Genomic DNA, 56645 nt, shown 5'->3' with positions numbered 1-56645 from the left:
GGTGTGGTCATGGGACATCACCTGGCTGAAGTCGCAGACGGCGGGCCACTGGTTCTACCTGTACCTGATAGAAGATGTATTCAGTCGTAAAATCGTGGGTTACGAAGTGTACCTGGTTGAAAGCGGTGAGTATGCGGCAGATCTGTTGAAACGGACGGTGCTGAGCGAGAGTTGCTGGCAGGAGCCGCTGGTGCTGCATGCAGATAACGGTGCGCCAATGAAGTCGCAGGTGCTGCAGGTGAAGCTTGCAGAACTAAAGATCACGCCGTCGCACAGCCGGCCGCGGGTGAGCAATGACAACGTACATGTAGAGTCACTGTTCAGGACGCTGAAATACGTGCCGGCATGGCCGGATAAGGGCTTCGCGAGCGCGCCTGGGTGGAAAACTTCGTCGGCTGGTACAACGAAGAACACCGGCACAGCGGCATCCGCTACGTCACGCCAGGCCAGCGGCACAGGGGTGAAGATCATGCGCTGCTTGCACAACGGAAATCGGTGTATGAAGCAGCAAAAATGCAGACCCCGCATCGCTGGTCTGGGCCAACGCGCAACTGGAGCCGACAGGATGAGGTGTGGCTAAATCCGGAGCGGGAAACCCTGGCTGCATGAATTAACTGAGGCGACAACTACCTTGACACGCGCCGTCTCCATCACCCGCGGTGGCCTCGATACCAGACACGGCGTCTGGCGCGGTCTGTTCTTCAAAAAACAGCAGGTTGAAACCATCTGGCGCGGTGCCGTTATCCGTCTGCTGCGTGCCAGCTACGACCGTATCAATCCCGGCAAGCCGCCCAACCTGGGTCATATCCGCGACGAGAAGCAGTGGAAGCGCTACCTGCAGGCGCAATATCAGCGCCACTGGAAGGTCCACTTCGCCAAAAAGACCCGCAGCGCCTGGCGCAGCGTGAAATACCTGGGCCGCTATCTGAAACGCCCGCCGGTGGCGGCGTCGCAGTTACGTCATTACCGCGGCGGCTCGGTGGTGCACCAGTACTACGACCACAATACGCAGCAGCACAAACGCCAGAAACTGAGCCAGGAGGAGATGCTGTGGCGTTATGTCAGCCACATCCCGTCCCGACACTTTAAAATGGTGCGTTACTACGGCTTTTTGGCCAACCGTAAACGCGGCACGCTGCTGCCGAAGGTTTACGAAGCGCTGGAGATGACGCCGCGCGAGAAACCGCAGAAGCCGGGGTTCGCAGTGCTGATGAAAGCGTTCCTGGGCACCGACCCGTACCAGTGCATCCTGTGCAAGGGCCGGCTGCGTTTTGCCGGCGCCGTGGCGGGCGATCACGCCACCAAAATGCTCTCTGACAGGCTACAGCGGATGTCTAAAAAACGATGGCTTCAGACCTCTTCTCTGGATAAGTGCGCCTGAAAAATGGTTTTTAACTCAAGAATATGGCAAAACTGGCATTTTTCAGTATTACTCTGCAACAGCCCTCACCATACGGGGTTCTTCCTTGCCATTGTTCATGGTCAGGAAACCCAATAAGGGCCGATTGAGTTTCCTGACCATGAACCGGGAACAGCAGCAGACAGTAACCGGACGCCTCAGGGACTGCCCAGAAAGATCATCACCATAACGTTCAATGCAACTGGTCTAGCTCCACAGCCTGAAGAGGACGTGAGCAGTACTTCCCGGCATTGACTGTTTAAGCAGTGCGGTGTATATCACTGCTTAAATGACGGTTATTCATTTTCTTTGAGCCAACCATCTACAAGCAGATTGATTACATCCGTTATCGACGTTCCATTTCGCACGCAGGCGGCTTTAAATCTGGTGTGTTTACCCTCATCAAAATTGACGTTTACACGCTTAATTTTTCCAGACAGGGCTGGCGTAGTCACCACCCTCTCAAGGTCCCTGTTCTCACCGAATGTCATTTTTTTGCTGCCACTATGGGCTTTTTCAAGTGCCATATATTTACGCCTATCACCAATCACTCACTTGAGTATATGAGTAAAATCACAATTACTCAAAAAATACCAACTATCTCTTTTATAAGAATTTCGATCTCACCTTTAGCAGCGCCATCACTAGATTCGAACACGCTATCACCATCAAGGATTGATTTGACGTAAATCTGACGCTGGGTGATAGCCGTGCGGAACGATTTCACTCCAGTGTCCCTGATACTTTCTTTTAGAACACTAAGCATGATTGCCTGTTCGATCTTTCGGGTAATGAGAAAACGAGATTCAACTTTACGGCTATATGCTTGTGCTTCCAGGACAGTTACAACGCTTCCCGCTGCGGAGAAATCAAGTGGGCTAGGAGTGACTGGAATTATAACCAGATCGCTGACCATTACCGCAGCAGACGTAATAACGGAAAGCGAACCGGCGCCATCAACGATGACGAAATCATATTCAGCAAGATCTTTCCTAATGCCGTATACATCTTTTTCTGAAGCGGCTGTAAACACATCGAATGTAGCCTTCCCTGATTTACTCCAGGTTGTCAGGCTCATCTGCGGATCTGTATCCACAACTGCGATGTTGTATCCCGCACGAGCCATTGCTGTACTTACGTTGATAACTGCAGTGGTTTTACCTGAACCGCCTTTAGGGTTAAGAAAAGAAATCACCTTCATACTCAAAAACTCCTTTGTGCATTTACTCAATTACTCTTCTGAGTTTTTGAGTTTATCACCCCCTCCAATGAGTAAAAGCAAAAACACACATTCACGCAAAAACTCATTTACTCAAATCATATACTAAATGAGTAAACACTCAAATGAGGAATTAAAAACATTGCGATATCTCAAAATTTGAAGGGATGACCAGTAGTAGGGGTTTGAAGCTCAGTGGAACGAAAACTCACATTTGCGGGCACTGTTGCAAAGTTCGCGATAAGGTAGCCTGTAGTTTTATTGAAAGGCCTTATATTTCAAATGCTCTGCTCACCAGGCGCATCTCGCCCAGGGGATCTCCATAATAAAATGATGAGGCCTGTCCTTTGCGTAGTGCCCGCATCACTTCAATACCCTTTATTCTGGCGTAAGCCGTCGGTCGAGTCCGTCAAGGTGGTGTAAATTCGGTTCCAGCTCTCCGGTCCGGTAATGGGCCTGTTATGCGCTGACCGGCAGCGCTTCGATTACTTCGGTTTCACCAGTCTGGTCTATCTCCGCCATGCTGTGTTGTGGCAGGTAGCGGTTCTGCAACAGCCATTCCTCGTTCTGCTCCGTCAGCACCGCCCCCAGCAGCCGCATGATGCTCTCTTCGTTGGGGAAGATGCCCACCACATCAGCACGCCGTTTCACCTCTTTGTTCAGACGCTCCAGCGTGTTCGTGGAGTGGATTTTCACCCGGTGCGCTTTCGGGAAGGCGAAGTACACCAGCACGTCTGTTTCCGCCTCGTCCATCATCTCCGTGACTGCCGGCGCGCTCTTTTCCAGCTGGCCGGCGACCTCACGCCAGGTCGCATGGGCGCTTTTCTCATCGGTCTGCACGAACACCTGTTGCAGCGCCGCGCGCACCACTGACTGGCTGGTCCTGCTGACGCGGCTCAGCACGTTACGCATGAAGTGGACCCGGCAGCGCTGCCAGCTGGCGGTGAACACCTGCTGTATCGCCGCTTTCAGTCCGCTGTGCGAGTCCGATATAACCAGCTTTACGCCCTCAAGGCCGCGCTCTTTCAGACACAGCAGGAAGGCTAACCAGAACGCTTTCGCTTCTGACTCACCGATGCCCATTCCGATAATCTCCCGGCGACCGTCCAGGCTGACCGCGCAGGCGATTATAACGGCCACGCTGACCACCCGGCCGTTCTTGCGGACCTTCACGTAGGTCGCATCCAGCCACAGGTAGGGCCATTCCCCTTCCGGCGGTCGCTGCAGGAAGGCCTGCACACGCTCATCGATGCCGCGGCAGATGGACGACACCTGGCTGCGGGAGATGCCGGTCATTCCCATCGACTGGACCAGGGCGTCCACCTTGCGGGTGGAGACGCCATTTATCCACGCCTCCTGGATAACCGCGTTGAGCGCCTTCTCCGACAGCCTGCGGGCCTCGAGGAAGGACGGGAAGTACGAGCCTTCCCGCAGCTTCGGGATGCGCAGGTCCAGCGTACCGAGCCGGGTGTTGTACTGGCGGTCACGATAGCCGTTGCGGTAGGTCTCACGCTCATCACTGCGCTCATGGGGCTCCGCGTTGATGCGCTGGGTGACATCGGCTTCCATGATGCGGTTGAGCATAAATGCGGTGAGTTCATGCAGGAAGTCCTCACCGCCGGGTTGCATCAGGGTATTGCTGAATGTCATGCTGTTGTCAGCCATCGGTTTGTTCCTTTTAAGATAATGTCTTCGTAACCATTACCTTACCGGATAAGCCGATGGCTCTCACCATCCTGCTGAATTTACACCACGTCTTAAGACTCTACCTACTCCAGACGGATAGTGGGCTGGCACGCAGACAAAACGATGACGACGTCACTGGTCTGCCAGGCGCTGATGAAGGCATACAACCTGCGCAATCCCCCACGGGGTCTGGTAGTGCATACAGATCGGGGTTCTCAGTATACCAGCCATCGCTTCCAGCGGCAGTTGAGTGACTACGGTCTGAGAAGCAGCATGGGGGACGTTGGCGCCTGCCGGGATAATGCGGTAATGGAGCGCTTCTGGGGCAGTCTGAAACATGAGTGGCTGCTGCTTGTGTCTCAGCCGACGCGGGCGGGCATGAAACAGGATGTGGCGACGTATATCCGCTACTACAACGTTGACAGAAACCATAGTGCTAACGGAGAACTCCCCCCGGTACGCTATGAACAGATGACTGATAAAAAAGTGTCCTGATTAACTTGACCAGAACAGGGTGATTTGTTGAATGTAGTTGTTTAATGTGGAGCATTCGACCTTTGCCAGTTTGACACATCCGGGCTGAACCCAATACCTCTGACGCTGGATGATTTCATATCAATACCTGACCATTTCGTTTAGCACGACAAAGCTGCCAAATTTTTTTCATTTTTTTTGATTTTAACGTGACAGTGTCACATAAACATTGAAGCCGTATAGTTTTACAACGGAACCATTTACATGGAATCAGATAGCATGCAAATAATAACCTTATTGTTTTCTTTTTAAAAATGAAAAGCCATTCCATAAAAAGAATCGACCTCCGATCGTAAAGATAAATTCAAATTTGCAGGATTTTGGAGATCGGGAATCCATTTGACTGAAAATCAATCAAAATTTAACACTTCGAATAATTACATTTATTCCATATGTTAACTATATATGAATATGAAGAGAGTGGTTCGATACATCCACTAACAAGGGCAAAAAAGTAACTTTTCAGCTCGGTTTCAGACCGGATGCGCTACGTAAAATCTGGGAAAAATGAAGGGGGTAAGCACGTCAGATTTCACGTATGCGTATTCCGCTCCAAACCGACCATTGATTCCGATTTAATCCGATCGTACTTTCCGATTTAATTCGACCACGAATTCCGATTTGTTCCGGCCAGATTTGGCCATCCGTCGGAATCCGTGATCCCCCCCCATGTCAGGGTAGTTGTCGCCTCTGAGTGAAAAAAATCGGGGGGGCCGGAGACGACAATGAAAATCTATTCACCTGAGCGTAAAGCGGCTGTGATCGCCAGAATGCTTCCACCGCATAATCAACCAGTCAGCCAGTTATCACGCCAGGAGGAGATCCCAATAAAAACGCTTTACCACTGGCGCTCAGAGGCGGGTATTTCCACTCTGCCGGTATCCGGACAGAAAACACCTCCCAGTGAGTGGTCTCAGGAAGCGCGTTTTGCTGTACTGGTTGAAACGGCCCCGCTTTCTGCCCATGCTGTAGCTGAATACTGTCGCCGTAAGGGCCTGTATCCTGAGAAAATTCAGCAGTGGAAGGACGAGTTAATGCAACCCGGTCAGCGAGAAGAAAAAGCCGAAATAAAACGATTAAGAAAAGAAAACCAACAACTTAACCGTGAAATTGCCCGTAAGGATAAAGCGCTTGCCGAAGCTGCAGCGCTGTTGCTCCTGGAAAAAAAGCTGAAGGCGTTGTTCGACGAAGAAAACGAGGTCGAATGACGCGCACTGCCGGCAGGCTACGGTTGATGACGATAGTGCAGGAAGCCGTCGCTGGCGGGGCCCGACTGAGTGAAGCCTCTCGCTGCGTTGGGCTGAGCGAGCGGACCCTGCAACGCTGGCAGCAGATACCGGACGATCGGCGAACCTCGACGCCACGGCCAGCCCCGAAAAACAAGCTCAGTGCTGAAGAGGAAAAGCAGGTGCTGGCCATCTGCCATGAACCCCGGTTCGCCAGCCTGCCGCCATCGCAAATCGTTCCGGTGCTGGCTGATGAGAACCGCTATATCGCCAGTGAATCAACGTTCTACCGGGTGCTGCGGCGGGCGGGAGAAACCACGCACCGTGGCCGGCAGAAGGCCCCGCAGAGCAAACCACTGTCGACCTGGAAGGCGACAGCCCCCAGACAGGTGTGGTCATGGGACATCACCTGGCTGAAGTCGCAGACGGCGGGCCACTGGTTCTACCTGTACCTAATAGAAGATGTATTCAGCCGTAAAATCGTGGGTTACGAAGTGTACCTGGTTGAAAGCGGTGAGTATGCGGCAGAGCTGTTGAAACGGACGGTGCTGAGCGAGAGTTGCTGGCAGGAGCCGCTGGTGCTGCATGCAGATAACGGTGCGCCAATGAAGTCGCAGGTGCTGCAGGTGAAGCTTGCAGAACTAAAGATCACGCCGTCGCACAGCCGGCCGCGGGTGAGCAATGACAACGCACATGTAGAGTCACTGTTCAGGACGCTGAAATACGTGCCGGCATGGCCGGATAAGGGCTTCGCGACGCTGGAAGATGCGCGCGTCGGCTGGTACAACGAAGAACACCGGCACAGCGGCATCCGCTACGTCACGCCAGGCCAGCGGCACAGGGGTGAAGATCATGCTCTGCTTGCACAACGGAAATCGGTGTATGAAGCAGCAAAAATGCAGACCCCGCATCGCTGGTCTGGGCCAACGCGCAACTGGAGCCGACAGGATGAGGTGTGGCTAAATCCGGAGCGGGAAACCCTGGCTGCATGAATTAACTGAGGCGACAACTACCTTGACACGCGCCGATCCTGGCTCCGGAATCCGCGATCGGATTGTCGGAATCGGTGATCCTGTCATCGGAATCCCGCGCTTTTCACTTTGAAAACAATGGACAACACTCTCTCCTGATAACGCATCTTCCGGAGGAGTGTCGCCATGGCAAGACTGAGAACGCGGATGAGTAAAATTAAAGAACTGTTGCGCCTTAAATTTGACTGTTACCTGCCCAACAGGAGCATCTCGGCCTGTCTGAATATCGGGTGCAGCACTGTATCTGATGTGGTCACCCGCTTCAGGGGGGGGTCTGTCGCATTAACGACAGCAGATCGGCAAAAGGTGCATTGGTTGCTTTTCAGGCAGCCAACAGGTAAAACTGGTCTGCCGGGGACAGGCCGTCACCGTCCTGATGTTGATACTGCCCCTTGCGTATCATGTGAACCAGCTCAATACCTGCCAGGATGGTCTGCGCCCGCCGGAACGATTTGAATCCCGTCATCAGTCTTATCCTTCGTTTGATGTTACGGTGATCCTGCTCCACAAGGTTGTTCAGATATTTGTTCTGCCTGATCTTGATACTTTCTTCATCGGGTTTGTCGGCATTGAGTGTAGTCAACGCTGCCGTATTGGCGCCACTTTTATCAATGGTTACCACCTCCGGTTCACCATGGTGGCGGATAGCCTTGCGGAAGAAACGCAGCGCGGCCGCCGCGTCACGCTTCGCCGTCAGCAGGAAGTCGATGGTCTGACCACGTGTATCTACCGCGCGGTACAGATATTTCCACTGCCCCCTGACTTTGATATACGTTTCGTCCATTCGCCAGCGGCGACCCGCCCGGCGTTTATGCCGTCGGAACGCCTTATCCAGCAGGGGCACCAGTCGGATGACCCAGCGGTGAAGCGTGGCGTGGTCAACGACAACTCCGCGCTCAGCCATCATATCTTCCAGATTGCGGAGGCTCAGGGAATACGCCAGGTACCAGCGGACACACTGAGCAATAATATCAACGGGGTAATGCAGGCGTCTGAAGGACTTTCGGATAAGAGACATGGTCAGGCAACATCGTAAAAAACAGCATGTTACCTGATGATGTCTTAATGCGACAGAACCCAATTTAGTCGATGCTGTGCCGTACATCATTCATACTGTGCTGACCGATAACGGTATCCAATTTGCCAACCGCAGCTCAGACCGGTATGCCTTCCCACACATCTTCGGACGGGTCTGCGGGGAGCATGGCATCGAGCATCGGCTGACCAAAATCAAGCACCCGTGGACCAATGGTCAGGTTGAACGGATGAACCGGACAATCAAGGAGGCCACCGTAAAACGCTTCCATTACGACGACCATACTCAACTGCGTCAGCACCTAGATAACTTCATTGCTGCCTACAACTTCGGGCGAAGACTCAAGACGCTCAAGGGCCTGACACCTTACGAATTCATCTGCAAACAGTGGACATCCGAGCCAGAGCATTTCAGAATGGATCCGATCCATCAAATGCCGGGACTAAACACCTAGTTTGCGTGACACTGCTGTCGGGTAAGAAGTGTATTATTGAAGACGTGATTGTCGGTACCCGGTTCAGACGAAGAGGGGTCGCCTCTGAATTACTTCATTCTGCTATTGTTTACTCACGTACCTACGGAGCACGTTATGTTGATCTGACGTCCCGTTCAGGACGTGTAGCAGCAAATAAGCTTTATAAAAAGACAGGATTCATCAAACGGCAGACTAATGTGTACAGACGGATATTGCTGGAAAAGCTGGATCTTTGATTGTCGTTTAAACAATTCAATATTGAGGGGTACCTTCAATTTGGTGTAAGTTCCCGGAAGTGATCTACTATTAGGAACAGTTATTTAGTACAGTTTAATTACACGTCAGTATGCCACAACAACTTTCGCTGGCGCAAAACATGTAAATGGAATGGAGATATTTTTTAGATGATTGCTCAAAAAATGGCATTCGTTTTCATTGCAATGACGCTTATCGGTAGCTTTTCTGCCTGTGCTCAAGTTGCAGAACCTGATACTTCTCAAATACCTGATAAATCTACAATAGCATCTCTCTCTGAATCTGATATCTCACCACCTGATATGGCCGTTTTAAGTGGTAAGATGCACGCGTTGTCGGAGATGTGCAACTCATACACTGCCAAGCAGTTGCAGAAAATGAAAAACCAGCAGAGAGCCGTGCTCAGTAGGGGCGGGTTTTCACTCGAGGCCTATGATGAGGCATTCGCCAAATCTTACGATGCTGTCCGCGCCAAAATAGCCACCATGAACGAGGCAGACAAGAAAGAAACCTGCCGAAAACTTAAAGGTATGGCAGGGATGCGTTAAACTGTTGGTTTTCACTCTTGACATCCTACCCGCTCTTTAGGGCGGGTAGGACCATCAACGCTGGCTGAACAGTTTTACCAGGTTTTAGAAAAATATGCGGCGACCGGGCTGCACGGGGGCAACCGGTAATGTCAGTGGGTGTGACCTGCCCCCAGTATTAGAGCCTATCCCAATAGGATTTTGTTCCAGACAATGATGCCGCAGGCAAAATGCAACATGGCCTCGTAATTTTCGGCCTTCTTTTCCCATCGGGTCAGAACCCGGCGAAAGCGATTCATCCAGCTATGAGTCCTCTCGACAACCCAGCGATGGGCTTTGAAGTCGGTGTTTTTACCTGCATCAGACTCCTCTTTACGGGACTGGATATGCGGCTCGTAGCGGCGGCTCTGTAGATACGTTTTCAGCCAGCCAGCTTCGTAACCTTTGTCCAGGCAGAGTCTGAGTTTTTGCCCCGGACGCCCCGTCTGAAGTGCATCGAGCGTATCTGCAACCAGTTTGATATCGTGCGTGTTCGCTGCTGCAACAACCAGCGACAGAGGAAGCCCGTTGGCGTCTGTCAGCAGGCTACGCTTTACGCCTTGTTTCCCTCTGTCCGTGGGATTACGGCCTGTTTTTTTGTTCCTGACAATGGCGATTTGGTCATACAGCCGTCCATCGACAGCCAGGACCAGTCAATGCCGTCCAGATGTTCGCAGGCAAGCAAACCGTTCTGCCAGAAGCGTTCGAAGACTCCCGCATCGCGCCATTCCTGGAAGCGTCGGTGTGCAGAACTCGATGAACATATCCCGGTGGCGTTCAGGGCGTTCCACTGGCAACCGGTCCTGAGGACGAAGAATATGGCATCCATGGCAGCACGGTTATCAACGCGTCTACGATGAGTCCCCAGTGGGTGGCTGGTTTTATGCTCCGGGATGAGTGGAGCCATTTTTTCCCATAGTTCGTCGCTGATCTGCCACTTGCTACCCGCCATACATTCCCCCTCAGAAATTACCGTAACGTATTATACGATAATTCCTTTTGGGATAGGCTCTAATCTTAGATTTATTAAAATACTTTCACACAGTAGATTACATATATACTCACGATACTTCAAGATGCATGTTGTGTTGCCACAGAGTGCCGTTGTTATGACGGACTCACAAGATGACATCATGCATCTTGAAGTTTATTGGGTATATACTCTTAATCTGACAGACACCTGTATAAATAACCGGTAACTGTCAGATCAGGTCTAAGCTAGTACATTTTATTCCGGTTTATTTTTCAACTGAATTGCCTTAATAAAGTCTTCAACTTTCGTTTCAGCGAGAGTCTCTACCGCCTCACTTCGGGACGTGCCGGTTAGTTCCGCCAGTTCGTCAATTTTACGGAGTACCCGGCGTCGAATGGATAAAGAGACTGTCGTCTTCAGATCTTTATCCAGCACCACTTTTGTCGAAATATCCTGCGCTTTCTGTTCTGCATTTTGAGTGAGTGCTTCATTCATCCGGCGTAATGTTTTTTTATCGAGCTGCCCGGGACAAACTAACTGATAGGAATGACCGGCTTTACTGTATTTGATTTCCGCCGCATAGGACTCCCGAAGCTCCTTCAGGGCACGACTGAGGGTAGGTTCCGAACAGTCAAGAACGCTGATGATTTTTGCCGCAGAAACAGGTTTCCCCGTACCCAGTAAGTTTGCCAGAGTATAAATTCGTTCTTGTCGGGTGTTTAGTTGCATAGTCAGCTGGTGCCTGCAGTTATCGTAAAAGGGTCAATGACCTGAAACTGTTCTGGTCAAGTCGGCATCACCGGTGACTTTCCCGTCAGCATTCAGCATAAACAGGCAGGTTTCTGGTTCACTACGAAACTGAACGACGACAGATAGTCAAGTCTGAGCGTCAGATCCGTAGTATGCAGTGGAATATTCTGTCCTGATTGTAATTGCATCTTGTCCCTCTTTAATTTTGAGCAATGTTCACTGAGTAAGCTGATAGAAAAAAAACGGACAGGCCGGGGTTACGTATCAGATGTTGATGCCATGCTGTTGCGCCAGCACACCCAGGCCACCAGCAAACCCCTGCCCGACGGCTTTAAATTTCCATTCAGCGCCATGGCGATAGAGTTCGCCGAAGATCATCGCGGTCTCTGTTGAGGCGTCTTCAGACAGGTCAAAACGTGCAATCTCAGCGCCGTTATCGTTGTTCACCACACGCATGTAGCTGTTGCTGACCATACCGAAGTTCTGTTTACGGGCTTCTGCTTCATGAATAGTGACAGCAAACACCAGTTTTTTAACGTCAGCACTGACTTTAGCCAGCTCGATTTTGACCTGTTCATCATCGCCGTCGCCTTCGCCGGTACGGTTGTCACCCTGATGCTGAACCGCGCCGTCCGGGCTGGTGGTGTTGTTATAAAAAACGAAGTGCGCGTCGGACAGCACTTTTCCATCTTCGCCGACCAGGAAGACCGAGGCATCGAGGTCAAATGCCTGACCATCGGTAACACGCGCATCCCAGCCCAGACCAACCAGTGCCACATTCATGGAAGGGGCTTCTTTGGTCAGAGAAACATTACCGCCTTTTACGAGAGAAACTGCCATTTTATCGCTCCTTCTTATCGTTGACGTCAGGGCCGGATGACCAACCCCGCGTGAAAATAGTGAGAAAAGTGACTTTTTATCAGGATGCGCTGATGCCGTACTGCGCACAAACGGAACCCAGACCACCGGCATAACCCTGGCCGACTGCACGGAATTTCCATTCCGTGTTGTGGCGATACAGTTCACCAAACAGCATTGCGGTTTCGGTAGAGGCATCTTCAGTCAGGTCATAGCGGGCGACTTCTGTCTGATTGTCATCATTGACCAGACGGATGAATGCACCAGATACCTGACCGAAGCTCTGGCGGCGGGCCTGAGCATCGTGAATGGTCACGACGAAAATGATTTTGTCCACATCAGCAGGGATCATATCCAGTTTGATTTTCAGGGATTCATCATCGCCATCGCCTTCACCGGTACGGTTGTCACCGGTGTGGGTGACAGAACCGTCGGAAGATTTCAGGTTGTTGTAGAAAATAAAATCGGTATCGCCACGAACCTTGCCATTTGCGGCCAGCAGGAACGCCGAAGCATCGAGGTCAAAGTCCTGACCATCGGTAGAGCGGGCATCCCAGCCAAGACCGACGAGAACATTTTTCATTGTCGGGGCTGCTTTGCTCAGTGAGACGTTGCCGCCTTTAGATAGTGAAACACTCATCAATTTATCCTCTTTCGTTAATCACATACTTATTATTGAACAGCCGGAGATCAGCTTTCTTTATTTTCCGCTTCCGGTTTTTCAGGGAAGATAACGCTGGCAAGAATACCGAGCGCCAGCACGCCCAGTACGACATACAGACTGGTGGTTGCAGACAGACTGTAGCCATGGTGCCAGATATGGTCTGAGGCATTGAGACCCAGCTTAAAGGCGATAAAGAACAGCAGAACGATAACTGCCTTTTCCAGCTGTGACAGATATTGCTTCAGGGCTTCCAGCACAAAATAGAGGGTACGGAGACCAAGGATAGCAAACATCATTGCGCTATAGACAATCAGAGGCTCACGGCTGACCGCAATGATTGCCGGTACGGAGTCGAAGGCAAACATGACGTCAGAGAGTTCAACGACCGCGACACACAGCATGAGCGGGGTCGCATACAGGGCGGCTTTTTTTGCCCGGCCAATGGTCACATCGTTGTTTTCGGGTTTCGCCAGCTCGGCATCAACTTCTTTCTGGGTTAGCAGGAACGCATGTCCGGACAGTTTCGGCCAGATGGGGAAAAACCGTTTGACCAGGCGATAGGCGAGGTGCTGGGAGTAGTCTTCAATTTCATCGCCATCGTCACCGCTTTTCAGCATCATGACAGCAGTCCAGGCAACGACCACGGCAAAGACCAGTTCGACATAAGGGCCAAGGCTGAGCAGACCGGTACCAATGGCAACGAAGATCCCCCTGAAGACGATGGCCCCAACGATCCCCCAGTACAGTACACGGTGGCGATAACGGTCTGGCACTGAGAACCACGAGAAGATAGCCATCATGACGAAGAGGTTATCAACGGACAGGACCTTCTCAAGCGCATAACCCGTGGCAAACAGGCTGGCAACTTCTGCACCGTGATGGATATAGAGGAAACCGGCAAATGCCATCGCAACGATAACCCAGAAAACGGACCATAAGGCTGCGCTCTTTAGGGAGATTGGCTTGTCATGGCGATGCATGAACAGGTCAATAAAGATGGCACCGACCGACAGCGCAATAAAAACAATCACTGTTTCAGTCGGAAAACCGATGTGTGTGGAAACCATAGCGTACCCTTAGCGGATGTTTATCAGAGGCCGAATTCAGTCGGGTCGAAGCCCAGTGAACGGGTAATTTCACGGACGGCGTTTTTCTCATCCTCGTCAAAATTACCGTCGCTTTTTGCAACAGCAATACCGACACGAACTGCCAGCTGAGCCGCTTCTGGCTGGTCTTTCAGTGCGAGGATGTACTTCATCGTCTCGCCTTTACCAATTTCCAGATCAAAGTCGAAGCTGGTCACCAGTTTGTTGAAGAATTCGATAACCTCGGTCGTCTCGAAAACTTTCAGCTCTTCTGATGCCCGCAGAAAACCAATCATTTTCTGCTTTTCTTCGGCGCTGACGCCGTCACTGGAAACCGCGATACGGGCGCATACCGCGACGGTACCCTGCATAAATTTCTTGTTTTTGTAACGGCCAACCTGGCGGGTCAGCTCATCACGGCCTGAGTTCAGTGCCCCTTTAACTTTGTCGAAAAAACTCATTTTCCGTTCCTCATCAATTTGGTTATTTAGAGCCTTTAGACCAGCGAAACCCCCAGCCAAAGGCCCTGTCCATCTCCTCCTGGCCTCTGAAGAACTGGTTAATCCGTTCTACGCGAATGGACCCGTTGTCATTCACAAGACGGGCAATCGCACACAGCGTCCGTTTGTTGTCCCCTTCAGTAAGGCGGGTTTCAATCGGGGGTTGATCGGGCACATGGAGCGTCACCACGCCGTCGGTTTTATCCCAGCTGGGAACGCCCTGATAGATAAAGGCATAAATCAAAACCTGACTGATTTCTTTCCACTCCCGACCATTAATATGCAGCCATTCGCCATCCGAGACTTCCCCGGTACGATCATCGCCCTGAAGCTGCACATAAGGTTCGTTGTGATAATGACCAAAAGCATTGCCGAGTGCCTGAATAACGGACTTGTGACCATCCTGAAGTTTGACGAACGCGCCCAAATCAAGGTCAATCGCTTTGCCTGAGCCAAACATCCCTCCCAGTAAACCACGGGAGCCGGAGCCACGATGCCAGTTAAGGTTGATGCGGATCTCGCCAAAGTTATCCTTCTTGGCAAGGCTGATAGCCGGTTTCTCTTTGGTCAACGAGACCTTGCTTAGGCTTACCTTATTTGGCGCAGAAGCCGGAGGCGGTGTGACTGACGGCGGAGAGGATGGTGTGGCATCATCAGAGACGTTCACACCAAAGTGTTCAGCCAGCGGTTTGAGACCACCATTAAACCCCTGGGCAATAAACCGGAACTTCCACTCACTGTTACGCCGATACAGCTCACCAAGTATCAGTGCGGCTTCCTGACGGCCTGCCAGTTCAACCTGTCCGCTGACCAGCGGACAGGACCCGTTTTCAACCAGAATAGAAAGGCTCTGCAAACCAGATACCGTCTGATTGCCATCACAGGTTACCGTGAAAGACACTTTCTGGACGTCGGGCTTGAATCGGTTGAGGTCAACGGTAAAAGAGGTATTGTTTCCCTCAGCGAGGAAGACGATGGAGTTATCATCATTACGGGTCTGACCGTAGAAGACCATATCCGCGTCTCCCTGCACTTTTCCGTCACTAAACAGACGGAACGCGGAGGCATCAACGGGGCCACCTGAAAGGATCCTCACGCGGAGTTCCTGAGCGGGAACGGGGGCATTTCCCCCTGGCGTCAGGTTCATCCGCTGACCACTGTGTTAATGATGTCAGGGTACATATCATCGATCGTGCGTCCACTACTGGCTTTACCGTGGGCGGTAAAGTCCCAGTTGCCGTTATTACGGCGGAGTGAGGCAATGATAATGCCAGTATGCGCCCCCTGCTCGGTCAGTTTGTATCGGGCCAGTTCTTTGTTGGTCTGATCCACAACCCGACAGAAAGCGTTATCCACATCATTAAAAGACTGCCCACGGAAACTGTTGACGGTGAAAGCCAGATATTCAACCTTTGCAGGCAGTTGGCTGAGATAGACATTGATGACCTCATCGTCACCCTCTCCCTCCCCCGTCAGGTTATCGCCGGTATGAACCACGGAGCCGCAGGTCGATTTCAGTTTACGAAACCAGATCGTGTCAATTTTATTACCGGCGCTGTCCAACAGAACGCAACCCGCGTCCAGATCGATAGCGTCATTGCCGCCAAAAATGTTGCCAAATACCCCTTTTTTCTTTACCGGATCCCAACCCAGACCGAACTTAAGCTGGCTGATTGCGGATGATTGTTTGCTGAGTGATACCGTCTGGTTTTTACTTAAAGAAACCATATTCATTCCTTAAAAGGTATTGACTGAGACATTATTAAATTAGTAGTAAAGCAGGTACCATCGGAATCATATCATGACAAAGTTCACCTGCAAGACAAAAACGGGTAGGTTTTCGTTCTTTACTTTTAATTACATTCCACGTTAACTAAATAAATTCACATAACTTTCTGATAATAAATAATAATATACTCACGATACTTCAAGATGCATGTTGTGTTGCCACAGAGTGCCGTTGTTATGACGGACTCACAAGATGACATCATGCATCTTGAAGTTTAATGGGTATAGTTAATATCAAATTTATACCCGTGATACTTCAAGTTGCAGATTGCGTTGCATCAGAATGCAACTGCTTTGGCAGAGGTATCAAAACGTACATCCTGCACCTTGAAATTTTTTGAGTATATAAGCAGCCAGACTTTATCATGTTATGATTGACATGGTTCGGTGGCGTTCTTAGACTCATGTATTAGTAAAACTTTTTCTCTCTTCAGGCAAAAACAATAACAGATGAAAAATAAGATTTGGTTTACAGAAGGTTTGTCCTCCCAGCGAGATATTATTCTCGGTGTGAAATATTTTGCAGATAAACACGATAAAGATATTCTTGTTTTCTCTTCTCACCGCAATGAACGGAATGAGATCCTGTCTGTTTCCGATTCCGCATTGATCGAACCCCAAAATGAAGACGACCGTCTTTCTTTTATTCATTCTGTCACAACGAATTATGGGATTAATGCCATTCATACCGGGCGAAACTGTAAATGGTTCGAGACCCATCGGGAGGAAATTGAACATCCCTCCGTCACGCTGACGACCGGCGGGACCGGGACCGAATGGTTCGACCTTGCCGACGAAAAAGTTACTTTCTCGGAGTTCATGGCAAAAAATGGACTCCCGGTTGTGCCGTCTGTGCGGGTCAACTCTCCCGATGAACTGAGTCATTTGCTCAGCCACTCCCCGTATCCTTCTGATCGTCTCTGTATTAAGCCCGTAACCGGTATTTATGGCATGGGATTCTGGCGTTTTGATGACGAGATTCCACCGGTCGCGTTTCTGAATAACCCCGATAACCGGGTTATCCGTCCGTCACAGTATCTGGCCGCACATGCCGAAATGGAGACCTTTACACCTCAGGTTCTGATGCCTTATTTACCGGGACCTGAATACTCCGTAGATATGGTGGTCAGTAAGGGGACGGTCCTGGCCGCCGTCGGGCGGCGTAAGGAGGGTGTGCTCCAGCATCTGGAGAATGAAGGAGAAGCGATTGAACTCGCCATAGCCTGCGCCCGCTTAATGAACGCAGACGGAATGGTCAACGTCCAGACCCGGCATAACGCTGAAGGCAATCCCCTGCTGCTTGAAATAAACATGCGCCCGTCAGGGGGAATTGGGTATACGCAGCACAGTGGTGTGAATCTGCCGGGTCTGTATGCCTTCCATACACTGGGGTTGATGGATGAGGATCAGGTCAGACAGTCAGCGAAAAGTGATTTTTTACCGGCAGTCATGCGCTCTGTCACCGACGTTATCCGTTATCCGGCATCATTGACCAACAGAATCGATTAATGGAGATAAATATGTCAGTAATGGATGGATGTTCCGTTTATCAAAAGACATTATCTTGTGGGCGGATTGAGGTGAGCAGCGAGATGACCGATTATCGCCTTACTGATCTCTTTGATATCGCCGAAAGGCGTAATCCCAAACGCGCATTCCTGTTTGTCAGTAAAGTGCTGGGTCGCCACATTCCTGTCTCGCCTCAGGTAATGCGCGACGTTTATACACAGCTGGCGGAGCAATTCCTTGAGGCTCTGGATGGGCCGGTGATCTTTATCGGGATGGCCGAGACGGCTGTCGGCCTCGGGGCGGGAGTGTTTGATGAGGTGCGTAAGCATCACCCTGACTGTGTCTATCTGACATCAACCCGCCATCCGGTAGATGGCGAACTGCTGTGTGAGTTTAAAGAAGAGCACAGCCATGCCACTGACCACCTGATCTACCATCCCTCCACACCGGATATGCGGCGCACAGTGGCAGAAGCTCAGACGCTGGTGCTGGTGGATGATGAAGCCACGACCGGGAAAACGTTTCTCAATCTTCTGGCCTCATTACGGGCATCGGGGGCACTCCAGCAGGTACGACGGGTTATTGCTGTCACGCTGACGGACTGGAGCGGAGAGGCCCTCAGACAGAACAGCCTCTTGCCCATTCACGCTGTATCGCTCATCTCAGGCCACTGGCGCTGGACAGCCGATCCGGATGCCCCATTGCCCGTGATGCCGCCGGTCAATGTGACCTCCAGGGGGAACGTTCCGGTTACCGGCAAACAGTCCTGGGGACGACTCGGGATGCAGATACCGGCCAGTGACCTGGGCCTGCAGGTTCAGGTTTCGCACGGGGAAAACATTCTGGTGCTGGGCACGGGCGAATTCGTCTGGGAACCGTTCCTGCTGGCTGAACGGCTGGAATCGGCGGGCGCTCAGGTCCTTTACAGTTCCACTACCCGATCACCGATTTCAACTGGTTTTGCTATCCAGTCCGCTATTGCCTTCAGCGATAACTACGGTTTGGGTATCCCGAATTTTGTCTACAACGTCGCCCACCAGCAATTTGACCGTATCCTGCTTTGTACCGAAACCCCGGCGTCGAGTGTGGATCCCCGCCTGCTTGAAGCGCTTTCAGCTGTCGCTCCTGATGTAGAGGTTATTACCTATGAATAAGCCTGTCGTATTCAGCGACCTTGATGACACCCTGTTCCAGACTCGCCGAAAAATGATGGATGAACTTGCCCTTGAACCGTTCCGGACCGGTGCACTGGATCGCAGCCTCACCCCACGCAGCTTTATGACCGAAGAACAGGCTATGCTGGTGGACTGGCTGCTGGAGCAGGCGGACCTCATCCCGGTGACGGCCAGAGGCACGGAAGAAATCAGCCGGGTGCAGATCCCCTTCCGTTCCTGGGCAGTGACGACCCATGGCGCGGTGATCCTGCGACCGGATGGAACGCCAGACAGCGACTGGAAAGCCCATATGCTGGAGGGCCTGTCCCCCTATGCCGACCGCTTAACGTCGATGCAACACATTATCACCGAACTCATGGATGCCCGGGGCGTCAATGCCTGGGCGCGGCTCAATTACGAATATGATGGCACGCCGGTGTATCTGGTCATGAAGCACTGCGACAGCACGAAGCTGGATGAGCTGAATGCCATCGGGGACGAGATCGAGCGCGTCTTTTCGACTGAGGGGTTTTACATCCACCGTAACAGTAACAACATCGCCTGGCTCCCCTGCCCGGTAGAAAAAGGACTGGCCGTTTCCTGGTTGCTGGAGAAGCTCCGCCAGGAGCGCGGGGTTTTCCCGGTGATAGGGCTGGGTGACAGCCTGAGTGACCATCGGTTCATGAAACTGTGCAACTGGTTTGGTCTCCCACGCCAGAGCCAGTTTGCTGAGGCTATTTCACAGCATATTTTTGGAGAGAAATAACATGTCTCACATCACTTCGTTTTCTGGTTCGTATCAACCGGACGATGTTCAGTTTTTGCTGAAGCCCATTGCCATGGAGATGACGCCGGTTGACCTGAAGGAAGAACTGATTCAGTCAGGGAAAATGCATTACTCCGACATGCTGAGTCAGGAGCCTGAGCCAACCCGCTGGCATCTGGATCTTTTCACCCGTGCGCTGGACGCGGGGGCAGCACGGCTGGCGCGGGAGGTATCTCAGCTTAGCCGTGAACTGGTTTTGCGCGCCGGTGATGACCCCGTGGTTCTGGTCAGTCTGGTCAGAGCCGGTGTCCCTCTTGGCGTGATGCTCCATCAGGCGCTACGGGCAATGGGAAAACGGTCTTACCATTACGGTATCAGCATTATCCGCGATCGGGGTATTGACGCTGCGGCGCTCGACTACATCGAATCACGTCATGGCACAAAGGGCATTGTGTTTGTCGACGGTTGGACGGGAAAAGGAGCCATTACCGGCGAATTGTCACGCACGCTGAAGGACCGCCCCGGCTATCCGGTACAGCCTCGTCTGGTTGTGCTGGCAGATCCCTGCGGATGTGCCTGGCTTGCCGCCAGTGACGATGACTGGTTGATTCCGTTCGGTATCATGGGTGCTCCTGTATCAGGTCTGATTTCGCGCTCTGTGTGGGCTGAAGAAGGCCTGCATGGCTGTGTGGTCTGCGATCGCCTTCAGTCTTTTGAATGCAGCCAGATGCTGGTGAATACGGTAGCGCATTTCCGCGAACAGCTTGACGGGAGAGACCTTCCCGCTTCCGGCTGGGACGCCGGGCACAATGCTGCACGCTGGCAGCTGAGCCGGGACGTCATCGGAGGGTTGGCCGAACGTTATGAGGTGGACAACATTAACCGGATTAAACCAGGCATTGCTGAAGCGACACGGGCAGTTCTGCGCCGAGTGCCCGATCATGTGTTTGTCAGGCAGATGGATGACCTGGATGTCGCTCTTCTGGTCGGTCTGGCAAAAGAGAAAGGAATTACGGTGACGGAAGTCGGGGACGCTCTCGGCCAGTATCGTGCGGTTACCATCATCAAAAAGGTACGCTGATGAAAAAACAATTCACTCCCTGGGATCTCGGTGCAACGCTGTATATGCCAGCAACCCGTATGGATCTTGCCGAAGTAGTGCTGGAAGGGAAAATACCCGGTCTGCGGTCTCTGGTGGTCTGCCTGGAAGATGCGGTCAGTGAGCATGATGTTCCCTTTGCACTTCAGAATCTCTCACTGTTTTTGCAAAGGCTGAATGACGCGAAATTCCAACATGGAGACGACGAGCGGCCGCTGGTTTTTATTCGGCCCCGCCATCCGGATATGGGGCGATGGCTGGCTGCAAACAGGGATCTGAGTGCGGTTGATGGTTTTGTGCTGCCGAAGTTCACCCGTTCCACGTTGCCGGTATGGTGGGACATCATGACCGGTACCGGGTTGAGCATGATGCCGACGCTTGAAACAGAAGAGGTCTATGACGTGCTGAAAATGCAGGCGCTGGCTTCTGAACTGTCGGATCATGACTGCCGGGAACGTATTATTGCGCTGCGCATCGGGGGGAATGACCTGATGAACGTGGTCTCTCTGCGACGGCCACGGGATCTGACTCTCTACGACACGCCAATGGGCTATGTGATTAAAATGCTGGTTTCGGTGTTTGCACCCCGTGATTTTGCGCTGACTGCGCCGGTATGTGAACACATTGATGACCATGGCGTCATGGAGCGCGAGCTGGCGATGGATATCGCTCACGGGCTGGTGGGAAAAACCGCGATTCATCCGGAGCAGATCAGTGTGATTGAGGGGGCACTGAAGGTCTCGCCTGGCGAGCATTCAGATGCGCTGCGTATTCTGAACTCCACGCAGGCGGTCTTTAAATCTCAGGGAGCGATGTGCGAACCGGCGACTCACCGGCGGTGGGCTCAGGGGATCCTGGCCCGGGGCCAGGTATACGGACTGACCACAGGACAGAAGACGGACGGGATGAGGCTTGTAGTGGTTGAATAATCAGGACACTAGGTGTTTAGTCCCGAGTTTTAGTGGTGCAATTTTCTCAGCAGAATGGAAGGAGGCTCTATGGGCCAGGTTTTACACGGCAGCGCCACAACGACAGAGGCAGTCCGTCGAGCAATACAAAATAGTCAAGAGAGCCTGAGAGCGCTTTCTGCACGCTATGGCATCAATCAGAAAACCGTAGCGAAGTGGAAGAAACGGACCTCGGTCACCGATCTGCCTACAGGGCCGAGGCAGGTCCGCTCCACCATTTTGTCCGTTGAGGATCGGTGCGTGTCAAGGTAGTTGTCGCCTCAGTTGATTCATGCGGCCAGCCTTTCCCGTTCCGGATTTAGCCACACTTCATCCTGCCAGTTCCAGTTTCTCGTTGCCCCTGCCCAGCGGTGTGGATTCAGCATTTTCGCATCCGTATAGACTGATTGTAAGCGTTCAGCGAGTGCCGTATTGACGGCTATTTATTGGTGAGATCCACGTTCCAGGGCAGAAGTTCAGCCACTTTGTTGCTGGGCCACTCCGGCAGAACGCTCAGGATATGGCGTAGGTAAGCCTCCGGGTCGATGCCATTCAGCCTGCACGTACCGATCAGACCGTACAGCAGGGCTCCACGCTCACCACCGTGATCGCTCCCGAAGAAGATATAATTTTTCTTGCCAAGGCAGACAGCTCGCTGCTGTGGTCGAATAATCAGGACACTAAACTTACATCCAAAATGGAGGTGTTTAGTGAATCAGAAGCGAAAGTTTACGCCAGAATTTAAGAAGGAAACGGTGGCCCTGGTGCTGACGCAAAATTACTCCATTGCGCGTGCCGCAACTTCTTTGGGGATCAGCGCCAAAACATTGCGCAGTTGGGTCGCCGCCGCGCGCCAGCGCCATGAAAGTCCGCTTAGTGAAGATGAACAAGCTGAACTCCGAAGGCTACGTCTAGAAAACAAAGAGTTACGCATTGAGAAGGAAATATTAAAAAAGGCGAGCGCCTTCTTTGCGAAGCACATGTCGTGAGATACCAGTTTATCCTCGATAACGCAGGTAATTACAGGCTACGGACGCTTTGTCGCGTGATGCGCATTAGCCCGTCCGCATGGTATGCCTGGCGAAAAAAGCCGATAGCCTGCCCGCCGAAAGATACCGCAGTCAGGGTGATGCTCAAGGCGTTATTCTCTGCCAGTCGGGAAAGTGCCGGGAGCCGAACGCTGGTTAAAAAGCTCCGTGAAGAAGGCGTCACCATAAGTCGTTGGCGCGTTAGAAAAATCATGAGCGAAGAGGGACTTCTCTGCCGGCAACGCCGTGCCTGGAAGGTCACAACGAAACCGAAGAAAGGGGCTGATTTTGCACCAAATCTGTTGAATCAGAACTTCAATCCTCCCGGACCGGACCAGATATGGGTGAGTGATATTACGTATCTGAAAACGGGTGAAGGCTGGTTGTACCTGGCTGCGATCATGGATTTATATTCCCGCCGGATCGTCGGTTGGCACATTGACAAGAGAATGACATCGTCGCTGGTTTGCCGGGCTCTCATGCAGGCTTACAACCTGCGCAATCCACCGACAGGGCTGGTCGTCCATACCGATCGTGGAGCGCAGTATACCAGCAAGCGCTTCCAAACGCAGTTAACCAGTTACGGACTCAGAAGCAGCATGGGAGATGTTGGCGCCTGCTGGGATAACGCGGTAATGGAGCGTTTTTGGGGCAGTTTGAAACATGAATGGGTGCTGTTGATCCCGCAGCAGACGCGGGCAGGTATGAAACGTGATGTTGCAGACTATATGCGTTATTACAATCTTGACAGAAACCATGCTTCGAATGGGTATTTATCGCCAGTGCGATATGAACAGATGGCTGAGAAAAAAGTGTCCTGTTTAACTTGACCAGATCAGACCTTCACGTAGGTCGCATCCAGCCACAGGTAGGGCCATTCCCCTTCCGGCGGTCGCTGCAGGTAGGGCCATTCCCCTTCCGGCGGTCGCTGCAGGAAGGCCTGCACACGCTCATCGATGCCGCGGCAGATGGACGACACCTGGCTGCGGGAGATGCCGGTCATTCCCATCGACCGGACCAGGGCGTCCACCTTGCGGGTGGAGACGCCATTTATCCACGCCTCCTGGATAACCGCGTTGAGCGCCTTCTCCGACAGCCTGCGGGCCTCGAGGAAGGACGGGAAGTACGAGCCTTCCCGCAGCTTCGGGATGCGCAGGTCCAGCGTGCCGGGGCGGGTGTTGTACTGACGGTCACGATAGCCGTTGCGGTAGGTCTCACGCTCATCACTGCGCTCATGGGGCTCCGCGTTGATGCGCTGGGTGACATCGGCTTCCATGATGCGGTTGAGCATAAATTCGGTGAGTTCACGCAGAAAGTCCTCACCGCCGGGTTGCATCAGGGTATTGGTGAATGTCATGCTGTTGTCAGCCATCGGTTTGTTCCTTTTGGATAATGTCTTCATACCATTATTACCTTACCGGATAAGCCGATGGCTCTCACCATCCTTCCGAATTTACACCACGTCCTAAGACTCTACCAGCCATCGGTTTGTTCCTTTTAAGGTAATTGTCTTCACAACCATTACCTTACCGGATAAGCCGATGGCTCTCACCATACTGCCGAATTTACACCACGTCCTAAGACTCTACCTCACCGCCAGCTGGCAGCGTTGCCGGGTCCACTTCATGCGTAATGTGATGGGGCGCGTCAGCAGGGCCAGCCAGTCGGTGGTTCGTGCCGTCCTGCAGCAGGTGTTCGTGCAGACAGAGGAGCAGAATGCCCATGCCAGCTGGCGTGAGGTGGCAGGCCAGCTGGAAAAGAGCTTCCCGGCGGTCACGGAGATGATGGACGAGGCGGAAGCGGATGTACTGGCGTACTTCGGCTTCCCGAAAGCGCACCGGGTGAAAATCCACTCCACGAACACACTGGAGCGTCTGAACAAAGAGGTGAAACGGCGTGCTGATGTAGTGGGCATCTTCCCCAACGAAGAGAGCATCATGCGGTTGCTGGGGGCGGTGCTGACAGAGCGGAATGAGGAATGGCTGCTGCAGAACCGTTATCTGCCGCAGCACAGCATGGCAGAGATAGACCAGAATGCTGAAACCGAAGTAATCGAAGCGCTGCCAGTCAGCGAATAACAGTCCCATTACCGGACCGGAAGGCTGTAGCTAAATTTACACCACCTTGACGGACTCGACCAATGACTGATAAAAAAGAGTCCTGATTTATTGACCAGAACAGTGCCAATACGGCAGCGTTGGCGATGCTCAATGCCGACAAATCTGATGAAGAAAGCATCACTATCAGGCAGAACAAATATCTGAACAACCTTGTGGAACAGGATCACCGGAACATCAAACGACGGACGCGACCGATGTTGGGATTCAAATCGTTTCGGCGGGTCCGGTGCCTGTTGGCAGGCATTGAGCTGGTAAACATGCTCCGTAAAGGACAGCTTGATCATCCTGCGGGCGAAGGATTGTTGCCTGCAGAGCAATTTTATCTGTTGGCTGCCTGAAAAACAGACAGCATGACTTCTGCTGACCTGTTGTCGTTAATGTGACAGAACCCACAATCTTACGCCCGGCCAGACCGGGCATTAGCCTAAAGCAAAGAGGATTTAAAGATGGCAGTTAATCTGACGAAAGGCGGTAACGTAAACCTCTCCAAAGAAGCACCTACTATGACCAAAGCAATCGCTGGTCTTGGCTGGGATTCTCGTGTTACTGATGGTCAGGCATTCGACCTTGATGCCTCCGTTTTTCTGGTTGGCGCAGACGGAAAAGTGCTGAGCGATCAGCATTTCGTATTCTTCAACAATCCGAAAAGCCCTGATGGCTCGGTTGTTCACCAGGGTGACAACCATACTGGCGAAGGCGAGGGTGATGACGAGCAGGTTAAAATGACCCTGACGACTGTACCGGCTGACGTTCAGAAAGCGGTCTTTGCTGTCACAATCCATGATGCGGAAGCCCGTAAACAAAACTTCGGTATGGTATCTAATGCTTACATCCGCATCGTCAACGAAGACAACAATGCGGAAATCGCGCGTTACGACCTGTCTGAAGATGCCAGCACCGAAACGGCAATGGTATTCGGCGAACTGTATCGCCACAACGGTGAGTGGAAGTTCAAAGCAGTCGGTCAGGGATTTGGGGGTGGCTTGTCCGCTCTGGCTTCACAGCATGGCGTCAGCGTCTGATTAAAGCTCTGTATCAGTCTCTTCATCAAATATGAAGGGGCTTTTTTCGCTTGCGTTGGCAGGTGTGACGTGATATTTGGGGGATTAATATGGATCTTTTACCCGGTCAGAATACTGTGATTGGTGCCAGCCAGATTGAGGTTCGCCTCTCTAATACTCAGAAGGCCATGTTCCGCAGCGATCTGGATGCATCTGCTTTTCTCCTGGGAGAAAACGAGAAAACGCATGCAGATGAAGACATGCTCTTCTTCAACAATAACAGCAACGCGAATAACAGCGTCACTATGAGCTCCGAGCAGGGTGACACCGTCTTTAATGTCAACCTCTCCACTCTTCCTTCCGCAGTTGCCAAGATTGCCCTGACTGTCGTGATTGATGGCCCGGATACGTTGGATGGGCTTGAGCAGCTTAAAATGACCGTCGACGGCCATACTTTTAATGTGCCGCTGCAGGGAAGAAGTGAGAAAGCGCTGATCGTCGCCCACATCTATCGGCACAATGGGCAATTCAAAATTCGCGCTGTAGGTCAGGGATTTGATGGTGGCCTGCATCCGCTGGCTCTTCACTTTGGAGTGGATGTCGCAAGCCCTGAGCCTGCTCCCTCTGCTGCTCCTGTTCAAACCCCAAATACGACTGTCAGTCTGGAGAAGAAGCTTGCCAAAGCACCCGCTCTGGTCAGTCTGGCGAAACCTATACGCGTCAGTCTGGAAAAGCATCGTCTTTCAGACGTAAAAGCCCAGGTTGCCTTTGTACTGGATGCATCCGGGTCAATGACCGCGCAGTTCAAGAAAGGCAATGTCCAGAAAGTTTTAGAAAGGATTGCAGCGCTGGCTGTCCAGTTCGATGATGATGGCTCAATGCCAGTCTGGGGCTTTGCCGGAAAACACAAACGGTATGAAGATGTGACCCTCGACAATCTGGATGGTTACATTGAACGTATCCAGAAAAACGGCAAGAAAGACATGTGGGAAATATTGCCGGGGTTGGGCGGCACCAACAATGAGCCCCCCGTGCTGGCTGATATTATTCGTGAGTTCAGAAATGCAACATTACCGGTTTATGTCGTTTTCATCACAGATGGTGGCATAAACAAGACGCGTGAAATTAAAGAAAAAATCGTTGAATCCTCTGGTTGCCCGATATTCTTCAAGTTCGTTGGCCTGGGGGGCAACAATTACGGGATTCTGGAAAAACTCGATAATATCGGCGGACGTCCGGTCGATAACACCCACTTCTTCCCGATCGATAACTACGAGCGTCTGAGCGATGAATACCTATATGATCAGCTGTTGGTAGAGTTCAGAGAGTGGTTAGATGCATCGCGCAGAGAGGGTATCTGCCGCTGAAAATGCACAACCGGCCAGATGGCCGGTTATGTTAAGCACTGAAGGGCGTGATGGGCTAGAAGAGGTATGTCGAGCTCATGCGCCTTTGTAATTCGAAGCGTTCAAAAGCCTCAACCGAATTGACGTATGCTGTGGCCGGTTTTGCCATCCGGTGACCTGCTCCATGACGGCACCAGTAACCTTTGAGACCAGCGCCGGAGAGACATCAGCGTCATACAACTCTTTGAACGCGGCGGCGATCTCGCGGGTGGTCATCCCTTTGGCGTACAACGATAAAATCTGGTTATCCATGCCGGTGATCCGGGTCTGGTTCTTCTTCACCAGCTGGGATTCAAAGGAACCATCACGATCGCGCGGTGTACGCAGCTCCAGCGGACCATCGCCAGTGATAACAGTCTTTTGGGTATAGCCGTTGCGGGCGTTGGTCGCCAGTCTGGGCTGATTTTTATCGTAGCCGGGGTGATGGGGCATTTCGGCGTTGAGCGCCGCCTCAACACTGATTTTTTTGAGCAGGCGGTCGAACTGGTTGAGATCGTCAGACGTTTTGAGATTTTTGGCCAGTTCGTTAGCCAGAGCCTGCAACTGTTTTTCGTCCATAAATTAACCTGTATTTGATGTTGGATTGAACATATCAAAATCAGGCAATTACACAAATCTATGTACAGGATCAGATTTTTTAAAACGCTTTTCCATATCGCTAACCATCAAGGTTCGCTTAGAGTCCGATCCCCCTGACAACGGGAAAGAGGTAGTATTTTAGAGCTGTAGATTTTGATTACTTTTTTCTTATCAAAATCCACATCAGCCCTGATACAGGCACACCCATACCCATAATTCCCACTTGTTTTTACATACTCTTTGTCTGGGAAATCCTTAAGTTTCTCAATGCCGCTTGAAGTAAACCGTCCCTGATTTGATATATCCCACGTTCCGTCTTTATCACTGATCCATTGATTGGCTGGGCTAGGATTTTGTAACCATCCACACCTTAATTCGCTCCCCAAAGAAGAAAAGCTAAGAACGAACAAAACTGCGGTTATACATAGTGATTTTATTCTCAAATCAACTCCCCCGCATCCAGCTTACTTAAAAAATCTTGTGCAAATCCTTTGATTTGTTCTGCGTGATCTAAACCATTAATGCACCGTCTTGCATTGAGGTAATCCACTTGGTTTTCACTCACATAATCAGTCAGTTTCCTCCCTGTGAATACTCGATTTTTGAATCCATCAATGAGAACAAATAAGGAGTTATTAGGCTCTAAAGCTTTATCAGGCTCCGAAACCAAATCAACACCAAGCTTTTCTGAATATGCTTCGCATGCCGGCCTCTCATCAAGGCACGTCTGGCGCATCCAGGCCGCAAGCTGTTTACCGTCGCAGCGCTCAAGGAGTCGCCGGCGCTCGTCTTCCGTCACCCACAGGGTGAGCATTTTGGTGCGTTTCTCGGACAATCAGGCCTCCTGATAACGCCGGGAAGGACGGGAAATTATTGGTTTCGGGGCGCAGCCCTTAACCAGTCACGTAGCCCTGGGGAGAGTATACTGGCTTAGTATGTTACGGCGAAGTGGGAATTCAGGGAAGTGCTTCATGTGACAGGTGTGATATGTGGCTCAGGAGTGATCGCGGTACTCTGTATGCACAGGTGACATTACGCTTCCTCGCTCATTCGTTCACTAACGTTCGGTCATGAGGCCGCGGCGGGCGTTACCGGCTCACGTGACGGTAGAGTCTTAGGACGTGGTGTAAATTCGGAAGGATGGTGAGCGCCATCGGCTTATCCGGTAAGGTAATGGTTATGAAGACATTATCCAAAAGGAACAAACCGATGGCTGACAACAGCATGACATTCACCAATACCCTGATGCAACCCGGCGGTGAGGACTTTCTGCGTGAACTCACCGAATTTATGCTCAACCGCATCATGGAAGCCGATGTCACCCAGCGCATCAACGCGGAACCTCATGAGCGAACTGATGAGCGTGAGACGGTAATGCATCCAATTAGTAGAACATGTATTTCTCGATGAATGCGCCGATGACTTTTTCGTGCAATTCGATGGAACGTGAAAAACATATTGTTTTGCGTGCCAGCCGCTTGATACGGGTTCGCAGCGTCAGATTGTTTCGCTCAATGCGCTGTGTGAAAATTTTACCAGTCAGATGTATCTCCTTCGGCACCTCTCTGGCGTAGCTTCCCCAATCGTCGCTCGTTATCATGCCAATGCTGAAGGGGGTCAATAACGCCAGCAGCGCCTGACATGTCTCATCATTACGGGGGCCGAACGTATAAGCCAGAACGCCCCCTGTTTTGGTGTTGTAGGCATACCAGAGCCAGTGCTGCCGGGCTTTACTGCCGACAAAGCCCCATTGCTCATCGAGTTCACAGATAAGAGCCACATCTGCATGGGCAACCGGAGAGGATGTTATTCGCTTCGGCGCGAGTTTTTTAAAGTGCGGATGACGGTGTTAATGCCGATTTTTAGCGTTCTTGCCGTATCCCGGACACCGGCACCGTTGAAGGCCATTTCGGTAATTAAGTCCGGTAAACCCCCGGCTTTGCCGGGGGACTCCGAAAGGTTTGACCTTTAAGTCAGTCGCGCGAATCTGAAATCTCCGCCAGGATATGAGGATTCGTGATGAGAGACTATCAGAGCTTAAGCCATACAAAATGGGACTGTAAATATCACGTGGTTTATATCCCCAAACGCCGGAAGCAACGGTTATATGGTGCGCTGCGGCGTGAGTTAGGCAACATATTCCATGAGCTTGCGAGCCAAGAGGGCTGTCAGATTCTGGAGGGGCATCTGATGCGCGATCATGTCCACATGTGTATCAGCATTCCGCCAAAGTACTCAGTATCAACAATTGTCGGCTATCTGAAGGGGAAAAGTGCGATAGCAATAGCCCGGCATTTCGGCAGAGGTAAAAACTTCACCGGCGAGATTTTCTGGGCCCGGGGATATTTTGTGTCAACCGTTGGTCTGGATGAGGCTACGGTCAGGGCTTACATACGCAATCATGAACGAGAAGACGAACGATACGACCAGATGAAACTGAACGTATAGCAGCCGCCCTGGGCGGCTCATGGTTTGTCAGCGCCTTTGAGGCGCTCACCCTAAAGCCTCCGGCTCTGCCGGAGGATACTTACTCCTTCATATAAAAACATAACCTGTTCGTCGCCTGACCTGTGGACAGGCTCCGGAGAATGCCCGCCCTGACAGCGGACTCACGTCCGCGCCGGTCCGGAAAACCGGAAGTGCCTCCCGTCGCTGCGCAACGGGCCCCGTCCGTGCCGGTTAGTTACAGCATCCGGAATGTTCACCTGAAAACAGCGTCCGTGCAGACCTGAAACCTCAGAGCCCCTCCCCGCCACTGAACAGCGCCGCCTCCCCCCGGCCGCAGGCCGGGGAAAAGCATCGCTGTTAATGACGGATGTTGTAACTAGAGGCTTGTGGTCGCTGTGAGAGGTGTTGCTTCAGGTCCGGATGTACACGCCCGTAGGCGGCCCTCACGGGCCGCTGACGCGGAGATACGCCCCGGCTGCGGCTTCGCCTTGCCGGGACCACTCCGACGGCGCACAGCCGCTTCTGTGTGGTTTTGAGCGGGTCTGGCTCAGGGCCGTACCGGCTGACGCCGGGCTGCGGCGGGAAAACTCCGGTGCGATATGTAACTTCGTCATGCCGCCTTTTATGCGCTGAAGCGCATGAAAAAAGGACAGAATTGTGTGTAATATCATCAGGATATGCTAAAATACCGGGAGTGACAGGCCCCTGAACGGAGACACCATGCCTGAGTCAGTCCCCCCTGCGAAACCCGCGCTGAGCAAAAAACAGCGCCGCACTGCCCGCTCATGGGCTACCGTGAATAAGGTGGCGGCGGTCTTTCCCCGCCTCTGGCCGGAGGCCGGGGCCGGGGCCGGGCAGTTCCGCCCGGTGAAGGCCGGGATTTCGGCGGACGTCAGGGTGTGGATTGCGCTTCACCCGCAGGGCGGACTCACTGAGGAGGAGTGGCTGAAGGCTATCCGCTTTGTGGTCAGCCGCATCGAATACCTGCGCACCGTCACTGCCGGCACCCCGCGCACGGACCTCAGCGGTGAGCCCGCCGGGGTCGTCACCGCGTCCGACGAACATCATGCCCGGCAGAAAATCGCCGCCATCCGCGCCCGCTTTGCTTCGAAGAAGCGCGGCACCCCGCAGGACAGTCAGGGAGAGGATAACCGGTAAATTCTGGATAGGTTTTAATTCCATCAGGAACAATCATCATATACCTTTATATCATTCTCTTCATATCGTTCTGGCTGTTTGCGATCTTTTCTGGCGGCACAGCCCGCTCGTAGCGTTTTGCAAAACCCGGAGAGAGAAATGGCGCTGATCAGCCATCCTCTTTGCCGGATTTTGCCTGGTCCCGCTTCTTTATGTGCAATTTGGGGATTGAATTTGAAACATGAGCGATAGACATCCGACCAAAGACGAGCAGTTAGTTATCACTCCTAGCAGACTGATCCTTGAGCTGTCGCTGCTCGTCGTGCCTTTCGTCATTCCGGTCTATTTGTCGCCCCCACTCATCCTTCTCTACTGGCTTATCACCCATCTAGCCGAATGGATCGAGAACCGGGTGAGTGGTGAGGTCGACCGAACCCTCGTCTGGATGCTGGGCGGCTGTTTCGGCATGAGCGGGCTTGTCGCCAATAATGTGCCGGGGACGATTCTGGGAACGCTCGTCGGTGTTGCCTGCTTCTTCGTTCTGATGGCACTGCATGCGGGCTGGGAGAAGCTGGCAAAGCTCGAAATCAGGCTACCACCAAAGGGGCCTCGCCTGACGAAGGTCGGTCCTCCTCCCTTCTGTGGGCCGAGCGCTTGGAGCTTACCTGCACCCTCCACCCCGAAAGGCGAAAAGGTGAGGCTGCTTTCCATCACAGAATTCGTCATGGGCGGGCCTGCGGTTTGTAATTACCTTCTGCCGGACGGCAGTGTGATTATCGGCGGCGGCGCCTCTACCGGGTTCTCGCCCAATGGCCGCTATTTCGTGACACCTGCACCGTCGCGCGAGGACTGGCCATTAATGATCTACGACCGTAAAAAGCGGCGACTCCACACCTGCGATGTCGGCAGCAAATTCTGGGAGATCGATCTGGTCGGCCAGATGACAATTTCGGGACGCCACAGCCCGCTCGTTTCAAACCAGAGCTGGATGGCGATGATCGACGATCTGATCGACCATGCCGACACAGAGAGGATGGTCGATGTCGCGGACATAAAACTCCCTCAGAAGTACTGGGATGCTGTACGACAGTACCACGAGAAGGAGTTTCCAGGTTCTTCTGCCACCCACGGACCATCCATCGAGTGGACGCTGCGCCTTCCCGAAAGTCTGACAGCGCTCAAAAGCCCGCTCGATCCCCTTCTAGACCCACAGGGACAGATCACGTTAGAGGGTGCAGACAGCGGTCTCGTTATTTCAATGAAACATCCCGTCGTCATCTGGAGAGATGACCGCCGGGCTTTTGCCTGTAAAGCAACTCCGCAAAACGGCGGTGACAAAGGCTGGTGGCTCTGGGACGATCGAATGAAGTGGCGAAAGATCCATCTGCGGCAGAACTTGCTCACGAATGTTCCCTATGCTTTGGGATGTCACCCCGTCAACCTCAACACCAGCTGCATGACGCTCGAGTATGAATTGATGCAACCGAGCCTGAGCAGGGTAAATGTCGGAAAACTCGACAGCTATACGGGTTCTGCACTGGAGATCGACGGGAAGACATTCCAGATGCCTGTCATTCACCACATCCTGCCTCTGGAACCGGATGGAGACGACGATGAGAGAGTTGAAAGCGCCCCGTTAAAAAATGACAGCAAGCTCCTCTGGCGTTTCCTGTATATCGATGAGGACATCTCCCGCCACGTCTATCGCTGCGAGTTTCAGGGACGTCCACTCGAAGGCGAGTGGTTACTGGACCACCGGGTTTCCAGCGATGGCCGCTATATCGCAGCCGTTGCCTATGCGGCTCCACCTGCGGTTCCTCACCGCATCGCCATACTCGACAGTGAAACGGGCGTGCTTTCGTGGGTAGGAGAAACCTTCTTCTTCCCGAAACTCCAGGGTTTTGACGATGAACGCCTCTATCTCGTTCACGTCAGTGAGCGCCGGATCGATGCCTTGCCCGACGGTATGAGCCCGGAGGTGTATAAGACACTTGGTCGGCCGAACGAGGCGATGGTGGACTTGCAGATCTCCCCGCCGCCATCGGATTTTTCACGCGCTTTCATGCGGCACGACAATCCGACTTGCCTTCACTATCAAAGAACGTCTATTGTTCTAAAGAACGCCACATGGTTCCCCGAATTGCTCGATACCGACTCTTTTTGAAGTCAATATTCTGGATGGTTCAATGACAGTATTCTCCATACCGCGCCTGATGATAGTTACGTTTATATTGGTCGTGACAAGCAAGGAAACCGCTAGTGCAGCCTCCCGGTCCGACTCACTCTGCACCTCCTTGTGGGAAACCGCTGCCGCATGCATGTACAGCGAAGTCTGCAACGAAGACATGGTCATGTATTTGCCAGCGGCAAGTCGCAGCGCTCTCGTGGCGGCGGAAAGGCAAGGTTTTTCATCGAAAGCCTTTGATCGCTATTGTCTGCAATCCTGCAAATCCAAGACCTTCGACACCGATGAGGAAACGTTCAGTCGCGAGGTTTGCACGAAGAAAAAATGACGGCCATACAACATTCCTACAGTACAGAATGAAACCAGCCGACTGCTACCGTTCCGGCGTCGTCATCTCCCTGTGTAGTGGCACACTGATACTGGCCACCTGATCGGAGGTGATATGCTCACCTCCACAACACGTCAGGTGTATTAGCTCAGACTTGAGCTGACAGGCTCCGCAGGTAGAACATCATTAAATCGCGAGTTTAGACTATAGATAAGAAGGCAATTTAAGTTAATCATGTTGATTCGAGCATTGAAGAAGATCGCAATTCTAACCACCATAGCGCTGGTTTGTTTCGGACCAAACGCTTTAGCTCATGAAGCTAAATATGACGATCTCGCTGAACAACTAACCCGCTTGATCAAGGAGTATACAGTACCTGAGCGAGTCGATGATCAAACCGTTTTGCAGTCGGTCACCACTGATGGCAAATCTCTTATTTTTGTTTACACCGTGGATTCGATAGAGGGCCTCAACCCGAAACATCTTGAACTGACGGCAACAAACGTTCTTTGTTCCGATGACGAACTCGCCGCCAAGATTGATGACGGAGCGATAATCACTGTTCAGTATTACGATCTTGGTGGCACGTTATTTGCCGCGACTAATGTGACGCGTCAGAAATGTGGAAGGTAGAGCGGGTCACATATGATACCCAAATTTACACTCTTCGATGTCTACATCTTGGTTCTTGGCTATTTCGGATGGCCTCTGACGTTGATAGGTGCCCTCCTATTCGTCTATCTTAGCTATCGTGCAATCCCCACTATATGGCGGATTATTTTCTTAACCGTAGCCGTCGTTTTAACATTCCCAATCCTTTATGTTTTAATTGTTTGGCTTCGCTACTGAGGGGGGAGGGCCAGACAGGGAGTGTTAGATTGAGCCCGCCGCGGGTGACGGACAGATGAATGTGCGGATGCTGGTTGAACTGGTGTCGCTACCGATGTAAAACTGGCCCACCTGCCGATGTAAATCTGACCCACCCAGGGTAAAAATGGCAGTTTCAAGGTACTGCCAATGATGACATTGGAGACCAGAGTGGAGATTAGTGTTTTACACCGTCAGGGCATGTCGATACGCGCCATCGCGCGCCAGCTTTCATGCTCCAGCGAGACCGTTCGCAGATATATTCGTAGCCCATTCCCCGTAGCGGATATGCGGTATAAGCCTCGCGCACCCAGACCCTGCAAGCTTGACCCGTTCAAGCCCTACATTCTTGAACGGGTCGCAGCAGCCAGGCCACAATGGATACCCGCCAGTGTGCTACTACGCGAGATCTGGTCAAGTTAAACAGGACACTTTTTTTTCGGCCATCTGTTCATATCACACTGGCGATAAATACCCATTCGAAGCGTGGTTTCTGTCAAGATTGTAATCACGCATATAGTCTGCAACATCACCTTTCATATCAGCCCGCGTCTGGGTCGTGACGCAGATCTAGGGTTCTGTCGCACACGAACCTGGATGCAGCGTTTGATGAGGACGGCAGACAGATAGGGCCGCTGCTGGCGCGCATCACCAGCAGAACGGAGGGGATGGTAACCCTGCTGGCGTCCTGCGGCTAGCTGGCAGGCGATGGCGGAAGGTGATGCTCTGCCCCGGCAGTACCGGCTGACCGCCGGGCAGGAAAAGGTTAAGGCAAAAACTCAGTGGCGCAGCTGCGCCAGGTCGTCTTCGGACAGGCCGGTCATTTTCATCACCGTGCTGCGGTCCAGACCGTTAGCCAGCATCGTGCGGGCGATTTTCAGGGAAGCCTCGTGCTCACCTTCGCGTTTGCCCTTCTCGATACCGCGCTGCTCGCCCAGCTGAATGCCTTCCTGACGGCCTTCGATGCGCCCGCGCTCAAGGCCCTTCTCGATGCCCTTCTGTTCCAGCTGCTGTGCAATTGTCATCAGTGTGTCCCCGTGCTGCGGCACCCGCTGTGCCAGTTGACGTACAAAGGCTTCGGCGTCGTCGGTCTCGCCGGCCTGTACCAGATAGTTTATCAGCGATATCAGCTGCTGTCCCGTGAGATGTCCGGTCAGCAGCACGGTGGCCAGCCGCTCAAGCAGGCCGGCAAGGTCGCGCTGGTGAATGTGTTTCTGCAGCAGCGTCAGCGCTGCCATGCGGCGGTGGGTCATGATGTCGTCGTCCGGGATGACGGTGACGTCAACCAGGGGTAGCTTCAGAAAACGGAAAATAAAGCACGTTAAGCCGTGGCACCCTGGGAAAGTTTTTACATGAACATCGTGTTGACTTGCCAGGACGAATGCCCTAGCATTTATCGAATTAGGACGGTTGTCCAAGTTTGATAAGTGAGGGACTCCGATGCAACCTAATCTCTTCACCCCAACCGCATCTGGTACCTTCACGCTCACAAACGGTTCTGTCGCATTAAAACGCCGTCAGGTAACATGCTGTTTTTTTACGATGTAGCCTGACCATGTCTTTGATCCGAAAATCCTTCAGACGTCTGCATTATCCCGTTGATATTATTGCGCAGTGTGTCCGCTGGTATCTGACGTATTCCCTGAGCCTCCGTAATCTGGAGGAAATGATGGCAGAGCGTGGTATCACAGTTGACCGTTCCACGCTTCACCGCTGGGTTATCCGCATGGTGCTCCTGCTGGATAAGGCGTTCCGCAGGCATAAACTTGCTGTGGGTCGCCGGTGGCGAATGGATGAAACGCATATCCGGGTCAGAGGGCAGTGGAAATATCTGTACCGCGCGGTCGATACTGATGGTCAGACTGTAGATTTCCTGCTGACGGCGAAGCGTGATGCCGCCGCCGCCCTGCGTTTCTTTCGTAAGGCCATTCGCCACCACGGTGAGCCAGAAATGGTAACCATTGATAAAAGTGGTGCCAATACGGCAGCGCTGGCCATCCTCAATGCCGACAAATCTGATGAAGAAAGCATCACTATCAGGCAGAACAAATATCTGAACAACCTTGTGGAACAGGATCACCGGAACATCAAACGACGGACGCGACCGATGTTGGGATTCAAATCGTTTCGGGGGGCCCGGTGCCTGTTGGCAGGCATTGAATTGGTAAACATGCTCCGTAAAGGACAGCTTCATCATCCAGCGGGCGAAGGATTGTCGCCTGCAGAGCAATTTTACCTGTTGGCTGCCTGAAAAACAGGCAGCATGACTTCTGCTGACCTGTTGTCGTTAATGCGACAGAACCCCATCGCCTGTGATAACCGTCTTTTGAGTATAGCCGTTACGGGCGTTGGTCGCCGGTTTGGGCTGATGTTTATCGTAGCCGGGGTGATGGGTCATTTCGGCGTTGAGCGCCGCCTCAACACTGATTTTTTTGAGCAGGCGATCGAACTGGTTGAGATCGTCAGGGGTTTTGAGATTTTTGGCCAGTTCATTAGCCAGAGCCTGCAACTGTTTTTCGTCCATAAATTAACCTGTTTTTGATGTTGGATTGAACATATCAAAATCAGGCATTTACACAGAATCATGTACAGGGTCTTAGCAACCACGTGATTTCACTTTGCCGGTTTAACCTCGGTCACCCAGGTAGGGAGATCCCATGTCCCGCCGAGGCGAAGATCGCGGCACATCCCGGTGGTCGCTTCACGGCTTTTGCGGAACGTTGTGCCATCCCAGAGCCAGCTCGCCGTCCCCCAGCAATCGCCTAGCCCTCGCCCTTTCTGCATCATTATAATCTCGCCGTCGCCATATTCAGAACCGGAAACCGTGATAAGTGTCGGACTACTCTCAAGTTTGCTATCCACTACCCAATAGCCGTATCCTTCGTTATAGGCCGCCCGCCAGCACAAGACCGAAATCAGGGAATGCGCGTTATCCAGCGGCTGCAAGCTGATAGATTCAGCCTCCCCCTCCTCCGGCTGGAGGCGATCGCACGAATCATTGTCATTTAGCGTGGCCAGAAGCTTCGGCTTGAGCACCGCCAGCTCAGGCGCAGTTAACGCTCTCTCCTGCGCTTCCTCAGGCATGACCCGGTGAATGACCGGGGCGGGAATCGCCGCCCGGACGCTGCTTTCCGGCCTGTCGCCTTTTTTGGTCAACGCGCCCGGCGTGCCGATTCGCCCCTGAACATCGTCCATTTTCAGCAGTACCGCGTAAGCGCCTTCGCCGGAAAGCACAAACGGCGCCTCCCCGCCTGTAAATTCGACCTTCCCGTTGCCTTTGATGGCGTTAACGATCGCCAGGGCCTGTTTCTCCGACAGCGGCCAGATCTCTTTTGCGGGCTTCACATCGCCTGCCGGCTGGCCGTTGATCCACAGCGTCAGTTTGCCCGGCAGAACGTCGCTGTCGGTCACCTCCGCCAGTATCAGCTCTCCTGAGACGGCGGTGCCCGCTCCGGCCTGGCGGGTCAGCAGCACCGAACCTCCGCTTTCTTGTTCAGCGCTGTACCCACCCGCCCGGCAGGTCAACGTGTTATCACACACCACTTCCCAGTCTTTGTGTATGAATGAAACGCCTGTTTCCGCCAGCGCGGGGGCGCTGAGTATGGCCAATGTCAGTATCGCTCTCCAGCGTTCCTTTTTCATACTTTCTCTCCTTGTGGAAAACATCTGCTTATAAGCAGTAGGTAGTTTTATCAGTTACAGCTACTGCAGGTAGAGTCTTAAGATGTGGTGTAAATTCAGCAGGATGGTGAGCGCCATCGGCTTATCCGGTAAGGTAATGGTTACGAAGACATTATCTTAAAAGGAACAAACCGATGGCTGACAACAGCATGACATTCACCAATACCCTGATGCAACCCGGCGGTGAGGACTTTCTGCGTGAACTCACCGAATTTATGCTCAACCGCATCATGGAAGCCGATGTCACCCAGCGCATCAACGCGGAGCCCCATGAGCGCAGTGATGAGCGTGAGACCTACCGCAACGGCTATCGTGACCGCCAGTACAACACCCGGCTCGGTACGCTGGACCTGCGCATCCCGAAGCTGCGGGAAGGCTCGTACTTCCCGTCCTTCCTCGAGGCCCGCAGGCTGTCGGAGAAGGCGCTCAACGCGGTTATCCAGGAGGCGTGGATAAATGGCGTCTCCACCCGCAAGGTGGACGCCCTGGTCCAGTCGATGGGAATGACCGGCATCTCCCGCAGCCAGGTGTCGTCCATCTGCCGCGGCATCGATGAGCGTGTGCAGGCCTTCCTGCAGCGACCGCCGGAAGGGGAATGGCCCTACCTGTGGCTGGATGCGACCTACGTGAAGGTCCGCAAGAACGGCCGGGTGGTCAGCGTGGCCGTTATAATCGCCTGCGCGGTCAGCCTGGACGGTCGCCGGGAGATTATCGGAATGGGCATCGGTGAGTCAGAAGCGAAAGCGTTCTGGTTAGCCTTCCTGCTGTGTCTGAAAGAGCGCGGCCTTGAGGGCGTAAAGCTGGTTATATCGGACTCGCACAGCGGACTGAAAGCGGCGATACAGCAGGTGTTCACCGCCAGCTGGCAGCGCTGCCGGGTCCACTTCATGCGTAACGTGCTGAGCCGCGTCAGCAGGACCAGCCAGTCAGTGGTGCGCGCGGCGCTGCAACAGGTGTTCGTGCAGACCGATGAGAAAAGCGCCCATGCGACCTGGCGTGAGGTCGCCGGCCAGCTGGAAAAAAGCGCGCCGGCAGTCACGGAGATGATGGACGAGGCGGAAGCAGACGTGCTGGGGTACTTCGGCTTCCCGAAAGCGCACCGGGTGAAAATCCACTCCACGAACACACTGGAGCGTCTGAACAAAGAGGTGAAACGGCGTGCTGATGTGGTGGGTATCTTCCCCAACGAAGAGAGCATCATGCGGCTGCTGGGTGCGGTGCTGACGGAGCAGAACGAGGAATGGCTGCTGCAGAACCGCTACCTGCCACAACACAGCATGGCGGAGATAGAGCAGACCGCTGAAGAGGACGTAATCGGCGCGTGTCAAGGTAGTTGTCGCCTCAGTTAATTCATGCAGCCAGGGTTTCCCGCTCCGGATTTAGCCACACCTCATCCTGTCGGCTCCAGTTGCGCGTTGGCCCAGACCAGCGATGCGGGGTCTGCATTTTTGCTGCTTCATACACCGATTTCCGTTGTGCAAGCAGAGCATGATCTTCACCCCTGTGCCGCTGGCCTGGCGTGACGTAGCGGATGCCGCTATGCCGGTGTTCTTCGTTGTACCAGCCGACGAAGTTTTCCACCCAGGCGCGCGCATCTTCCAGCGTCGCGAAGCCCTTATCCGGCCATGCCGGCACGTATTTCAGCGTCCTGAACAGTGACTCTACATGTGCGTTGTCATTGCTCACCCGCGGCCGGCTGTGCGACGGCGTGATCTTTAGTTCTGCAAGCTTCACCTGCAGCACCTGCCAGCAACTCTCGCTCAGCACCGTCCGTTTCAACAGCTCTGCCGCATACTCACCGCTTTCAACCAGGTACACTTCGTAACCCACGATTTTACGGCTGAATACATCTTCTATCAGGTACAGGTAGAACCAGTGGCCCGCCGTCTGCGACTTCAGCCAGGTGATGTCCCATGACCACACCTGTCTGGGGGCTGTCGCCTTCCAGGTCGACAGTGGTTTGCTCTGCGGGGCCTTCTGCCGGCCACGGTGCGTGGTTTCTCCCGCCCGCCGCAGCACCCGGTAGAACGTTGATTCACTGGCGATATAGCGGTTCTCATCAGCCAGCACCGGAACGATTTGCGATGGCGGCAGGCTGGCGAACCGGGGTTCATGGCAGATGGCCAGCACCTGCTTTTCCTCTTCAGCACTGAGCTTGTTTTTCGGGGCTGGCCGTGGCGTCGAGGTTCGCCGATCGTCCGGTATCTGCTGCCAGCGTTGCAGGGTCCGCTCGCTCAGCCCAACGCAGCGGGAGGCTTCACTCAGTCGGGCCCCGCCAGCGACGGCTTCCTGCACTATCGTCATCAACCGTAGCCTGCCGGCAGTGCGCGTCATTCGACCTCGTTTTATTCGTCGAACAACGCCTTCAGCTTTTTTTCCAGGAGCAACAGCGCTGCAGCTTCGGCAAGCGCTTTATCCTTACGGGCAATTTCACGGTTAAGTTGTTGGTTTTCTTTTCTTAATCGTTTTATTTCGGCTTTTTCTTCTCGCTGACCGGGTTGCATTAACTCGTCCTTCCACTGCTGAATTTTCTCAGGATACAGGCCCTTACGGCGACAGTATTCAGCTATAGCATGGGCAGAAAGCGGGGCCGTTTCAACCAGTACAGCAAAACGCGCTTCCTGAGACCACTCACTGGGAGGTGTTTTCTGTCCGGATACCGGCAGAGTGGAAATACCCGCCTCTGAGCGCCAGTGGTAAAGCGTTTTTATTGGGATCTCCTCCTGGCGTGATAACTGGCTGACTGGTTGATTATGCGGTGGAAGCATTCTGGCGATCACAGCCGCTTTACGCTCAGGTGAATAGATTTTCATTGTCGTCTCCGGCCCCCCCGATTTTTTTCACTCAGAGGCGACAACTACCCTGACATGGGGGGTAATCGAAGCGCTGCCAGTCAGCGCATAACAGGCCCATTACCGGACCGGAAGGCGGCAACTGAATTTACACCACCTTGACGGACTCGACCCTTCTGACTGTTATGGTAAAATCAGATAACACTTATGGTATTCAGGGAGGTGACTGTGTTGACATGGTTAGGCCCCTTTGTGCCCCAATCGCCATGCGATGGTCCACTGGAGCAATAAGACGAAGCCGTTGTCCGTGGAAGCGTTGCCCTGTATGCCGGAGTTCTTTATGCGCGTTGCCGAAAATATCATCCTCGATGCCCTTATCCGGGGAGGATGTATCAAAACCTTCTACCGTATGTCCTCTCGAAAAGCCGCTGAGTCAGACACTCGCATTCCTGACGGCTACGTCCTTGAGTCGCCCGGCGAACGTGAAGACATTGTCCTCAGCCATGCCGACTTTCATGCGCTGGAAAAGCAGCTGGAGCAGAAGGGCGGCTGGGAGCAGATTGTCGGGGGAACCTGTTTCGGAGGTGTTACCTGGAAGCTGAGAACGGAGCCAGAACAGTAGATACGGTGACTGGTATGAGCTGTAGTGTTAAATGAATAATACCGGAGGGAGCAAGCCAGCGTGACGTTGACAGATAAAACAGGCCACCTGGCATGGTGTGCACTTATCGCCCTGCTGACGGCCCGGGAAGATGGCCTGGTGGAGTCGGAGTCGCAGGAAAACCTGTTTATTACCCGCTGGTTTGCGCAGGTGAAAAAACAGCGCCGCTTTTCACGCGACGTGGCCTCCGATGTTGACTGGATACTCAACCAAGGTCGGACGCTTGGCGTTCGTGCACGATTGCGGCATAAGCTGGATTATCTCTGGCGCAGTTGCACGGGGGAACTGTCTGAGCAGAACGACCTTTTTCGCCTGACCTACGCGCTGGAACTGGCGAAGCAGTACGACTGGGTGTATCACGTCCTCAGTGACAGTGAATGGAGCGGTCGACGTCAGATTCAGCCTTCGGCATCGGTAAACAGCATCTGTCTGCTGAAAAGCGCGCTGGATATCGGTTTTAATGATGACGGGACGCAGGTACTACCTGTGCCGGCCAGAATTAGCGGCCGGGCTGACGGGTTAAATGCGCTGCTGAAAAGCTGTGGCTGGGAGGCCGTCAGTAACGACGAACACTGGAAACTGGTGTCAATCAGCGCTGGTTGATCAGTAAAGAACGGGGCGCCAGCAGGCAACCCGGTAGTGTCAGTGGGTGATGCGCTGCGACCCTGTACATGATTCTGTGTAAATGCCTTTTCTCAGAAGTGACCGTCCAGGCGGTCACCGAACTCGATAATAAAGCGGCTCATCGCCATACGCCAGTCCCTCAGAGGCATCGTCCATTTCTGTGAGGCGGCCTGGATTGCCAGCCATACCACCTTCTTTACTGAGTCGTCCGTGGGGAACACCTTACGCTTTTTGATGGCATGCCGGATCACGCTGTTTAGCGACTCGATGGCATTCGTGGTGTAGATCACCTTGCGGATGTCTGTCGGGTAAGCGAAGAACGTCGCCAGGTTGGTCCAGTTGGCCTGCCAGCTGCGGCTTATTTGGGGATAGCGACTGTCCCATGCCCCGCAGAACGCATCCAGGGCCTGTAGCCCTGCCTCTTCCGTCGGGGCCTGATAGATGGCCTTCAGGTCACGGGTGACAGCTTTGTAATCCTTCCACGAGACGAACCGCAGGCTGTTGCGCACCATATGCATGATGCACAGCTGGATGCGGGCTTCCGGATACACCGTGTTGATGGCGTCCGGGAGGTAGAGTCTTAGGACGTGGTGTAAATTCGGAAGGATGGTGAGAGCCATCGGCTTATCCGGTAAGGTAATGGTTATGAAGACATTATCCAAAAGGAACAAACCGATGGCTGACAACAGCATGACATTCACCAATACCCTGATGCAACCCGGCGGTGAGGACTTTCTGCGTGAACTCACCGAATTTATGCTCAACCGCATCATGGAAGCCGATGTCACCCAGCGCATCAACGCGGAGCCCCATGAGCGCAGTGATGAGCGTGAGACCTACCGCAACGGCTATCGTGACCGCCAGTACAACACCCGGCTCGGTACGCTGGACCTGCGCATCCCGAAGCTGCGGGAAGGCTCGTACTTCCCGTCCTTCCTCGAGGCCCGCAGGCTGTCGGAGAAGGCGCTCAACGCGGTTATCCAGGAGGCGTGGATAAATGGCGTCTCCACCCGCAAGGTGGACGCCCTGGTCCAGTCGATGGGAATGATGATCTGGTCAAGTTAAACAGGACACTTTTTTCTCAGCCATCTGTTCATATCGCACTGGCGATAAATACCCATTCGAAGCATGGTTTCTGTCAAGATTGTAATAACGCATATAGTCTGCAACATCACGTTTCATACCTGCCCGCGTCTGCTGCGGGATCAACAGCACCCATTCATGTTTCAAACTGCCCCAAAAACGCTCCATTACCGCGTTATCCCAGCAGGCGCCAACATCTCCCATGCTGCTTCTGAGTCCGTAACTGGTTAACTGCGTTTGGAAGCGCTTGCTGGTATACTGCGCTCCACGATCGGTATGGACGACCAGCCCTGTCGGTGGATTGCGCAGGTTGTAAGCCTGCATGAGAGCCCGGCAAACCAGCGACGATGTCATTCTCTTGTCAATGTGCCAACCGACGATCCGGCGGGAATATAAATCCATGATCGCAGCCAGGTACAACCAGCCTTCACCCGTTTTCAGATACGTAATATCACTCACCCATATCTGGTCCGGTCCGGGAGGATTGAAGTTCTGATTCAACAGATTTGGTGCAAAATCAGCCCCTTTCTTCGGTTTCGTTGTGACCTTCCAGGCACGGCGTTGCCGGCAGAGAAGTCCCTCTTCGCTCATGATTTTTCTAACGCGCCAACGACTTATGGTGACGCCTTCTTCACGGAGCTTTTTAACCAGCGTTCGGCTCCCGGCACTTTCCCGACTGGCAGAGAATAACGCCTTGAGCATCACCCTGACTGCGGTATCTTTCGGCGGGCAGGCTATCGGCTTTTTTCGCCAGGCATACCATGCGGACGGGCTAATGCGCATCACGCGACAAAGCGTCCGTAGCCTGTAATTACCTGCGTTATCGAGGATAAACTGGTATCTCACGACATGTGCTTCGCAAAGAAGGCGCTCGCCTTTTTTAATATTTCCTTCTCAATGCGTAACTCTTTGTTTTCTAGACGTAGCCTTCGGAGTTCAGCTTGTTCATCTTCACTAAGCGGACTTTCATGGCGCTGGCGCGCGGCGGCGACCCAACTGCGCAATGTTTTGGCGCTGATCCCCAAAGAAGTTGCGGCACGCGCAATGGAGTAATTTTGCGTCAGCACCAGGGCCACCGTTTCCTTCTTAAATTCTGGCGTAAACTTTCGCTTCTGATTCACTAAACACCTCCATTTTGGATGTAAGTTTAGTGTCCTGATTATTCGACCACAGCAAACGCGTCAGGTGTCCGCAGGGTGAACAAAGGAAAGGACCATAAAACCAACGGGATATGGATTCAGGGGGCTGGCGATTTATCAACTGATATCTATCACTATGAGCGTATCGGACAGAATCACTTTCTGGGGCTGCATGTGGCCAACGGCGGCGCTCAGGGCTGGTATGAATTCCGTAACGACGGCCATGCCTACACCAACGGCGCCTGGCACAGCAGCTCCGATGCCCGCATGAAAACAGATATTGAAAAAATCGGTAATGCGCTGGACAAACTCGACAGCATCGGCGGTTACACCTACCTCAAACAGGGTGTGCCGGAAGCGGGCGTGATTGCCCAGGAGGTGGAGACCGTACTGCCACAGGCCGTGACACAGACCACGCTGACGCTCAATGACGACAGCATTCTTGAGGATGCGCGTGCCGTTAACATCAATGGCGTAGTAGCCCTGCTGATTGAAGCACTTAAGGAAGAACGTCAGGCCCGCCGGGAAGATAAAGAAGCGCTGATGAAAGAACAGGAGGAGTCGCGACAGGATCTCGAACGTCGTCTGGATGAGCTGGAGCTCCGTATCGGAAAGGAGACCAAATGATGACGGATAATCAACCAGTTCCACTTACTCCCGCTCCTCCCGGAATGGTTTCCCTCGGCGTTAACGCAGATGGTGAAGAGGAGATGACCGTTGTTGGTGGGGATGGTGGCACAGGCTTTTCTGGGGGGACGACAAATATTGTGCCGGGTAGCGGCAGCGTACAGGCCGATGTGGGTAACAAAACACTTTCCCGCATTCAGGCAGAAAATTCAGCAGCCATTCATGCCGCAGCCAGATGGTCAACAGCGCAACTGAAAAAGATGCAGGCTGAGCAGGCCGCCAGAGCCAGTGCTGCTGTCGCGGCTCAGCGGGCAGCAAAAGCGTCACGGAATAAGCTCACACAGCATCTTAAAGATGTGGTGAACAACGCGCTGCAGAAAAACAAGGGACCCAGTGTCACTGACCTTGCCCATGCTAACAATGAGGCGCTAGCGGCGGCGGCTGCCTATGACAGTGCCGCCAGAGCTGAGCGGGAGGCAAGAAAAAAGGCGGAGCGGGCTGAAAGGGAATATCAGGCGGCCCTGCAGGCTCAGCAGGAGGCTGAACGACAGAAGGCCGAAACCGACCGGAAACTGGCGGAGGCTGAAGCACGGGAAGCCGCCGCGAAAGCGAAAGCCGAGGCGGACAGGGCGGAAGCTGAAAAAGCCGACGCTGAAGCGAAGGCCAGAGCAGAAGCCGAACGCCGGAAGGCTGAAGAGGAACGCCGGAAGGCTGAAGAGGCCCGAAAGGCCCTTTTTGCGAAGGCGGGTATTCAGGACACCCCGGTTTACACGCCGGAAATGGTGAAAGCGGCCACCAGGGCGATGATGATGCCCGGCGTGGCGTTACTGAACCGTGCTCCGGCTATGATACAGCTGTCCACTCTGGCGGCACGGGTTCAGGCGGCTTTGCCTGGCGTTGCCGGTGCGGTAATGACAGCAACCGCTGAGTTCTCGGGCTGGATTTCCTCAGCCCTGTGGCGGGGTGTTGTGGGCGTGGCAGAAACCGCTACAGCCACTACCGTGGGCCCCATGGTTGCCGCTGCATCAACGATATTTTTTTCGCCCCGTGCCGGTGGCGGTAATGACAGCAGGGTTCCCGGACGTGATATCAGTATGATGGCCGCTCAGGCCCGCTTGTTCACGGAGAGCGGTATCGAGCCGGGTATGAAGAGCGTCAACCTGCCGGTGCGGGGTTTTATCACTACGGAGGATGACGGGCGGCAGTCGGTAATGCTGGTGAAAACCGGTACCGGCGGTGTGTCCGCGACGGTACCGGTCCTCAGCGCCGTGCGTGACAAGGCCACCGGGCTGGATAAAATCACGGTACCGGCGGTGGCGGGCGCCCCGTCGCGGACCATTCTGGTTAACCCGGTACCGGTAGGACCAGCGGCGCCGTCACATACCGGCAACAGTACACCGGTTCCGGTGATGCCGGTACACACCGGGACAGAGGTGAAACAGGCGGACAGTATCGTCACCACCACGTTCCCGGCTGCGGACCTTCCGCCGCTGCAGGACTTCTGCTGTGGTCGAATAATCAGGACACTAAACTTACATCCAAAATGGAGGTGTTTAGTGAATCAGAAGCGAAAATTTACGCCAGAATTTAAGAAGGAAACGGTGGCCCTGGTGCTGACGCAAAATTACTCCATTGCGCGTGCCGCAACTTCTTTGGGGATCAGCGCCAAAACATTGCGCAGTTGGGTCGCCGCCGCGCGCCAGCGCCATGAAAGTCCGCTTAGTGAAGATGAACAAGCTGAACTCCGAAGGCTACGTCTAGAAAACAAAGAGTTACGCATTGAGAAGGAAATATTAAAAAAGGCGAGCGCCTTCTTTGCGAAGCACATGTCGTGAGATACCAGTTTATCCTCGATAACGCAGGTAATTACAGGCTACGGACGCTTTGTCGCGTGATGCGCATTAGCCCGTCCGCATGGTATGCCTGGCGAAAAAAGCCGATAGCCTGCCCGCCGAAAGATACCGCAGTCAGGGTGATGCTCAAGGCGTTATTCTCTGCCAGTCGGGAAAGTGCCGGGAGCCGAACGCTGGTTAAAAAGCTCCGTGAAGAAGGCGTCACCATAAGTCGTTGGCGCGTTAGAAAAATCATGAGCGAAGAGGGACTTCTCTGCCGGCAACGCCGCGCCTGGAAGGTCACAACGAAACCGAAGAAAGGGGCTGATTTTGCACCAAATCTGTTGAATCAGAACTTCAATCCTCCCGGACCGGACCAGATATGGGTGAGTGATATTACGTATCTGAAAACGGGTGAAGGCTGGTTGTACCTGGCTGCGATCATGGATTTATATTCCCGCCGGATCGTCGGTTGGCACATTGACAAGAGAATGACATCGTCGCTGGTTTGCCGGGCTCTCATGCAGGCTTACAACCTGCGCAATCCACCGACAGGGCTGGTCGTCCATACCGATCGTGGAGCGCAGTATACCAGCAAGCGCTTCCAAACGCTGTTAACCAGTTACGGACTCAGAAGCAGCATGGGAGATGTTGGCGCCTGCTGGGATAACGCGGTAATGGAGCGTTTTTGGGGCAGTTTGAAACATGAATGGGTGCTGTTGATCCCGCAGCAGACGCGGGCAGGTATGAAACGTGATGTTGCAGACTATATGCGTTATTACAATCTTGACAGAAACCATGCTTCGAATGGGTATTTATCGCCAGTGCGATATGAACAGATGGCTGAGAAAAAAGTGTCCTGTTTAACTTGACCAGATCATTCATCTACTGGCAACCGGATGCAACAGGGACCGGCGTTGAGCCCATCTATGTGATGCTGGCGAAACCGCCTGTAGAATTCCTTGAGGTTGAGCTATATAGCGACTTCAGAGGGCGTTCGCGTCAGCGTACATATGAAGCGGATCATATGCCGTCTGCCGCTGCCGTCCGTGCTGCATTATTACGTGAAAATCCACGACTGAGTAAGCAATTATTGGATGAGATGGTCAACAATGTTGCCGCAATAGTCGTCCCCAAAGATGTACACCAGAAACTTAGCGAAACATATGGTGGACGTAACACTCCGACTCAGATAGATCTGGACTCCAAAAATTTGAGAGCTGCTCTTGATCGCAATCTGGACACCATCAAGCCAGCCTTAAAAAAATACGGGGCCACCGAAACTCAGATTGATGCTGCAAGAGCAAAAATGCACAAACTGAACAAAGACATGGGGTTATACAAATGACTGTGAACATAGAGGCATTAATAAATAATTTGGGCAAATCGTATAACGATTTGATCAATGCAGAGCTCATACCTTATAAAAGTCCTCCGACAGGTTTTTCTGGAGATACAGACCTCAGTTTGGATATGAAAAACGAAGGTGTTTATCTTTCGTTTCAACGTGAAGGACGAATTCTCCAAGAAATAACATTAAATATTCTTAGGCCAGATATTAAAAAATGGTTTTTCCCTAATAATTTGCCTTTTGGGTTAGAAAAAAAAATGTCACGCCAATGGGTACATCAGAACATTGCCCCCCCCCTCAGAAGCTCTCCACCAAAAATGGTCATGAAGCGTGCTTTAGGGTGGGCAGATCTCTTTGATATTAAAAATACCAACATTCCAGTAAATATGCAGATTGATTATGACATGGAAGAAAATGTGACATCAATTACATTCATGCCAACATCAGAACTACGCTGGTAATCGTAATTTTCCCTCACCTGCGCCATCCTCAGAGGTGGCGTTTTTACATCGTGAATAAAAATGGAGGTAGTGTATCCTCCATTTGGTAATGCCTTTAATCGATAGAAAACCATGATATGCTACTGGTATTTAGGGTTTTCTATGGTTACCGTTTAAGCCGGGGATGAAGACCGTTGACCTGCCGGTCAGGGGGTATATCTCGAACGACGGTAACGGCCGGCAGTCGGTTAACCTGGTCAGGACGGGGACGGGCGGGATTACGGCCACGGTGCCGGTGCTGAGCGCCGTACGTGACAAAACCACCGGCCTGGATAAAATCACGGTGCCGGCGGTGGCCGGTGCGCCGTCGAGGACCATTCTGGTGAATCCTGTGCCGGTCGGTCCGGCGGCGCCATCTCATACCGGCAACAGTTCGCCGGCGCCGGTGACGCCTGTGCACACAGGGACGGAGGTGAAACAGGCTGACAGCATCGTCACCACCACGTTCCCGACCGCGGATATTCCGCCTCTGCAGGACTTCATCTACTGGCAGCCTGATGCGACCGGGACGGGCGTTGAGCCGATTTACGTTATGCTCAGCGGACCCTATGGTGAAACCAACGCAAAAGGGAAATACAGCGGGCGTGACTACAACACGGATAAAGCTGGCGGTCCCGTTCAGAATCTGGACTGGAAAGGGGCCACCATTGACCGTGACGGTGTGGACAGGGTGAAGCTGCATACGGGACGCTTTGAGTCAACGCCAGAAAATAAAGTGATGATTGACCGCCTTGAGAAAATTCTGAAAGGTGAGTTGCAGGCGACGGACACAGATAAACGTTTTTATACTCATGAAGTAAGAGAGCTTGAGCGTTATCGCAACCTTGGCATCAAAGATGGTGAAGTTCCTAAAAGCGTTCAGGAGCAAAAAGCAGTGTGGAACAGTACGCATACAGCGACTCTTGAGGATTTCAAAATAAACGAAAAGGAGCAGGCTCTTTATACTGAAGATGCTCTTCAGGCTGCATATGAACAGGAACTTAAAGATGCTCTTGGAGGAAAAAAATAATGTCCCTGAAAGATATTGTCAAAAATGAAAGTATAACGGATGTTTTAACGTTTCTTGGACCAACATCCGATTACCGTAAGCTAGATAGATTGTATACTTACAATAACTTTGAGGCTATTTCCAGCGGTGAACTTTCTTCAATTTACGATAAACTGTTTCGAACTGGAGTGCTTAAGGATCAGAATGGCAAGGTAGTGAAGGGACCAAACTGGAAAGAACCAAAATTCGTGACTGAAAATAAATACGGCATTAAATAACGTTGCCGGTTTTCTGCCGCGCAGATCCGAAAAGATGATTAAGCGGATCTGCGCTTTTTGGTAATGCCTTTAATTGTATTAGCTCAGACTTGATGGTTGAGCCTGTACATAGATTTGTGTAATTGCCTGATTTTGATATGTTCAATCCAACATCAAAAGCAGGTTAATTTATGGACGAAAAACAGTTGCAGGCCCTGGCTAACGAACTGGCCAAAAATCTCAAAACCCCTGACGATCTCAACCAGTTCGATCGTCTGCTGAAAAAAATTAGTGTCGAGGCGGCGCTCAACGCCGAAATGACCCATCACCTCGGCTACGATAAACATCAGCCCAAACCGGCGACCAACGCCCGTAACGGCTATACTCAAAAGACGGTTATCACAGGCGATGGTCCCCTGGAGCTGCGTACACCGCGCGATCGTGATGGCTCTTTCGAACAGCAACTGGTGAAGAAAAACCAGACCCGGATCACCGGGATGGATAACCAGATTTTATCGTTGTACGCCAAAGGGATGACCACCCGTGAGATAGCAGCGGCGTTCAAAGAGCTGTATGACGCGGATGTCTCACCGGCCCTGGTCTCAAAGGTCACCGATGCTGTCATTGAGCAGGTTGTCGAATGGCAAAATCGTCCACTGGATGCAGTCTATCCCATTGTTTATCTTGATGTTTAGCGATTTGGAAAAGCGTTTTAAAAAATTTAAGACCATGAACAGGGTCGTCAGGAGAGCAGTAATGGCGTGCGGTGGGGGAACTAATGATGAAAAAAACACCTTTTGGCTAATTTTTAACCTGAAATGCGTTTTTCAGACGCACTTATCCTGCAGCCTGTGACAGAAGCCATCGTTTCCGGTCGATACTGTGCAGCCTTTCTGCCACTAACTCCGTGGCGTGTCTGCCCGCCTGCGCGCTGACAAAGCGCAGCCGGTCGCCGCACAGAATGCATTTGTACGGATCCGTGCGCAGGAACGCTTTCATCAGCGCGGCGAAGCCGGGCTTATTCGGTTTATTCCTCGCTTCCATCTCCAGGGCCTCATACACCTTCAGCAGCAGCGTGCCCCGTTTACGGCTGGATAAAAATCCGTAATACCGCACCATTTTAAAATACTTTTCCGGCACGTGGCTGATATAGCGTCCGATCATCTCTTCCTGCGACAGCGTCTGCTGCCGGTGCCGCTGTGTCCGGTGGTCGTAATAGTGATGCACCACGGCGCCGCCGCTGTAATGCCGCAGTTGCGAGGCCGACACCGGCGGACGTTTCAGATACCGGCCCAGGTATTTCACGCACCGCCAGGCACCGTGCGTCTTTTTTGCGAAGTGAACTTTCCAGTACCGCTGCCACTGTGCACGAAGGTAGCGCCGCCAGTGCTCCTCATCCCGGATATGACCGTAACCCGCAAGGCCGCCGGGATTAATCTGCTCATAGTGTTCCCGCAACATCTCAGTGACGGCATTGCGCCAGATTTCCTCCACCTTATCCTTCTTAAAGAAGATATTCTTCCCGACGCCGTGTTTAATATCGAGCCCGCCCCGGGTGACGGAGACGTGGATATGCGGATGCGGGTTCAGCTGGCAACCGTAGGTGTGCAGGGCACAGAAGATGCCGATTTCCAGACCCTGTTTACGGGCATGGCGGAGCATGGCGCGGGTGGCCGCCAGGAAGAGGTGGTTAAGCAGGGGCCAGTTGTGATTAAAAAAGGGCCACAGCAGATGGGGCATGGTCAGGGTGATGTGCTGCCAGTCGCAGTCGGGAAGAATGTGGGTCTGCTGTGCAATCCACTGTTCCGTGGCTTTAAATCCGCAGGAGCTGCAGGCTCTTGAGCCACAGCTCTGGCAGAAGAAACGGGAGTGAGAGCAGTCCGGAGAAGAACAACAGTAACGGCGGACGCCCATGGCGGTGGTGCCGCAGGCGAGCATGCGTTCCAGCCGTCATCAATGGAGAAAAGCAGCCTTGCGGGGCGGGGGATATACATGGTGCAGAGTATAAAACGGGGCAGCGGTCATGAACATCCCCGAAGCTGCGCAGCAGCGCCGCTCACGCCAAAGGCGTGCTATGTTCTACTGATTGGAGGTATTACCATAAAATGATTTATTAATAGCGTAATCTTGCAATTTGGCCAGCGTTTCCTGATTTGTAAACATCTCGCGCAAGCCATGATGCGGAATGAAAATAAATGCCTTCCCCCTTTGTTGCAATGTCAGATATCCTTTATCCACCAGTTCAAGAAAATCGCGACGGGCAGTGGGATAGGCAATGCTGTGATTATTCTTGTGGTAACGAAGGGTAAATTCTGCTTCTGGCTTCCGTAGCGCTCGTCCAAGGATGGAACGCTGGCGATCGTTGAGTTGAATATCTTTTTTTAGTGTCTGTCGCAATGCCCGGTCCCAGTTTTCCCAACCGTTAACGTAATGTTCGACGATACGCAAGGCAAGTAAGGTTAATTGCGCGGTGAGAGTCTGCAATGAAGTCAGATCGCCTGGAGTGTGAATGCGCAGATTTTCATAAGCGGTGCGGTCGAATGAAACCAGCGGAGGCAAGATACACCCTTCGTCCCAATCCAATTTTAGGCGGGAAATCGGTAGCAATCCCAGTACGGGCAGATCATGCTTGAGCGCGTACAGATGAGCTGCCAGCCGACCAACTTGGTAACTCACTTCCTTAAGTGGTCGATAAAAACGAAACGAATCGCTCAAAATCAACGCACGTAGTACATCATGATCATACTCCCCCGTTTCATGATTAGCATAAGCGGCAATATAGTCCATCTGACGGTTGGCAAATTGCTCGGTCATGGCTCTAGGCCATTCGAACAGTCCAGTACCCAGCGAAGCTCGGGTGGTTTTCATTGTGCTGATGTTCACGCCTTCCAACAACTGATCGCGCAACTGCACGAATAAATCGCTTGAAAAAGGCTCGTCAACCATATTCGGAAGGCGATCTATGGCGTTAAACGTATTGGCCACCAACCGTTCGGTGGCGTTACGTGGCGTTCGATCAAGACATAACTGGATATCGGCGTCCCCAATTGAGAATGATAATCCGTCAAGCCGGATAGCCGCGGTAACGTCGGAAATGCGGACATTCATCAGAAAATGCTGACTGCTGGCAGCGTTCATGGTGCGATGCAAGTGGGAATCGGGGGCACAAGCACGAGTGACGATGCTGATAATGTCTGTCAATTCATGGGTACGCCGGTACCAGTATTCCTCATTATTCAAATCCGGGATCGGCAAATCGATACCCATGTACCGGCTCATACGATTCATGATATCCCACATGGCCAGCGGACTGATGTTGGGCGGCAAATTCAGAGAAAGGAATTCGTCCCAAGAAATGCATTTTTGCGAAAATATTTTGAGTAATTTCTGAAATGACACATCATCAAACAATATTTGCAGGGATTGCCCTAGTGAAGGCGATTCGTTAGCAGTCATAGAGTACCCCTTGATATCGGCGGCGGATTCCGAACAAGAACCCAAGTTTCTTGAGACCCCCAATGCGTTAGGGTCATTTTTCTTGTCACGGCAACCTATTCACATTTTCCATGACATATATCAATACATACCAGAACGTAAATTCTTCTCAATTTGATCTACATCATGAGTAAAAATATACAAAATGTCTCTATTGTTTAGATTGAACTCCATTTTTTCATTAAAACTAAACATTATATTCAGATAATCATTATTCGGATAATGTGAACGAGTTCATGGTTAAGAAAATGGGTAATGCCTTCAATCGATAGAAAACCATGATATGCAACTGGTATTTAGGGTTTTCTATGGCTTCCATTACTGTTCATTGTCCTCGCTGCCATTCCGATTCTGTTTATCGCCATGGGCACAGCTGTTCCGGGCACGAGCGCTTTCGTTGCCGCTCGTGTCGCCGCGTTTTCCAGCTGGCTTATACCTATGAAGCCAGAAAACCCGGCGTAAAAGAACAGATAGTTGAACTGGCGTACAACGGTGCCGGCGTCCGGGATACCGCCAGAGTTCTGAAGGTCGGTATCAATACCGTCATACGGTCGTTAAAAAGCTCTCGCCGTCCCGGATAACCGCTTCTCCTGTCGCTCATGGCGATGTGGCACTCATCTGCGAGCTTGATGAGCAGTGGGGCTTTGTTGGCAGTAAAGCCCGCCCGCACTGGCTCTGGTATGCTTACAATACTAAAACGGGTGGCGTACTGGCTTATACCTTCGGCCCACGCACCGATGAGACATGTCATGAGCTGCTGGCGTTATTGACTCCCTTCAGCATTGGCATGATAACGAGCGATAACTGGGGAAGCTACGCCAGAGAGGTGCCGAAGGAGATACATCTGACTGGTAAAATTTTCACACAACGCATTGAGCGTAATAACCTGACCCTCCGAACCCGTATCAAGCGGCTGGCACGCAAAACAATATGTTTTTCACGTTCCATCGAATTGCACGAAAAAGTCATCGGCTCATTCATCGAGAAATACATGTTCTACCAATTGGAGGCAGCACCAGAAAATGTGTAATGACTTCAATCTATTGGTAATTATTTATCGTCAGATAGTGCCCGATGACTTTGTCATGCAGTTCCACCGATTTTGAGAATGACAGCGACTTCCTGCCCGACCGGGCCAGATGCAGCCTCAGGTTCAGGTTATGCCGCTCAATACGCTGCGTGTAACGCTTGCTGATAACGCAGCTTTCCCTTAAACCGTGACTCATACTGCGGCCATCTGTCCGTCATCCATACCACTACTTCAAATGCTGACAACAGGCTCAGAAGACGTTCCAGTGTTGCCATGCTCCGCTCACCAAAGACGTGTGCCACCACCGTTCTGCTTATCCTGTCATACGAGTAAAACAGCCATCGCTGACGCGATTCGGCCCCGACGAGGCGTTGTTGAATAAATAGATATTATGCTGCGAAGCTACAAAGACGTCAGACTTCCCTAACGTAAAATCAGTGGGTTAAAGTCAGAATTGGAAGGATCACGCAAGAGTTACAAGCATCTTTCACCAAAACAGGCATGTCAAAACAGCATGATTCCCTATTATTAAACAACCCCCCCCCGACGAAACGCCACTGCTCGTCCATCTCCGCACAGACCATGACGTCACTGCCCGGCTGTATCCGGGAGGTTACTGACTGCGGCCTGAGTTTTTTAAATGGCGGAAAATGGTGTTGAGGCCCAGGCCCATAATGCGTGCGGTGGCACGGCATCCGACGCCGTTCATGACCATATCAATGATTTTCTGGTGTGTACCGGGCTGAGAAGCGGTGTAAGTGAACTGAAGTTGCCATGTTTTACGGCAGCAGAGATAACGCTGATGCCCGGCAGTACTTTTGCCGTTACGCACCACGCCTTCAGTAGCGGAGCAGGAGGGACAGCAGACGGAGGCGGAAGCCACTGAAGCTCCTCAAAAACACTATCATACGCTAAATCAGTAAGTTGGGATCATTACCGGTTACTCGCTCATCTTTGGTCGGAAGAGCAGGATATCTTATCGGTAGCTAACCGTCCCGACATCCGCATTACCGAGCGTTGAACTTATTATCTGAATTCGCGACTATACAAAATTTCTACTTTTAACGTATTTCTCTAAAAGAAACATTTCTATAAAAAATCTATACGTTGACACCATTTATAACTAATTTTAATTTTGACTCCGGCAGGAAAATCCCCCAATTTTTCCATTACCTATGAACCGCGATGCGGCATGCAGAATATTATTTGATTGTTTACCTGTAGATGGCATTCGCAATAGCAAATATACCCTAAATAATTCGTGTTGCAGGAAGGCGGCGACGCAGTGAATCCCCAGGAGCTTACTCTAGTAAGTGACTGGGGTGAGCGAGGAAAGCCAACGCACATGCAACTTGAAGTATGACGGGTATAATTTTTTAGGAGAAAATTATGCCGGAGCAATTGCTGGATTTTACCGGGCGCGTGGTACTGGTTACCGGTGGTAAATCGGGGATCGGACGCGCCGCCGCACAGGCATTCGCTCGTCAAGGTGCCAAGCTAATCATTGCAGGACGCTCTCAGGCCGATGACACTTTGCGAGCCATACGCGATAACGGCAACGAAGCCCAGTTCGTACAAACAGATATTAGTATCGCCGCACAGGTGCGGCATTTGGTAGATGTCACGTTGGAAACCTATGGCCAATTGGATGTGGCATTCAATAATTCCGGCTTATTACCCGTCACCGCTTATCTGACAGAACAGACTGAAGATGACTTCGACCAAATTTTGGCGGTCGATCTCAAAGGGGTGTTCTTATGCATGAAATACCAGATCCCAGCAATGTTGAAGAGTGGCGGCGGATCCATCATTAATTGCGGCTCGGTGGCTAGCATCGTTGCCGATCCGGGTATGAGCCCCTATGTAGCTGCCAAACATGGCGTTGCGGGGCTTTCTAAAGCCGCTGCGCTTGAATATGCCAAACGTAATATCCGCATCAATACTGTTTGTCCGGGATTTACCGAAA

The 56645-nt window shown here is 52.5% G+C and carries 46 protein-coding genes and 24 pseudogenes (2 of these 70 cut by a window edge); 40 read left to right on the top strand and 30 right to left on the bottom strand.

The window, feature by feature from the left end; all coding sequences use genetic code 11:
* Both AC1M2H_RS28405 and AC1M2H_RS28400 read left to right on the top strand, forming a co-directional pair.
* Nucleotides 1–609: pseudogene (locus tag AC1M2H_RS28405) on the top strand (IS3 family transposase); it begins 889 nt to the left of the window's first position.
* A gap of 34 nt (nucleotides 610–643) precedes the next feature.
* A pseudogene (locus AC1M2H_RS28400) lies at nucleotides 644–1381 on the top strand (IS91 family transposase); the annotation flags it as partial.
* Between the two features lie 314 nt (nucleotides 1382–1695).
* On the opposite strand, the gene AC1M2H_RS28395 reads toward AC1M2H_RS28400, so the two are convergent.
* From AC1M2H_RS28395 to AC1M2H_RS28380, 4 genes and pseudogenes are all read right to left on the bottom strand, one after another.
* Complete coding sequence (locus tag AC1M2H_RS28395) at nucleotides 1696–1926, bottom strand: plasmid partition protein ParG (protein WP_480152217.1); 231 nt, start codon at nucleotides 1924–1926, stop codon at nucleotides 1696–1698.
* A 56-nt stretch (nucleotides 1927–1982) separates the two neighbouring features.
* The gene (locus tag AC1M2H_RS28390; protein WP_480152216.1) at nucleotides 1983–2600 is read right to left on the bottom strand and encodes an AAA family ATPase; all 618 of its coding nucleotides are present in this window, start codon (nucleotides 2598–2600) and stop codon (nucleotides 1983–1985) included.
* Between the two features lie 289 nt (nucleotides 2601–2889).
* A pseudogene (locus tag AC1M2H_RS28385) lies at nucleotides 2890–3027 on the bottom strand (IS6 family transposase); the annotation flags it as partial.
* A 50-nt stretch (nucleotides 3028–3077) separates the two neighbouring features.
* Complete coding sequence (locus AC1M2H_RS28380) at nucleotides 3078–4283, bottom strand: IS256 family transposase (protein WP_480152215.1); 1206 nt, start codon at nucleotides 4281–4283, stop codon at nucleotides 3078–3080.
* Between the two features lie 105 nt (nucleotides 4284–4388).
* Here AC1M2H_RS28380 and AC1M2H_RS28375 point away from each other — a divergent pair.
* A pseudogene (locus AC1M2H_RS28375) lies at nucleotides 4389–4799 on the top strand (DDE-type integrase/transposase/recombinase); the annotation flags it as partial.
* Nucleotides 4800–5563: 764 nt separating this feature from the next.
* Nucleotides 5564–7056, top strand: a protein-coding gene (locus AC1M2H_RS28370; RefSeq protein ID WP_480152214.1) for an IS3 family transposase whose coding sequence is annotated in 2 segments (ribosomal slippage) — nucleotides 5564–5999 and nucleotides 5999–7056 — 1494 coding nt in all. Because the reading frame shifts where the segments join, the coding sequence is not laid out codon by codon here.
* 361 nt (nucleotides 7057–7417) lie between these two features.
* Here the strand turns inward: AC1M2H_RS28370 and AC1M2H_RS28365 are convergent.
* Nucleotides 7418–8113, bottom strand: coding sequence for an IS6 family transposase (locus AC1M2H_RS28365; protein ID WP_480152213.1), 696 nt, complete (start codon nucleotides 8111–8113; stop codon nucleotides 7418–7420).
* A gap of 61 nt (nucleotides 8114–8174) precedes the next feature.
* Here AC1M2H_RS28365 and AC1M2H_RS28360 point away from each other — a divergent pair.
* The 3 genes and pseudogenes from AC1M2H_RS28360 to AC1M2H_RS28350 form a co-directional block, all read left to right on the top strand.
* Nucleotides 8175–8585, top strand: a pseudogene (locus tag AC1M2H_RS28360) (integrase core domain-containing protein); the annotation flags it as partial.
* Nucleotides 8519–8842, top strand: coding sequence for a GNAT family N-acetyltransferase (locus AC1M2H_RS28355; protein ID WP_480152212.1), 324 nt, complete (start codon nucleotides 8519–8521; stop codon nucleotides 8840–8842). The pseudogene AC1M2H_RS28360 and the gene AC1M2H_RS28355, both read left to right, overlap by 67 nt.
* A 168-nt stretch (nucleotides 8843–9010) precedes the next feature.
* Nucleotides 9011–9409 carry a hypothetical protein gene (locus tag AC1M2H_RS28350; RefSeq protein WP_480152211.1) on the top strand — a complete coding sequence of 133 codons (399 nt, stop codon included), beginning with the start codon at nucleotides 9011–9013 and terminating at the stop codon, nucleotides 9407–9409.
* Nucleotides 9410–9573: 164 nt separating this feature from the next.
* Here AC1M2H_RS28350 and AC1M2H_RS28345 read toward each other — a convergent pair.
* From AC1M2H_RS28345 to AC1M2H_RS28310, 8 genes are all read right to left on the bottom strand, one after another.
* A protein-coding gene (locus tag AC1M2H_RS28345; protein WP_480147878.1) for an IS5 family transposase occupies nucleotides 9574–10379 on the bottom strand; the annotation gives its coding sequence in 2 pieces (ribosomal slippage) (nucleotides 9574–10026 and nucleotides 10029–10379; 804 coding nt in all).
* Between the two features lie 276 nt (nucleotides 10380–10655).
* Nucleotides 10656–11129 (bottom strand): tellurium resistance protein TerW, encoded by a 474-nt coding sequence (locus tag AC1M2H_RS28340; RefSeq protein WP_480152210.1) that lies wholly within the window; start codon nucleotides 11127–11129, stop codon nucleotides 10656–10658.
* Between the two features lie 285 nt (nucleotides 11130–11414).
* Nucleotides 11415–11990 (bottom strand): TerD family protein, encoded by a 576-nt coding sequence (locus tag AC1M2H_RS28335; protein ID WP_480152209.1) that lies wholly within the window; start codon nucleotides 11988–11990, stop codon nucleotides 11415–11417.
* Nucleotides 11991–12069: 79 nt separating this feature from the next.
* On the bottom strand, nucleotides 12070–12648 hold the full coding sequence (terD, locus tag AC1M2H_RS28330) for a tellurium resistance membrane protein TerD (protein WP_480152208.1): 579 nt from the start codon (nucleotides 12646–12648) through the stop codon (nucleotides 12070–12072).
* 50 nt (nucleotides 12649–12698) lie between these two features.
* The gene (gene terC, locus AC1M2H_RS28325) at nucleotides 12699–13739 is read right to left on the bottom strand and encodes a tellurium resistance membrane protein TerC (RefSeq protein WP_480152207.1); all 1041 of its coding nucleotides are present in this window, start codon (nucleotides 13737–13739) and stop codon (nucleotides 12699–12701) included.
* Nucleotides 13740–13762: 23 nt separating this feature from the next.
* Nucleotides 13763–14218, bottom strand: coding sequence for a tellurite resistance TerB family protein (locus AC1M2H_RS28320; protein WP_480152206.1), 456 nt, complete (start codon nucleotides 14216–14218; stop codon nucleotides 13763–13765).
* Nucleotides 14219–14240: 22 nt separating this feature from the next.
* Entirely contained in the window at nucleotides 14241–15404 is a 1164-nt protein-coding gene (locus AC1M2H_RS28315; RefSeq protein WP_480152205.1) for a TerD family protein, read from the bottom strand.
* Nucleotides 15401–15985 carry a TerD family protein gene (locus tag AC1M2H_RS28310; RefSeq protein ID WP_480152204.1) on the bottom strand — a complete coding sequence of 195 codons (585 nt, stop codon included), beginning with the start codon at nucleotides 15983–15985 and terminating at the stop codon, nucleotides 15401–15403. Before AC1M2H_RS28310 ends, AC1M2H_RS28315 begins: the two co-directional genes overlap by 4 nt.
* A 510-nt stretch (nucleotides 15986–16495) precedes the next feature.
* On the opposite strand from AC1M2H_RS28310, the gene AC1M2H_RS28305 reads away from it, so the two are divergent.
* The 6 genes and pseudogenes from AC1M2H_RS28305 to AC1M2H_RS28280 all read left to right on the top strand — a co-directional run.
* Entirely contained in the window at nucleotides 16496–17554 is a 1059-nt protein-coding gene (locus AC1M2H_RS28305; RefSeq protein ID WP_480152203.1) for an ATP-grasp domain-containing protein, read from the top strand.
* An 11-nt stretch (nucleotides 17555–17565) separates the two neighbouring features.
* Nucleotides 17566–18708 (top strand): phosphoribosyltransferase domain-containing protein, encoded by a 1143-nt coding sequence (locus tag AC1M2H_RS28300; protein WP_480152202.1) that lies wholly within the window; start codon nucleotides 17566–17568, stop codon nucleotides 18706–18708.
* Entirely contained in the window at nucleotides 18701–19474 is a 774-nt protein-coding gene (locus tag AC1M2H_RS28295) for an HAD family hydrolase (protein ID WP_480152201.1), read from the top strand. Before AC1M2H_RS28300 ends, AC1M2H_RS28295 begins: the two co-directional genes overlap by 8 nt.
* Nucleotide 19475: 1 nt before the next feature.
* Nucleotides 19476–20555 carry a cysteine protease StiP family protein gene (locus tag AC1M2H_RS28290; protein WP_480152200.1) on the top strand — a complete coding sequence of 360 codons (1080 nt, stop codon included), beginning with the start codon at nucleotides 19476–19478 and terminating at the stop codon, nucleotides 20553–20555.
* The gene (locus AC1M2H_RS28285) at nucleotides 20555–21502 is read left to right on the top strand and encodes an HpcH/HpaI aldolase/citrate lyase family protein (RefSeq protein ID WP_480152199.1); all 948 of its coding nucleotides are present in this window, start codon (nucleotides 20555–20557) and stop codon (nucleotides 21500–21502) included. Before AC1M2H_RS28290 ends, AC1M2H_RS28285 begins: the two co-directional genes overlap by 1 nt.
* Nucleotides 21503–21571: 69 nt before the next feature.
* Nucleotides 21572–21784 (top strand): annotated as a pseudogene (locus tag AC1M2H_RS28280) (IS481 family transposase); the annotation flags it as partial.
* A 175-nt stretch (nucleotides 21785–21959) separates the two neighbouring features.
* Here the strand turns inward: AC1M2H_RS28280 and AC1M2H_RS28275 are convergent.
* Nucleotides 21960–22175: pseudogene (locus AC1M2H_RS28275) on the bottom strand (transposase domain-containing protein); the annotation flags it as partial.
* A gap of 16 nt (nucleotides 22176–22191) precedes the next feature.
* Between AC1M2H_RS28275 and AC1M2H_RS28270 the strand changes: the two are divergent.
* Nucleotides 22192–23378, top strand: a protein-coding gene (locus AC1M2H_RS28270; RefSeq protein WP_480151836.1) for an IS3 family transposase whose coding sequence is annotated in 2 segments (ribosomal slippage) — nucleotides 22192–22468 and nucleotides 22468–23378 — 1188 coding nt in all. Because the reading frame shifts where the segments join, the coding sequence is not laid out codon by codon here.
* An 8-nt stretch (nucleotides 23379–23386) separates the two neighbouring features.
* Here the strand turns inward: AC1M2H_RS28270 and AC1M2H_RS28265 are convergent.
* Nucleotides 23387–23920 (bottom strand): annotated as a pseudogene (locus AC1M2H_RS28265) (transposase); the annotation flags it as partial.
* Nucleotides 23921–24137: 217 nt separating this feature from the next.
* On the opposite strand from AC1M2H_RS28265, the pseudogene AC1M2H_RS28260 reads away from it, so the two are divergent.
* The 4 genes and pseudogenes from AC1M2H_RS28260 to AC1M2H_RS28245 all read left to right on the top strand — a co-directional run.
* Nucleotides 24138–24626, top strand: a pseudogene (locus AC1M2H_RS28260) (transposase); the annotation flags it as partial.
* Nucleotides 24627–24715: 89 nt separating this feature from the next.
* Nucleotides 24716–25006 (top strand): annotated as a pseudogene (locus AC1M2H_RS28255) (DDE-type integrase/transposase/recombinase); the annotation flags it as partial.
* 108 nt (nucleotides 25007–25114) lie between these two features.
* A complete protein-coding gene (locus tag AC1M2H_RS28250) occupies nucleotides 25115–25690 on the top strand; it encodes a TerD family protein (RefSeq protein WP_480152198.1) in 576 nt (191 codons plus the stop codon).
* Nucleotides 25691–25779: 89 nt separating this feature from the next.
* Nucleotides 25780–27036 (top strand): VWA domain-containing protein, encoded by a 1257-nt coding sequence (locus AC1M2H_RS28245; RefSeq protein ID WP_480152197.1) that lies wholly within the window; start codon nucleotides 25780–25782, stop codon nucleotides 27034–27036.
* A gap of 132 nt (nucleotides 27037–27168) precedes the next feature.
* Here AC1M2H_RS28245 and AC1M2H_RS28240 read toward each other — a convergent pair.
* The 3 genes and pseudogenes from AC1M2H_RS28240 to AC1M2H_RS28230 all read right to left on the bottom strand — a co-directional run.
* Nucleotides 27169–27633, bottom strand: a pseudogene (locus tag AC1M2H_RS28240) (transposase); the annotation flags it as partial.
* Nucleotides 27634–27740: 107 nt separating this feature from the next.
* The gene (locus AC1M2H_RS28235; RefSeq protein WP_480152284.1) at nucleotides 27741–28040 is read right to left on the bottom strand and encodes a DUF4087 domain-containing protein; all 300 of its coding nucleotides are present in this window, start codon (nucleotides 28038–28040) and stop codon (nucleotides 27741–27743) included.
* 53 nt (nucleotides 28041–28093) lie between these two features.
* Nucleotides 28094–28468 carry a hypothetical protein gene (locus AC1M2H_RS28230; protein ID WP_480152283.1) on the bottom strand — a complete coding sequence of 125 codons (375 nt, stop codon included), beginning with the start codon at nucleotides 28466–28468 and terminating at the stop codon, nucleotides 28094–28096.
* A 395-nt stretch (nucleotides 28469–28863) separates the two neighbouring features.
* Between AC1M2H_RS28230 and AC1M2H_RS28225 the strand changes: the two are divergent.
* A pseudogene (locus AC1M2H_RS28225) lies at nucleotides 28864–29025 on the top strand (transposase); the annotation flags it as partial.
* Between the two features lie 13 nt (nucleotides 29026–29038).
* Here AC1M2H_RS28225 and AC1M2H_RS28220 read toward each other — a convergent pair.
* Nucleotides 29039–29586, bottom strand: a pseudogene (locus tag AC1M2H_RS28220) (IS1 family transposase); the annotation flags it as partial.
* A gap of 87 nt (nucleotides 29587–29673) precedes the next feature.
* On the opposite strand from AC1M2H_RS28220, the gene tnpA reads away from it, so the two are divergent.
* Nucleotides 29674–30102 (top strand): IS200/IS605 family transposase, encoded by a 429-nt coding sequence (tnpA, locus tag AC1M2H_RS28215; RefSeq protein ID WP_480152196.1) that lies wholly within the window; start codon nucleotides 29674–29676, stop codon nucleotides 30100–30102.
* A 443-nt stretch (nucleotides 30103–30545) separates the two neighbouring features.
* Here tnpA and AC1M2H_RS28210 read toward each other — a convergent pair whose 3' ends face one another.
* Complete coding sequence (locus AC1M2H_RS28210) at nucleotides 30546–30716, bottom strand: hypothetical protein (protein ID WP_480152195.1); 171 nt, start codon at nucleotides 30714–30716, stop codon at nucleotides 30546–30548.
* Nucleotides 30717–30822: 106 nt separating this feature from the next.
* On the opposite strand from AC1M2H_RS28210, the gene AC1M2H_RS28205 reads away from it, so the two are divergent.
* From AC1M2H_RS28205 to AC1M2H_RS28185, 5 genes and pseudogenes are all read left to right on the top strand, one after another.
* Complete coding sequence (locus AC1M2H_RS28205; protein ID WP_480152194.1) at nucleotides 30823–31260, top strand: ProQ/FINO family protein; 438 nt, start codon at nucleotides 30823–30825, stop codon at nucleotides 31258–31260.
* A gap of 220 nt (nucleotides 31261–31480) precedes the next feature.
* Nucleotides 31481–33403, top strand: a complete 1923-nt coding sequence (locus tag AC1M2H_RS28200; RefSeq protein ID WP_480152193.1) for a hypothetical protein — start codon at nucleotides 31481–31483, stop codon at nucleotides 33401–33403.
* 22 nt (nucleotides 33404–33425) lie between these two features.
* Entirely contained in the window at nucleotides 33426–33752 is a 327-nt protein-coding gene (locus AC1M2H_RS28195; protein WP_480152192.1) for a hypothetical protein, read from the top strand.
* Between the two features lie 234 nt (nucleotides 33753–33986).
* Nucleotides 33987–34385, top strand: coding sequence for a hypothetical protein (locus AC1M2H_RS28190; RefSeq protein WP_480152191.1), 399 nt, complete (start codon nucleotides 33987–33989; stop codon nucleotides 34383–34385).
* Nucleotides 34386–34769: 384 nt separating this feature from the next.
* A pseudogene (locus tag AC1M2H_RS28185) lies at nucleotides 34770–35030 on the top strand (helix-turn-helix domain-containing protein); the annotation flags it as partial.
* Between the two features lie 368 nt (nucleotides 35031–35398).
* On the opposite strand, the pseudogene AC1M2H_RS28180 reads toward AC1M2H_RS28185, so the two are convergent.
* A pseudogene (locus AC1M2H_RS28180) lies at nucleotides 35399–35911 on the bottom strand (Rpn family recombination-promoting nuclease/putative transposase); the annotation flags it as partial.
* Nucleotides 35912–36174: 263 nt separating this feature from the next.
* On the opposite strand from AC1M2H_RS28180, the gene AC1M2H_RS28175 reads away from it, so the two are divergent.
* Nucleotides 36175–36870: an IS6 family transposase gene (locus AC1M2H_RS28175; protein WP_480152190.1), complete on the top strand. Its 696-nt coding sequence runs from the start codon at nucleotides 36175–36177 to the stop codon at nucleotides 36868–36870.
* Between the two features lie 45 nt (nucleotides 36871–36915).
* Here the strand turns inward: AC1M2H_RS28175 and AC1M2H_RS28170 are convergent.
* Both AC1M2H_RS28170 and AC1M2H_RS28165 read right to left on the bottom strand, forming a co-directional pair.
* A pseudogene (locus AC1M2H_RS28170) lies at nucleotides 36916–37143 on the bottom strand (transposase); the annotation flags it as partial.
* 89 nt (nucleotides 37144–37232) lie between these two features.
* Nucleotides 37233–38261, bottom strand: coding sequence for a DUF1176 domain-containing protein (locus AC1M2H_RS28165; protein WP_480152189.1), 1029 nt, complete (start codon nucleotides 38259–38261; stop codon nucleotides 37233–37235).
* 173 nt (nucleotides 38262–38434) lie between these two features.
* Here AC1M2H_RS28165 and AC1M2H_RS28160 point away from each other — a divergent pair, with 173 nt between their 5' ends.
* Nucleotides 38435–39649, top strand: a complete 1215-nt coding sequence (locus AC1M2H_RS28160; RefSeq protein WP_480152188.1) for an IS256 family transposase — start codon at nucleotides 38435–38437, stop codon at nucleotides 39647–39649.
* A gap of 1 nt (nucleotide 39650) precedes the next feature.
* Here the strand turns inward: AC1M2H_RS28160 and AC1M2H_RS28155 are convergent.
* Nucleotides 39651–41113 (bottom strand): IS3 family transposase gene (locus AC1M2H_RS28155; protein ID WP_480152187.1). Its coding sequence is split into 2 segments (ribosomal slippage): nucleotides 39651–40660 and nucleotides 40660–41113, totalling 1464 coding nucleotides; the frame shifts between segments, so codons are not numbered across the junction.
* A 319-nt stretch (nucleotides 41114–41432) separates the two neighbouring features.
* Between AC1M2H_RS28155 and AC1M2H_RS28150 the strand changes: the two genes are divergently transcribed.
* A complete protein-coding gene (locus AC1M2H_RS28150; RefSeq protein WP_480152186.1) occupies nucleotides 41433–41714 on the top strand; it encodes a cytoplasmic protein in 282 nt (93 codons plus the stop codon).
* Nucleotides 41715–41774: 60 nt separating this feature from the next.
* The gene (locus AC1M2H_RS28145) at nucleotides 41775–42356 is read left to right on the top strand and encodes a DUF2913 family protein (RefSeq protein WP_480152185.1); all 582 of its coding nucleotides are present in this window, start codon (nucleotides 41775–41777) and stop codon (nucleotides 42354–42356) included.
* A gap of 92 nt (nucleotides 42357–42448) precedes the next feature.
* On the opposite strand, the pseudogene AC1M2H_RS28140 reads toward AC1M2H_RS28145, so the two are convergent.
* Nucleotides 42449–42946, bottom strand: a pseudogene (locus AC1M2H_RS28140) (IS256 family transposase); the annotation flags it as partial.
* Between the two features lie 106 nt (nucleotides 42947–43052).
* On the opposite strand from AC1M2H_RS28140, the pseudogene AC1M2H_RS28135 reads away from it, so the two are divergent.
* Nucleotides 43053–43424, top strand: a pseudogene (locus AC1M2H_RS28135) (transposase); the annotation flags it as partial.
* A 9-nt stretch (nucleotides 43425–43433) separates the two neighbouring features.
* Here AC1M2H_RS28135 and AC1M2H_RS28130 read toward each other — a convergent pair.
* Nucleotides 43434–44620 (bottom strand): IS3 family transposase gene (locus AC1M2H_RS28130; protein WP_480151836.1). Its coding sequence is split into 2 segments (ribosomal slippage): nucleotides 43434–44344 and nucleotides 44344–44620, totalling 1188 coding nucleotides; the frame shifts between segments, so codons are not numbered across the junction.
* Nucleotides 44621–44638: 18 nt separating this feature from the next.
* Between AC1M2H_RS28130 and AC1M2H_RS28125 the strand changes: the two are divergent.
* The 8 genes and pseudogenes from AC1M2H_RS28125 to AC1M2H_RS28090 form a co-directional block, all read left to right on the top strand.
* Nucleotides 44639–45226, top strand: a pseudogene (locus AC1M2H_RS28125) (tail fiber domain-containing protein); the annotation flags it as partial.
* Nucleotides 45223–46716: pseudogene (locus AC1M2H_RS28120) on the top strand (S-type pyocin domain-containing protein); the annotation flags it as partial. The pseudogenes AC1M2H_RS28125 and AC1M2H_RS28120, both read left to right, overlap by 4 nt.
* A gap of 27 nt (nucleotides 46717–46743) precedes the next feature.
* Nucleotides 46744–47930, top strand: a protein-coding gene (locus tag AC1M2H_RS28115; protein ID WP_480151901.1) for an IS3 family transposase whose coding sequence is annotated in 2 segments (ribosomal slippage) — nucleotides 46744–47020 and nucleotides 47020–47930 — 1188 coding nt in all. Because the reading frame shifts where the segments join, the coding sequence is not laid out codon by codon here.
* Between the two features lie 59 nt (nucleotides 47931–47989).
* A complete protein-coding gene (locus tag AC1M2H_RS28110) occupies nucleotides 47990–48406 on the top strand; it encodes an S-type Pyocin family protein (RefSeq protein ID WP_480152184.1) in 417 nt (138 codons plus the stop codon).
* A complete protein-coding gene (locus AC1M2H_RS28105) occupies nucleotides 48403–48870 on the top strand; it encodes a DUF6392 family protein (protein ID WP_480152183.1) in 468 nt (155 codons plus the stop codon). Before AC1M2H_RS28110 ends, AC1M2H_RS28105 begins: the two co-directional genes overlap by 4 nt.
* A 163-nt stretch (nucleotides 48871–49033) precedes the next feature.
* On the top strand, nucleotides 49034–49918 hold the full coding sequence (locus AC1M2H_RS28100) for an S-type pyocin domain-containing protein (RefSeq protein ID WP_480152182.1): 885 nt from the start codon (nucleotides 49034–49036) through the stop codon (nucleotides 49916–49918).
* Nucleotides 49918–50175 carry an immunity protein gene (locus AC1M2H_RS28095; RefSeq protein ID WP_480152181.1) on the top strand — a complete coding sequence of 86 codons (258 nt, stop codon included), beginning with the start codon at nucleotides 49918–49920 and terminating at the stop codon, nucleotides 50173–50175. Before AC1M2H_RS28100 ends, AC1M2H_RS28095 begins: the two co-directional genes overlap by 1 nt.
* A 170-nt stretch (nucleotides 50176–50345) precedes the next feature.
* Nucleotides 50346–50843, top strand: a pseudogene (locus AC1M2H_RS28090) (transposase); the annotation flags it as partial.
* A gap of 148 nt (nucleotides 50844–50991) precedes the next feature.
* On the opposite strand, the pseudogene AC1M2H_RS28085 reads toward AC1M2H_RS28090, so the two are convergent.
* Together AC1M2H_RS28085 and AC1M2H_RS28080 are read right to left on the bottom strand one after the other, a co-directional pair.
* Nucleotides 50992–52148 (bottom strand): annotated as a pseudogene (locus tag AC1M2H_RS28085) (IS91 family transposase).
* 85 nt (nucleotides 52149–52233) lie between these two features.
* Nucleotides 52234–53610 (bottom strand): Fic family protein, encoded by a 1377-nt coding sequence (locus tag AC1M2H_RS28080; protein WP_480152180.1) that lies wholly within the window; start codon nucleotides 53608–53610, stop codon nucleotides 52234–52236.
* 347 nt (nucleotides 53611–53957) lie between these two features.
* Here AC1M2H_RS28080 and AC1M2H_RS28075 point away from each other — a divergent pair.
* A protein-coding gene (locus AC1M2H_RS28075; RefSeq protein ID WP_480152179.1) for an IS1 family transposase occupies nucleotides 53958–54679 on the top strand; the annotation gives its coding sequence in 2 pieces (ribosomal slippage) (nucleotides 53958–54201 and nucleotides 54201–54679; 723 coding nt in all).
* 10 nt (nucleotides 54680–54689) lie between these two features.
* Here the strand turns inward: AC1M2H_RS28075 and AC1M2H_RS28070 are convergent.
* Nucleotides 54690–55044, bottom strand: a pseudogene (locus tag AC1M2H_RS28070) (IS1 family transposase); the annotation flags it as partial.
* A 177-nt stretch (nucleotides 55045–55221) separates the two neighbouring features.
* Nucleotides 55222–55562, bottom strand: a pseudogene (locus AC1M2H_RS28065) (IS1 family transposase); the annotation flags it as partial.
* A gap of 506 nt (nucleotides 55563–56068) precedes the next feature.
* Between AC1M2H_RS28065 and AC1M2H_RS28060 the strand changes: the two are divergent.
* Nucleotides 56069–56645, top strand: partial view of a glucose 1-dehydrogenase gene (locus AC1M2H_RS28060; RefSeq protein WP_480152178.1) — the 5' portion only. 185 nt of this gene lie beyond the right edge of the window; only the first 577 of its 762 coding nucleotides appear in the window; the start codon lies at nucleotides 56069–56071; its stop codon lies beyond the right edge, outside the window.

It is taken from the genome of Klebsiella sp. F11, from assembly GCF_056712265.1.
Note: the sequence above shows the minus strand (reverse complement) of the source record. Positions and strands in the feature narration are given on the sequence as shown.

What these genes read in the sequence shown, in the direction of transcription:
- AC1M2H_RS28390 (WP_480152216.1), bottom strand. Translation starts at nt 2,600, where the DNA reads ATGAAGGTGATTTCTTTTCTTAACCCTAAAGGCGGTTCAGGTAAAACC.
- AC1M2H_RS28100 (WP_480152182.1), top strand. Translation starts at nt 49,034, where the DNA reads ATGAAGACCGTTGACCTGCCGGTCAGGGGGTATATCTCGAACGACGGT.
- AC1M2H_RS28305 (WP_480152203.1), top strand. Translation starts at nt 16,496, where the DNA reads ATGAAAAATAAGATTTGGTTTACAGAAGGTTTGTCCTCCCAGCGAGAT.
- AC1M2H_RS28365 (WP_480152213.1), bottom strand. Translation starts at nt 8,113, where the DNA reads ATGTCTCTTATCCGAAAGTCCTTCAGACGCCTGCATTACCCCGTTGAT.
- AC1M2H_RS28350 (WP_480152211.1), top strand. Translation starts at nt 9,011, where the DNA reads ATGATTGCTCAAAAAATGGCATTCGTTTTCATTGCAATGACGCTTATC.
- AC1M2H_RS28160 (WP_480152188.1), top strand. Translation starts at nt 38,435, where the DNA reads ATGGCTGACAACAGCATGACATTCACCAATACCCTGATGCAACCCGGC.
- AC1M2H_RS28295 (WP_480152201.1), top strand. Translation starts at nt 18,701, where the DNA reads ATGAATAAGCCTGTCGTATTCAGCGACCTTGATGACACCCTGTTCCAG.
- AC1M2H_RS28245 (WP_480152197.1), top strand. Translation starts at nt 25,780, where the DNA reads ATGGATCTTTTACCCGGTCAGAATACTGTGATTGGTGCCAGCCAGATT.
- AC1M2H_RS28165 (WP_480152189.1), bottom strand. Translation starts at nt 38,261, where the DNA reads ATGAAAAAGGAACGCTGGAGAGCGATACTGACATTGGCCATACTCAGC.
- AC1M2H_RS28335 (WP_480152209.1), bottom strand. Translation starts at nt 11,990, where the DNA reads ATGGCAGTTTCTCTCGTAAAAGGCGGTAATGTTTCTCTGACCAAAGAA.
- AC1M2H_RS28285 (WP_480152199.1), top strand. Translation starts at nt 20,555, where the DNA reads ATGAAAAAACAATTCACTCCCTGGGATCTCGGTGCAACGCTGTATATG.
- AC1M2H_RS28310 (WP_480152204.1), bottom strand. Translation starts at nt 15,985, where the DNA reads ATGGTTTCTTTAAGTAAAAACCAGACGGTATCACTCAGCAAACAATCA.
- AC1M2H_RS28315 (WP_480152205.1), bottom strand. Translation starts at nt 15,404, where the DNA reads ATGAACCTGACGCCAGGGGGAAATGCCCCCGTTCCCGCTCAGGAACTC.
- AC1M2H_RS28095 (WP_480152181.1), top strand. Translation starts at nt 49,918, where the DNA reads ATGTCCCTGAAAGATATTGTCAAAAATGAAAGTATAACGGATGTTTTA.
- AC1M2H_RS28200 (WP_480152193.1), top strand. Translation starts at nt 31,481, where the DNA reads ATGAGCGATAGACATCCGACCAAAGACGAGCAGTTAGTTATCACTCCT.
- AC1M2H_RS28300 (WP_480152202.1), top strand. Translation starts at nt 17,566, where the DNA reads ATGTCAGTAATGGATGGATGTTCCGTTTATCAAAAGACATTATCTTGT.
- AC1M2H_RS28340 (WP_480152210.1), bottom strand. Translation starts at nt 11,129, where the DNA reads ATGCAACTAAACACCCGACAAGAACGAATTTATACTCTGGCAAACTTA.
- AC1M2H_RS28080 (WP_480152180.1), bottom strand. Translation starts at nt 53,610, where the DNA reads ATGACTGCTAACGAATCGCCTTCACTAGGGCAATCCCTGCAAATATTG.
- AC1M2H_RS28380 (WP_480152215.1), bottom strand. Translation starts at nt 4,283, where the DNA reads ATGGCTGACAACAGCATGACATTCAGCAATACCCTGATGCAACCCGGC.
- AC1M2H_RS28230 (WP_480152283.1), bottom strand. Translation starts at nt 28,468, where the DNA reads ATGCTCACCCTGTGGGTGACGGAAGACGAGCGCCGGCGACTCCTTGAG.
- AC1M2H_RS28175 (WP_480152190.1), top strand. Translation starts at nt 36,175, where the DNA reads ATGTCTTTGATCCGAAAATCCTTCAGACGTCTGCATTATCCCGTTGAT.
- AC1M2H_RS28290 (WP_480152200.1), top strand. Translation starts at nt 19,476, where the DNA reads ATGTCTCACATCACTTCGTTTTCTGGTTCGTATCAACCGGACGATGTT.
- AC1M2H_RS28250 (WP_480152198.1), top strand. Translation starts at nt 25,115, where the DNA reads ATGGCAGTTAATCTGACGAAAGGCGGTAACGTAAACCTCTCCAAAGAA.
- AC1M2H_RS28195 (WP_480152192.1), top strand. Translation starts at nt 33,426, where the DNA reads ATGACAGTATTCTCCATACCGCGCCTGATGATAGTTACGTTTATATTG.
- terC (WP_480152207.1), bottom strand. Translation starts at nt 13,739, where the DNA reads ATGGTTTCCACACACATCGGTTTTCCGACTGAAACAGTGATTGTTTTT.
- AC1M2H_RS28105 (WP_480152183.1), top strand. Translation starts at nt 48,403, where the DNA reads ATGACTGTGAACATAGAGGCATTAATAAATAATTTGGGCAAATCGTAT.
- AC1M2H_RS28320 (WP_480152206.1), bottom strand. Translation starts at nt 14,218, where the DNA reads ATGAGTTTTTTCGACAAAGTTAAAGGGGCACTGAACTCAGGCCGTGAT.
- AC1M2H_RS28150 (WP_480152186.1), top strand. Translation starts at nt 41,433, where the DNA reads ATGCGCGTTGCCGAAAATATCATCCTCGATGCCCTTATCCGGGGAGGA.
- terD (WP_480152208.1), bottom strand. Translation starts at nt 12,648, where the DNA reads ATGAGTGTTTCACTATCTAAAGGCGGCAACGTCTCACTGAGCAAAGCA.
- AC1M2H_RS28210 (WP_480152195.1), bottom strand. Translation starts at nt 30,716, where the DNA reads ATGACGAAGTTACATATCGCACCGGAGTTTTCCCGCCGCAGCCCGGCG.
- AC1M2H_RS28205 (WP_480152194.1), top strand. Translation starts at nt 30,823, where the DNA reads ATGCCTGAGTCAGTCCCCCCTGCGAAACCCGCGCTGAGCAAAAAACAG.
- tnpA (WP_480152196.1), top strand. Translation starts at nt 29,674, where the DNA reads ATGAGAGACTATCAGAGCTTAAGCCATACAAAATGGGACTGTAAATAT.
- AC1M2H_RS28190 (WP_480152191.1), top strand. Translation starts at nt 33,987, where the DNA reads ATGTTGATTCGAGCATTGAAGAAGATCGCAATTCTAACCACCATAGCG.
- AC1M2H_RS28395 (WP_480152217.1), bottom strand. Translation starts at nt 1,926, where the DNA reads ATGGCACTTGAAAAAGCCCATAGTGGCAGCAAAAAAATGACATTCGGT.